At 34.4% G+C, this 57,608-nt stretch carries 39 protein-coding genes (1 of these 39 only partly in view); 33 read left to right on the forward strand and 6 right to left on the reverse strand.

Annotated elements, in window-relative coordinates:
* The 9 genes from GJV76_RS05655 to GJV76_RS05695 form a co-directional block, all read left to right on the forward strand.
* Positions 1-742: the 3' portion of an N-acetylmuramoyl-L-alanine amidase family protein gene (locus GJV76_RS05655; protein ID WP_155091670.1), read on the forward strand. The gene continues 386 nt to the left of window position 1, outside the view; the window shows 742 of its 1,128 coding nt (coding positions 387-1,128); its start codon lies off the left edge, out of view; the stop codon is at positions 740-742.
* Between the two features lie 56 nt (positions 743-798).
* Positions 799-1,770, forward strand: coding sequence for an MlaD family protein (locus GJV76_RS05660; RefSeq protein ID WP_155091671.1), 972 nt, complete (start codon positions 799-801; stop codon positions 1,768-1,770).
* Positions 1,771-1,818: 48 nt separating this feature from the next.
* A complete protein-coding gene (locus GJV76_RS05665; RefSeq protein ID WP_155091672.1) occupies positions 1,819-3,144 on the forward strand; it encodes a (Fe-S)-binding protein in 1,326 nt (441 codons plus the stop codon).
* A 57-nt stretch (positions 3,145-3,201) separates the two neighbouring features.
* The gene (locus tag GJV76_RS05670) at positions 3,202-3,993 is read left to right on the forward strand and encodes a (Fe-S)-binding protein (protein ID WP_155091673.1); all 792 of its coding nucleotides are present in this window, start codon (positions 3,202-3,204) and stop codon (positions 3,991-3,993) included.
* Between the two features lie 4 nt (positions 3,994-3,997).
* Positions 3,998-4,483 (forward strand): ABC transporter ATPase, encoded by a 486-nt coding sequence (locus GJV76_RS05675; protein WP_155091674.1) that lies wholly within the window; start codon positions 3,998-4,000, stop codon positions 4,481-4,483.
* Positions 4,484-4,569: 86 nt separating this feature from the next.
* Positions 4,570-7,449 (forward strand): glycoside hydrolase family 3 N-terminal domain-containing protein, encoded by a 2,880-nt coding sequence (locus tag GJV76_RS05680; RefSeq protein ID WP_155091675.1) that lies wholly within the window; start codon positions 4,570-4,572, stop codon positions 7,447-7,449.
* A 314-nt stretch (positions 7,450-7,763) separates the two neighbouring features.
* Positions 7,764-8,900, forward strand: coding sequence for an N-acetyl-alpha-D-glucosaminyl L-malate synthase BshA (gene bshA, locus GJV76_RS05685; protein WP_155091676.1), 1,137 nt, complete (start codon positions 7,764-7,766; stop codon positions 8,898-8,900).
* 174 nt (positions 8,901-9,074) lie between these two features.
* Positions 9,075-9,833, forward strand: coding sequence for a DUF1963 domain-containing protein (locus GJV76_RS05690; RefSeq protein ID WP_155091677.1), 759 nt, complete (start codon positions 9,075-9,077; stop codon positions 9,831-9,833).
* A gap of 239 nt (positions 9,834-10,072) precedes the next feature.
* Positions 10,073-11,653: a DUF3137 domain-containing protein gene (locus tag GJV76_RS05695; RefSeq protein WP_155091678.1), complete on the forward strand. Its 1,581-nt coding sequence runs from the start codon at positions 10,073-10,075 to the stop codon at positions 11,651-11,653.
* A gap of 231 nt (positions 11,654-11,884) precedes the next feature.
* On the opposite strand, the gene GJV76_RS05700 is transcribed toward GJV76_RS05695, so the two are convergent.
* On the reverse strand, positions 11,885-12,589 hold the full coding sequence (locus tag GJV76_RS05700) for a hypothetical protein (RefSeq protein ID WP_155091679.1): 705 nt from the start codon (positions 12,587-12,589) through the stop codon (positions 11,885-11,887).
* Between the two features lie 913 nt (positions 12,590-13,502).
* On the opposite strand from GJV76_RS05700, the gene thrA reads away from it, so the two are divergent.
* From thrA to ggt, 11 genes are all read left to right on the forward strand, one after another.
* Positions 13,503-15,950, forward strand: coding sequence for a bifunctional aspartate kinase/homoserine dehydrogenase I (gene thrA, locus GJV76_RS05705; protein WP_155091680.1), 2,448 nt, complete (start codon positions 13,503-13,505; stop codon positions 15,948-15,950).
* Position 15,951: 1 nt separating this feature from the next.
* Entirely contained in the window at positions 15,952-16,875 is a 924-nt protein-coding gene (locus GJV76_RS05710; RefSeq protein ID WP_155091681.1) for a homoserine kinase, read from the forward strand.
* Complete coding sequence (gene thrC / locus GJV76_RS05715) at positions 16,872-18,161, forward strand: threonine synthase (RefSeq protein WP_155091682.1); 1,290 nt, start codon at positions 16,872-16,874, stop codon at positions 18,159-18,161. Before GJV76_RS05710 ends, thrC begins: the two co-directional genes overlap by 4 nt.
* Before the next feature lie 199 nt (positions 18,162-18,360).
* The gene (locus GJV76_RS05720) at positions 18,361-19,425 is read left to right on the forward strand and encodes a CNNM domain-containing protein (protein WP_155091683.1); all 1,065 of its coding nucleotides are present in this window, start codon (positions 18,361-18,363) and stop codon (positions 19,423-19,425) included.
* 47 nt (positions 19,426-19,472) lie between these two features.
* Positions 19,473-19,859, forward strand: coding sequence for a (deoxy)nucleoside triphosphate pyrophosphohydrolase (locus GJV76_RS05725; RefSeq protein WP_155091684.1), 387 nt, complete (start codon positions 19,473-19,475; stop codon positions 19,857-19,859).
* 195 nt (positions 19,860-20,054) lie between these two features.
* A complete protein-coding gene (locus tag GJV76_RS05730) occupies positions 20,055-20,264 on the forward strand; it encodes a DUF6140 family protein (RefSeq protein WP_155091685.1) in 210 nt (69 codons plus the stop codon).
* Between the two features lie 120 nt (positions 20,265-20,384).
* A complete protein-coding gene (locus GJV76_RS05735) occupies positions 20,385-21,242 on the forward strand; it encodes a helix-turn-helix transcriptional regulator (protein WP_155091686.1) in 858 nt (285 codons plus the stop codon).
* A 33-nt stretch (positions 21,243-21,275) separates the two neighbouring features.
* The gene (locus GJV76_RS05740; RefSeq protein ID WP_155091687.1) at positions 21,276-22,952 is read left to right on the forward strand and encodes a cation diffusion facilitator family transporter; all 1,677 of its coding nucleotides are present in this window, start codon (positions 21,276-21,278) and stop codon (positions 22,950-22,952) included.
* Positions 22,953-22,956: 4 nt separating this feature from the next.
* Entirely contained in the window at positions 22,957-24,033 is a 1,077-nt protein-coding gene (locus tag GJV76_RS05745) for a hypothetical protein (protein WP_155091688.1), read from the forward strand.
* Between the two features lie 8 nt (positions 24,034-24,041).
* Positions 24,042-25,151: an AAA family ATPase gene (locus GJV76_RS05750; RefSeq protein ID WP_155091689.1), complete on the forward strand. Its 1,110-nt coding sequence runs from the start codon at positions 24,042-24,044 to the stop codon at positions 25,149-25,151.
* Positions 25,152-25,460: 309 nt separating this feature from the next.
* Positions 25,461-27,137 carry a gamma-glutamyltransferase gene (gene ggt / locus GJV76_RS05755; RefSeq protein ID WP_155091690.1) on the forward strand — a complete coding sequence of 559 codons (1,677 nt, stop codon included), beginning with the start codon at positions 25,461-25,463 and terminating at the stop codon, positions 27,135-27,137.
* 97 nt (positions 27,138-27,234) lie between these two features.
* On the opposite strand, the gene GJV76_RS05760 is transcribed toward ggt, so the two are convergent.
* Together GJV76_RS05760 and GJV76_RS05765 are read right to left on the reverse strand one after the other, a co-directional pair.
* Positions 27,235-28,029, reverse strand: a complete 795-nt coding sequence (locus GJV76_RS05760) for a hypothetical protein (protein WP_155091691.1) — start codon at positions 28,027-28,029, stop codon at positions 27,235-27,237.
* A gap of 4 nt (positions 28,030-28,033) precedes the next feature.
* Positions 28,034-29,113 (reverse strand): Ig-like domain-containing protein, encoded by a 1,080-nt coding sequence (locus tag GJV76_RS05765; RefSeq protein WP_155091692.1) that lies wholly within the window; start codon positions 29,111-29,113, stop codon positions 28,034-28,036.
* Positions 29,114-29,554: 441 nt separating this feature from the next.
* On the opposite strand from GJV76_RS05765, the gene GJV76_RS05770 reads away from it, so the two are divergent.
* From GJV76_RS05770 to GJV76_RS05805, 8 genes are all read left to right on the forward strand, one after another.
* Positions 29,555-29,941 carry a hypothetical protein gene (locus GJV76_RS05770; RefSeq protein ID WP_155091693.1) on the forward strand — a complete coding sequence of 129 codons (387 nt, stop codon included), beginning with the start codon at positions 29,555-29,557 and terminating at the stop codon, positions 29,939-29,941.
* Between the two features lie 1,044 nt (positions 29,942-30,985).
* Positions 30,986-31,825, forward strand: a complete 840-nt coding sequence (locus GJV76_RS05775) for a hypothetical protein (RefSeq protein WP_155091694.1) — start codon at positions 30,986-30,988, stop codon at positions 31,823-31,825.
* Between the two features lie 29 nt (positions 31,826-31,854).
* A complete protein-coding gene (locus GJV76_RS05780; protein ID WP_155091695.1) occupies positions 31,855-32,436 on the forward strand; it encodes a Crp/Fnr family transcriptional regulator in 582 nt (193 codons plus the stop codon).
* A gap of 107 nt (positions 32,437-32,543) precedes the next feature.
* Positions 32,544-32,993 (forward strand): carboxymuconolactone decarboxylase family protein, encoded by a 450-nt coding sequence (locus GJV76_RS05785; protein ID WP_155091696.1) that lies wholly within the window; start codon positions 32,544-32,546, stop codon positions 32,991-32,993.
* Positions 32,994-33,334: 341 nt separating this feature from the next.
* Complete coding sequence (locus GJV76_RS05790; RefSeq protein WP_155091697.1) at positions 33,335-34,822, forward strand: hypothetical protein; 1,488 nt, start codon at positions 33,335-33,337, stop codon at positions 34,820-34,822.
* A 23-nt stretch (positions 34,823-34,845) separates the two neighbouring features.
* On the forward strand, positions 34,846-35,184 hold the full coding sequence (locus tag GJV76_RS05795; RefSeq protein WP_155091698.1) for a hypothetical protein: 339 nt from the start codon (positions 34,846-34,848) through the stop codon (positions 35,182-35,184).
* 30 nt (positions 35,185-35,214) lie between these two features.
* On the forward strand, positions 35,215-37,542 hold the full coding sequence (locus GJV76_RS05800) for a hypothetical protein (RefSeq protein ID WP_155091699.1): 2,328 nt from the start codon (positions 35,215-35,217) through the stop codon (positions 37,540-37,542).
* Between the two features lie 106 nt (positions 37,543-37,648).
* Positions 37,649-40,321, forward strand: a complete 2,673-nt coding sequence (locus GJV76_RS05805; RefSeq protein ID WP_155091700.1) for a hypothetical protein — start codon at positions 37,649-37,651, stop codon at positions 40,319-40,321.
* Positions 40,322-40,703: 382 nt separating this feature from the next.
* On the opposite strand, the gene GJV76_RS05810 is transcribed toward GJV76_RS05805, so the two are convergent.
* From GJV76_RS05810 to GJV76_RS15890, 3 genes are all read right to left on the reverse strand, one after another.
* The gene (locus GJV76_RS05810; RefSeq protein ID WP_155091701.1) at positions 40,704-41,897 is read right to left on the reverse strand and encodes a multidrug effflux MFS transporter; all 1,194 of its coding nucleotides are present in this window, start codon (positions 41,895-41,897) and stop codon (positions 40,704-40,706) included.
* A gap of 66 nt (positions 41,898-41,963) precedes the next feature.
* Entirely contained in the window at positions 41,964-42,803 is an 840-nt protein-coding gene (locus GJV76_RS05815; RefSeq protein WP_155091702.1) for a helix-turn-helix domain-containing protein, read from the reverse strand.
* An 811-nt stretch (positions 42,804-43,614) separates the two neighbouring features.
* Complete coding sequence (locus GJV76_RS15890) at positions 43,615-44,817, reverse strand: response regulator transcription factor (RefSeq protein ID WP_230381500.1); 1,203 nt, start codon at positions 44,815-44,817, stop codon at positions 43,615-43,617.
* 1,635 nt (positions 44,818-46,452) lie between these two features.
* Here GJV76_RS15890 and GJV76_RS05825 point away from each other — a divergent pair.
* The 5 genes from GJV76_RS05825 to GJV76_RS05845 all read left to right on the forward strand — a co-directional run.
* A complete protein-coding gene (locus tag GJV76_RS05825) occupies positions 46,453-52,650 on the forward strand; it encodes a DUF11 domain-containing protein (RefSeq protein WP_155091703.1) in 6,198 nt (2,065 codons plus the stop codon).
* Between the two features lie 32 nt (positions 52,651-52,682).
* Positions 52,683-54,770, forward strand: a complete 2,088-nt coding sequence (locus tag GJV76_RS05830; RefSeq protein ID WP_155091704.1) for a hypothetical protein — start codon at positions 52,683-52,685, stop codon at positions 54,768-54,770.
* Positions 54,771-54,873: 103 nt separating this feature from the next.
* Positions 54,874-55,506: a hypothetical protein gene (locus tag GJV76_RS05835; RefSeq protein ID WP_155091705.1), complete on the forward strand. Its 633-nt coding sequence runs from the start codon at positions 54,874-54,876 to the stop codon at positions 55,504-55,506.
* Between the two features lie 17 nt (positions 55,507-55,523).
* Complete coding sequence (locus GJV76_RS05840; RefSeq protein ID WP_155091706.1) at positions 55,524-56,771, forward strand: gliding motility-associated C-terminal domain-containing protein; 1,248 nt, start codon at positions 55,524-55,526, stop codon at positions 56,769-56,771.
* Positions 56,772-56,786: 15 nt separating this feature from the next.
* A partial coding sequence (locus GJV76_RS05845) for a PorP/SprF family type IX secretion system membrane protein (protein ID WP_155091707.1) occupies positions 56,787-57,608 on the forward strand: 822 nt, incomplete at its 3' end.

Genomic DNA, 57,608 nt, shown 5'->3' on the forward strand with positions numbered 1-57,608 from the left:
AAATTTGGATGTTGCCAAGACAGAGAACTCGGTAATTATGTTGGAGGATGATTATAAAACACAATATGCAGGGTTTGATCCTAAGTCGCCAGAATCTATTATTGGGTTGACATTGATACAGGAGGATTATATTCACCAGAGTATTGATTTAGCCAGTCGTGTTCAAGATAGCTTTACCAATGATTTAAAGAGAAAGAATAGAGGGGTTAAGCAAGGGCCGTTTTGGGTATTGCATGGCGCTTTTATGCCGAGTGTATTAATCGAACTTGGCTTTGTCTCTAATAAGGAAGAAGGAGCCTATTTGTCTTCTAAAAAAGGGCAGAAAGAATTAGCTGAATCTATCGCTACAGGGATTATACAGTATAAGAAAGCTTATTACTCTAATGGTGTTTCTTCGTCGGTAACCGTAAAAGAGAATCAGTCTAAAGAAGTGAAAAAGACTACACCAGCGAAAGAGAAAAAAACGGTAACTGTTACCAAAGTTTCTAAGGGAGTAGTTTTTAAAGTACAGATTGCTGCAAGTACACGTGTATTAGCTCTAAAACCACAGAATTTTAAGGGGTTAAAGAATGTGACAATGATTAAGTCAGGGAACTTAAATAAGTATTACTACTCTGAAACATCGAGTTATGACGAAGCTGAAAAGCTGTTAAAAGAAGCTAAAGATAAGGGGCATAGTAGCTCTTTTATAGTGCCTTTTAAAAATGGTAAAATCATCACTCTTGAAGAAGCGCTAAAATAATATTGAACGCTTTGAAAATAAAAGTTTATTTTTGCCACTTATAAAATAAGAAAATTTTGAAAATATCTAGAGAAATTAAAACGGCTATATTAGTATTAGGTGCCATTGCTTTATTTATATGGGGATACTCTTTCTTGAAAGGAAAAAATGTATTCGATAACAGTACTAAGTATTACGTAGAATATGAGAATGTTGAAGGAATTACCACATCATCTAATGTTACCATAAACGGGTTAGTTGTAGGAAAGGTATCTAAGATTTCCATTGATCAAAATTCAGGTAAATTGGTTGTAGAACTTTTAATGACCAATCCTATTCAAATTTCTAAATCCAGCACTGCTGCTATTTATTCTCCAAGTCTTATAGGAGGAAAGGCAATAGCTATAAATCCAAAGTTTGGCGATACAGACTACGCTCAAAAGAATGACTATCTAAAAGGAGAAGTTGTACCAGAGATGACAGATAAGTTATTAGGTGAAATAGAACCTTTGAAAACAAAAGTAGAGTTAGTCTTAGAAAATGCAAATCAGATGCTTGTTGCTGTAAACAGTATTATGGATGAGCAAATGCAAGCAAACTTAAAACAATCTGTTGTTGAATTGCAAGGTACTTTGGCTGGAGCAAACCGCATGTTAGCTACTGCAGGACCTCAGTTAGATGGTACAATGAAGAATATGAATAAGATGAGTTCTAACTTTGCAGATTTATCTACAGAGCTTAATTCTTTGGATATTCAATCTACCTTTAGTAAATTAGACAATGCAACAGGAAATATCGACAAATTATTAGCAGACATTCAATCAGGAAAAGGTTCTGTTGGAATGTTGCTTAAAGACGAGCAATTGTACAAAAACTTAGAAGGAGCTTCGAAAGAATTGGAACAATTAATGCGCGATTTGAAAGAAAATCCTAAACGATACGTACACTTCTCTTTGTTCGGTAAGAAAGCGACACCTTATCAAGCGACTGAAGAAGTGAAAGAAAATCAAGACAATCAAACAAACGAAAGCCAAGCAAACAATAACTAAACTAAACAATTAAAAAACTAACAATTTACTGAAACAATTATTACCATTATGCAGTATTTAGGCCAAGTATTATTTTTATTATTATTGGTTGCTGGATTTGGATTCTTTATTAAAAACATAAAGAAACTAATACGCAACATTAAGTTGGGTCGAGATATAAACCGTTCAGACAATCCGAAAGAGAGATGGCGCAATATGATTCGCGTAGCCTTAGGGCAGTCCAAAATGGTGAAAAGACCAATCCCAGCTATCTTACATATTTTTGTCTACGCAGGTTTCGTTATTATTAATATCGAAATGTTAGAGATCATCGTAGATGGTTTGTTTGGAACCCATAGAGCATTCAAATTCTTAGGAGGTACATATGATGTATTGATTGGAATATTTGAAATACTTGCTTTCCTTGTTATTTTTGGGGTAGTAGTATTTTGGATTCGCAGAAATATTATCAAGTTGAAGCGTTTTAATCAACCAGAAATGGAGGGATGGGCAAAGAGAGATGCTAACAATATTATTTATATTGAAAGTGTTTTAATGTGCTTTTTCTTGATTATGAATGCGGCTGACTATTATTTGCAAACGCAAAATTACGGTCACTATGTACAGGCTGGATCATTTCCAATTTCTGGATTTATCGCTCCTTTATTTGAAGGTATGAATAACGAAACGGTTGCATTTGTAGATCGTTTTGCTTGGTGGGCACATATAATAGGAGTGATGTTCTTTATGAACTACCTATACTACTCGAAACACCTTCATATCTTCCTTGCTTTCCCTAATACGTATTTTGCCAATTTAAAACCACAAGGTGAGTTTAACAACTTAGAGTCGGTGAAAAATGAGGTGAAACTTATGATGGATCCAAACGCTGATCCTTTTGCTGCTCCTGCTGAAGCGCAAGGTGAACCAGAGAAATTTGGTGCACAAGATGTAATGGATTTAAACTGGGTACAGCTGCTAAATGCATATTCTTGTACGGAGTGTGGTAGATGTACTTCATCATGTCCACAAAATACGACAGGTAAAAAACTATCTCCTCGTAAAATTATGATGTCTACACGAGATCGTCTTGAAGACGTGAGTAAGATATTAGACGCTAATGGAGGTAAGTTTGTAGATGACGGAAAAACTTTATTAAACGACTATATTACTGCTGAAGAATTGTGGGCTTGTAACACGTGTAATGCATGTGTTGAGGAATGTCCGATTGATATTAGTCCGTTGTCTATCATTATGGATATGAGACGCTTTTTAGTTATGGAGCAAAGTGCTGCACCAATTGAGTTGAACAATATGATGCAAAATATTGAAAACAATGGTGCTCCTTGGCAATATAACCAGATGGATCGCTTAAACTGGAAAGACGAAAATTAATCAACTAACAATTATAATCAGTCTATCAACTGATTGTTACAATATACAGCAAATATTATGTCACAAAATTTAGTAGTGCCTACAATGGCTGAAATGATGGCTCGTGGAGAAACTCCTGAAGTACTATTCTGGGTAGGATGTTCAGGTAGTTTTGATGATAGAGCTAAGAAGATAACAAAAGCATTTGTCAAAATATTAAATAAAGCGAATGTATCATTCGCTGTTTTGGGAACAGAAGAAGGTTGTACAGGAGATCCTGCAAAAAGAGCAGGTAATGAGTTTGCTTTTCAAATGCAAGCTATGATGAATATCCAAGTACTTGACGGATATGAAGTAAAGAAGATTGTTACTGCTTGTCCTCACTGTTTTAATACGCTTAAAAATGAATATCCTGATTTAGGAGGGAAATACGAAGTTGTTCACCATACAGAGTTTCTTAAATCATTGCTTGATGACGGAAGATTAACTATTGAAGGTGGGCAGTTCAAAGGAAAGAGAATCACGTTTCACGATCCTTGTTATTTGGGACGTGCAAACCAAGTATACGAAGCACCACGTCAGTTAATTGAGAAGTTAGATGCAGAACTTGTAGAGATGAAGCGCTCAAGAGCTAATGGTTTTTGTTGTGGAGCAGGTGGAGCACAGCTCTTCAAAGAGCCTGAGCACGGAGACAAAGAGGTACACGTTGAACGTACAGAAGAAGCTATCGGGACTAATGCTGAAATTATCGCAGCAGGTTGTCCTTTCTGCAATACCATGTTAACTGATGGAGTGAAATTCAAAGAAAAAGAAAGCCAAGTGAAAGTATTAGACGTGGCTGAATTAATTGCGAACGCAGAAGATTTATAACATTATGTACACTCCAATAGATCAAATGCCAGATCATTCTCGAATCTGGATATATCAATCAAATCGCAAATTCTCGGATGAAGAAGTCCAAGAAATTGAAAAAACACTACAAGCTTTTGTAGAGGAATGGGTGGCTCATGCTACTCCTTTGACTGCTTCTTTTGAAGTAAAATACAATCGCTTTATTATCTTGGCTGTTGATCAAGATATGCACGCTGCTTCTGGATGCTCTATTGATGCTTCAGTGCGTGTAATTCAAGAGTTTGAAGCAAAATATAATGTGGATTTACTAGATAAAATGAATGTTACATATAAGACAGGAGATTTTATCGCATTTAAAACATTAATTGAATTTAAACAATTAGTTAAGTCAAAAGCTGTATCTGCTAACACAATCGTTTTTAACAACTTAGTTAACGACCTTGGAGAATACAGAGAATTTTGGGAGGTTCCAGCGAGCGAAAGTTGGCACAGTCGCTTTTTTAAGTAAATAGTATTTTTTAAATTTACAAATATCAAAGAATCATCATCAATCTTTTTGATGATGATTTTTTTTATGAGCAAATAAAACGACTAATGAAAAAATTAACACTGTTAGCACTGCTGTTCTCGACGTTAGGCTGGGGGCAGTCAAAGGATTATTCCTATCAAAAAACACAATGGGTAGATAGCGTTTACAACACTTTGAGTTTGGAAGAGCGCATTGGACAACTCTTTATGGTTGCCGCTTACTCTAATCGTAATGAATCTCATGTACAAAGTCTTGAATCACTGGTAGAGAATCAACATATTGGAGGTTTGATTTTCTTTCAAGGTGGTCCTGTAAGACAAGCCAAGATGAATAATCGTCTACAGAGTTTAAGCAAATTGCCTATGCTCGTTGGTATTGATGGGGAGTGGGGATTAAGTATGCGTTTAGACTCGACTTATAAGTTTCCCTACAATATGACGTTGGGGGCTGTGCAAGATATGGATCTTATTTATAAAGTGGGCAAGGCTATGGCCATACAGGCAAAGCGCTTAGGTATGCAGTTTAATTTTGGTCCTACAGTGGACATTAATACCAATTCAAAGAATCCTATCATTGGCGTTCGCTCTTTTGGTGAAACACGAGATATCGTGACTGATCGCGCTATTGCTTTTACAGAAGGGTATCAAAGTGAGGATGTATTTGCTACAGCTAAGCATTTTCCAGGACATGGTGATACTTCTGTGGATTCACACCACAAGCTTCCTGTCGTTAACTTTGATAAAAACCGCTTACACAAAGTTGAACTTTATCCTTATCGCAAACTGATAGAACACAACCTTAGCAGTGTGATGGTTGCTCATTTGAATCTTCCCGCTTTAGAACCTGACGATAATATTCCAAGTTCTCTGTCTTATAATGTGGTAACTAAGTTGTTAAGAGAGGAAATGGGCTTTGAAGGGTTAATCTTTACAGACGCTCTAAATATGAAGGCAGCGTCGAACTATGCAAAGCCAGGAGAAGTTGATTTAGCCGCTTTCAAAGCAGGTAATGATTTGTTGCTTTTCTCAGAGAATGTTCCTGTTGCACTTGATTTAATCAAACAAGCTTATGAAAAAGGGGAGATCACTGAGGAGCGTTTGGCTTATTCTGTAAAGAAAGTATTGAGTTATAAGTTTAAATCACATCAAACTTCTTATACTCCTATTGAATTGGATAATTTAGTAGAGGATCTAAATGCAAGTCAGTACGACGATTTAAATTACGAGTTGTATAACGAGGCAATGACGGTTATCAAAAATGATCATCGTTTACTCCCATTAAGAGAATTAGAAAAACAAAAGATTGCTTACCTTAAAATTGGAGATGACAAGGGGAGTGATTTTCTTGATTACTTAAATAAATTTGCGGAAGTCAAAGAAATTACCAAAGAAAATTTACATGACCTCAGTTTTTATACTACTGTAATTATCGGTTATCACAAGGTAGATAATCCTTGGAGAAACCACGATTTTTCTGCAGAAGAAAAGCAGTTAATTCAAACTGTTGCTTCTAAGAAAAAGACGGTGTTGGTTTCTTTTGCTAAGGCGTATGCCCTTAGTGGAATTACAAATACGGAGAATATCAATAGTATCGTTGTAGGGTATCAAAATAACATATTTGCAAATAGGGCAGCAGCAGAAGTAATCTTTGGCTCTATTGGAGCAAAAGGAGAGCTTCCAGTAACGATTAGTTCAAAATATGAAGTAGGTACTGGAATAAAAACAAAAGCGCTTAAACGCCTTGGTTTTTCAACTCCTGCTAATCAAGGAATGGATGCCGCTACATTGGCTAAAATAGACAGTATTGCTAATTATGCTATAGATAAAGAATTGACACCAGGACTTCAAGTGGTGGTGACAAGACATGGAAATGTGGTTTATCAAAAGTCTTTTGGCCACCATACTTATCAAAAAGACATTGCTGTCAAGGACACTGATTTGTACGACTTGGCATCTCTGACTAAGATATTGGGTTCTTTGCCTGTACTTATTAAAATGTATGATGATGGGAAATTGCACATGGACTCAAAGTTAGGTGATTTAGTTCCTGCTTTTAAGGGGACAGATAAGGCTAATATAACCTTTAGAGCACTGATGACTCATCAGTCTGGCCTTCCAGCATGGATTCCCTTCTACAAAAGTACATTAGATGAAAATGGCAAACCTGATTTGACTATTTACAACTACTTTGTAACGGCGGGATTCCCTGTGCAAGTCTCAGAAAATTTATTTATTAGAAAGAATTACGATGCTGAGATTTTAAGACAAATTGCCGAGTCTAAGTTAAGTCCTAAAGCCAATTATAAATACAGTGATTTAGGCTTTATTGCTTTAAAAAGTTTTATTGAGCGCAAATATGAGGAACCTTTGGACCAGGTTGTAACTTCTGAGTTCTATGCCAAGATGGGAGCCAATAGATTAACTTACCTTCCTCTGAGAAGATTTGATTTAAGTGAAATTCCACCAACCGAAGAAGATAGTTATTATCGCTATACAACAGTACAAGGTTATGTACATGACATGGGAGCTGCGATGCAAGGAGGAGTAGCTGGGCATGCTGGATTGTTTGGTACAGCATTGGATGTAGCTAAGATGATGCAAATGTATTTGAACCAAGGAGAGTATGGAGCAGAGCGTTTTTTCTCAGAAGAGACTTTTCACGAGTTTAATGATTGTGTATATTGTTCAAAGGGAAATCGCAGAGGAATTGGTTTTGACAAGCCTCAAGAAGCAGGTAAACCTGGCCCTACATGTGGCTGTGTGTCTATGACGAGTTTTGGCCATACTGGATTTACAGGTACGATGACCTGGGCTGATCCAGAAAAAGACCTGGTTTACGTTTTCTTGTCTAATAGAACTTATCCAGATAGCAATGTCAACAAGCTGTCTAAAGAGAACATCAGGGAGAAAATACAAGAGATAATCTATCAATCTATTGTTGAATAGTTTGTATGAATTGAAATATCAAATGAAATAATCTGCAAAGAGGCTAAAAGTGACTGCTTTTAGCCTCTTTCTATTTGGTTTAGTATTTAACTTAAAGACAATGAAGTAAGCTTATATGGGATAAGATGTCTTTTTCTGATTTTGACCAGGTTTGTTTATGTTAAATTAAGCCCTTCATGTATGGTATTTTGAATTGCCTAAATCATTGTTTGACTGTTAAAAAAGGTATACACGTAAAAAGTAGAAAGTTAAAACGAACGAACTTTTAAATATTAGAATTATCTTTAAGGATTCAAAATAAGTACAAACACAATATGAAAATAGCCATCGTATGCTATCCAACCTTTGGAGGGAGTGGTGTTGTAGCCACAGAATTAGGGTTGGAACTAGCAAAGAGAAACCACGAAGTGCATTTTATCACTTATAGTCAACCTGTTAGATTGGCACTTTTAAACCCCAATATATTTTACCACGAAGTAAACGTTCCAGAATATCCTTTGTTTCACTATCAGCCTTATGAATTAGCTTTATCGAGCAAATTAGTCGATATGGTTAAGTTGTTTAAAATTGATGTGTTACATGTGCATTATGCTATTCCTCACGCTTATGCGGGATATATGGCTAAGCAAATGCTAAAGGAGCAGGGAATAGACCTGCCAATGATTACTACATTGCATGGAACTGATATTACCCTGGTAGGGAATCACCCTAATTACAAAACGGCTGTTAGTTTCAGTATCAATAGTTCAGACTACGTTACTTCCGTTTCAGAATCGCTTAAACAATCTACGCGTTGTTTGTTTGAAACAGAAAAAGAAATACACGTTATTCCAAACTTTATCGAAGTTAAGGAGTTTGACTGCGATGATACACCGTGTAAGCGAAGCGCTATGGCTGATAAAAATGAGGTTATCATTACACATATCAGCAACTTTAGAAAGGTAAAACGCATAGAAGATGTAGTTTCTACCTTCTATGGTATTCAAAAGCAAATGCCTGCCAAATTGATGCTTGTTGGAGATGGTCCTGAAAAGGAACGCGCAGAGCGCCAGGCACTTGAATTGGGTATTTATGACAAGATTATTTTCTTTGGAAATAGCAATGAAATTGAGCACATCTTATCTTACTCAGATTTGTTTCTATTGCCTTCGGAAACAGAGAGCTTTGGTTTAGCCGCCTTAGAGGCCATGGCTATGGGGGTACCTGTTATTTCAAGTAATACCGGTGGTTTACCAGAAGTCAACGAGCATGGCGTTTCAGGTTATTTAAGTAATGTTGGTGATGTTGAAGACATGGTAGCTAACGCCCTTAAAATACTTAAAGACCAAGATACTTTATGTCAGTTCAAAGAGAATGCGCGTAATGTTGCCAAGAAATTCAGCATTGACAAGGTATTGCCACTGTATGAAGATATTTATACCGCTGCTCTTAACAAGTCGAGAAAAGGTTAACTTATACCTGGACGCAAGTCTTTTTACATGGGATTAAACTTATTTGTAAATGATATAGTATGGGATTAGGAAACTAATCCCATTTTTTATTATTAAAATGTCTCCAAGAATTTTGGCTGATATTATTAACTTTGGTAAGAATACTAAACCGTATAGTATAAAAAACACATCACTATGAAAACTGTAGAAGAATTACAAAGGGATATTCAAAAACCCATTACAAAATTTATCACTGGTGGCTTTAGACCAGAGAATACGATAGAAGAATCGTGGTTGGGAAAAGTTACTGTTTTTGGATCGGAGCAAGGAATTCCTTTAGACGCAGTTGGTAAACCCATGATGGCTTTAGCTCAGTTTTATTTACCAGCTTTGCCGTATGTTCCAGAAGCAGTGAGATCTACAAAGGTTTTGACCGTCTTTGTATCCATGAATACCTTGGAACCTTTGGAGCCTATGGGCAAGAATTGGCTAATTCGCGAATATGAAGATTTGAGTATGACCGAAATTAAAACTTTGACAAATGAACAATCTTATATCAAACCTTTCCCTTTAAAAGCTGTGTTTGAAGACAACGACTGTGCACTATGGGACGGAGGAGGACTTACATTTGAGCAAGAAGCTCAGGTGTTAGAATTGGAACGAGAAGGTATTATTAATAGTTATTACGATATATCGAATCATCATTATCAGACTAAGTTTGGCGGTTATCCTTCTTATTGTCAACCCGGAATAGGTATAGGAGGAGAGTATGAATATTTTTTTGATGATCAGTGTGAGGATATTCATACACAAGGCTTTGGAGAAGGTTATGAATTTGTTTTTCAGATTTCTTCTGATGAGAAAGCTAATTTTAATGTAGTAGATGGCGGTAGTTTAATGTTTGCTAAAAATAAGGAAACAGGGGATTGGACTATGTATTACGATTTTTATTAGTCTTAATTTAATGAGTGATTAGATTTAACTGTACATGCACTTGCTACAAAGAGTTGATTTCATAGAGAAGCAGCTCTTTTTTTTAATTGAAAGTATACGAGTTAGTATAAGGTTTCTTGTTGGGTTGTTGTATGTGAGTATTTTATTTATTGTATATTTTATTTAAGATTACTTAGGTTATTGTATTAAATTTATAGTTGTTTTTCAATAGGGTTAAGTAAAGACTAAAATAGAAGATAATGAATATTGAGCAAGTTAAACATTTTTTTGTAAGTGAAGCAAGACGCGAAAAACGCATTGTTCTTCGAAATACAATTATAATTGGAAGTATCATATGTATAGGAATTGCAATTTTGTTATTCTTTACCCGTGATTTTATAGTCGATTATTTTGTTAGTTCAGCAGTAAAGAAAGGGGATAAAGAGGGAATAGAACGCTATATACCATGGATTGTCATTGTGTCTTTACTAATTGTTGTTTACTTTAGTGTTAGGGCATCTTTAAGGAGAGAACATACTGTTGACAAGGTTTTTAAACTATTGGAAAAAGGGGAAAAAGCTGTCGTATTAAGTGAAGAAAGAAAAAGTCTGACCAATCTGTTTTTATTTGTTGTAACACTTAAGTTTGATCCTATTATCTATCTCAGTTTAGAACTAAATGGAGGAGTATATACATTGCCTATTCAAATAAATGTGATTACTGATGTCAAGCGTTTTTTTGAATTTGGTCAACAAAAGGACTATGACAAACTGATGGATACAATGTATGGTAATCCTTCGGATACTCAAGCAGCAGCAGAGCAAATGAACGAGGAATTTACAAGCGATGTAGTGTTAAAGCCAATTACTGAGTTTAGAGCTTATTTTTCTCAAAATTTTGGTTTGGAAATCAAGGCGATGGAACAGCAACGAAAGGCCAGTAAACGCAAGATTTTATTGGTTTTAGGAGTACTGATTGTTTCAGCATTGGCTTATGTTGCTGTGTATCAATTGGCAGACCGCAGTTTTAAGGATACCTATAATACGGTGTTTATCTTTGGAGTATTACTTATTTTAATTGTAGTGATTCGCTTTTTGTTTGCGAAAAAGAAGACAGGACAAAATACCACAGCAAAAGCGACTCCCCCTTTAGATTATACGGCTTTCAAAGAGATAATGCTAACTCGATTGGCACACTATATTCATCCAAGTTATTCTTATTTTGAAAAGGGATATATTGGTTTGCCAGAAGTATTACATGCTGGTATATTTCAACCCAAATCGTACAGCATTCACGGTGGAGATCAATTTGTCGGTCATTACAACGGGGTACCTTTTCAGTCCTGCGTCTTATCGCTAAGTTATCGTCCTACGTTGTCAAGAAGCAAGGATCCTGAGGAAGAAGTATTTCAAGGAACATTCTTCGTAGCGAAGTTTCCCAAGAAGTTTAGTGCTAATATGTTGATTGTTCCCAACAAGAGTATCTTGAATCGCTTTGTAGAAAATTGTATTGGCAACTATCTCAATACTGATGGAGAAGTTGCCATCTTGAAAGATGCTGAGTTTCAAAAGGCCTTTACAGTATATTGTGACGATCAGCTTGCTGCGCGTAGTATATTAACGCCTTCTTTCATGCAAAAATTAAGACAATTAAATCTTCACAATAAGGGAAGTTTGTATTGTAGTATCAATGGCAATAATATTGCGATTGCAGCCAATATTGGCAATAAGTATAAATCTACAGGCGATATTTTTAATACAACACAATTAGATCAAAACTTCTTAGATGAGATTTACGAAGACTTAACTAAGCATTTAAGTGTGATAGATGCTTTGAAATAAGGTGATTAAGTACGGGTGTTTACACCGTTTCACTTTAGCAGTAAATGAAGTGATTTTTTAGTTTATTGGCTTGAGTATTTCAGGTAAATCACTTTCAATACTGATTTTGTTATTGTCGTTTAGCAAGTTTAGTGGCAGTGGCTACTCTATTTGTTTAGCCTATAAAATAGAAAGAGCTCTTTTCTGATTTACAAAGAGCTCTTTTGCATATTTTAATATTAGGTTATCGTTTTACTTCGCGTAGATAATCATGCTTGGATTGAAAGCTTTAGTATTGTATAAGGATGTTCGATGCAAGGTGTTATTAATTGGATAAAAGAATTGTATATCTGCGACCATTACTTCAAATTTTTCTTCCTCCACCATAGAAGGACAAGTCCAAGTTGTTTCTTGCACAATGGGTTGTTCTCTATTGAACTCAATAGATACTTGTCTTACTTCATCAGCGTCTTTTGTCAGTCGATCACCAGCTTGTATAGCTATAAGATAAAGGCGTATCAATGCTTGTGTACATCCTTTTGGAAAGTCAACCTGTTCTTTGGGAACAAAGGCCGGAATATATGCTGTGAGTCTGTTTTCGGTAGTAGTTACTGAAATTGGATTCAAAAAGGTGTCTTTGAACATGGTGTTGTTGTTAAATTCAAATCCACTTAAATCGCCAAAGTTGACATTGTGCAATGTTCTTTGCTCTAATGGCTTAGTTGTATCCTTGTGTACAATGCGAATTAGTTGTCCCAATAAACGAGAATGCATATAACTATCATGCAGATTGTTTAAATGTGATTCAATATGACAACGAATATAGCGTATAGCACTTGATAGTTTTCGCAGTACTGGGGCATTTTTATTCTTTGTCTTGTCTAGTTTAGACCGTTCCGGTTTGGTCTGAAAGATGAGTTGACCTCTAAATTCTCGGTAGTATCCTGGACCTACCAAGCCTTTTAATTGATTTTTTGCGGTTAGAATAGCCTTTGTTAATAGTTTTAAATGATTGGTTTTGATTAGTTTATATCAATAATTGTGCCCATGTGATCGAATGATGCTCCTATTTTGTTGGTATAGTGGTCGCATGTTTTTTAGCTGTAATTATGGGATCACTATGCGATCACTATGGCATCACAATGCGGCCACTCCGATAATTATTCCATTTACTCGTTCTGCTACTGCATTATCCCTAGGATTTCCATTCTGAGTAGTGCTTATTGTTATAGATCTCGTCCTACTATAGCTGTACAGTTATTGTTTATAATCCTGCTTTTGTGTGTATATTTTTACATAGACAATTCTGGTAAGTATTTGTCAACTCATAATTAATGACGTTTTAAAGTTATGCTTAGTAATTTGGCTATTGTTTTAATTCTGGTTTGACTATTAGAAATGGTATCTGCATAGGTCTTTTTTGCTTCATACGAGGTCCTCATTACGCACTTTTAATAGGAGGTATTAAGTGTAATAGAGCTGCTTTTTAGCTGTTTAAACTGATTATTGACGTTAAAAATACAGTTATCTTAAACTTTTTTTTGTTGTAGTTAAACGTAGACTGTATCGCTGTTGAGCATCATTTTATCTTCTCTATTCAAACGTTGAAAATTGAAATAAAGTAAAAAAAGACTTGTGTTTATTAATTTTTTGTTAATTTTGAAATATCTATGAGAGACAATAATAGAACATATAATTTCTTTTCAACCACCACATCTTCCTGTGGTACGGGTTCTATTATGACTATGTCCTCCACCTATAGTACCACCACCCTTTAATAGGGAAATTCACTTTTTACATTTTTAGTGTAAACTGTTTGCTTATCCTCTGAGATAAGTAAATCATCGTATTGTTAATCAATTTTTTTATTATGAAAATATTAAAGTTCGGTGGCACATCTGTAGCCAATGCCGAGAACATTAAACGTTGTATAGCCATCGTTGAAGGCAAAAACGACTCAACTATTGTTGTTGTATCAGCATTAGGAGGGATGACGGATTTACTACAAACTACTGCAGTTTTAGCATCCCATAAAGATTCATCCTATATGCAAAATTACAAAACAATAGAAGATAGGCATTTGGATGCGGTTCGAGCTTTAATACCTGTTTCTAATCAAGCAAGTGTGTTGAGCAATGTAATTCGCCAATTAAATGAGCTTGAGACACTACTGCAAGGGTGTTTTTACTTAGGTGAATTATCAAGTAAAACAAAAGATGTAATTTTCTCTTTTGGAGAGCGATTGTCGTCGTTTATTGTTTCTGAAGCCTTCAAGGCAAGGGGAAAAAACTGTGTGCGAATAGATAGTGGTAACCTAATTAAAACAAACAATCGATATGGTAGGGCAGTTGTTGACTTTGAAATGAGTGATCGATTAATACAAGATTACTTTCGAGAGAATCAATTCGATATCTACGTCATGCCTGGTTTTGTTGCTGAATCCAAAGACAAGCAAATAACAACACTTGGACGCGGTGGGTCTGATTATACAGCTGCAATCGTTGCTGCCGCACTTCACTTGTCAGAATTAGAGATTTGGACAGATGTCAGTGGTATTTATACTGCAAATCCCAAAGTCGTAAAACAAGCGCGAGTGATTGAGCAAATTAGCTTTCAAGAGGCAATGGAGCTTTCGCATTTTGGTGCAAAAGTCTTGTATCCTTCTGCTATAGAACCGATTCTACCTAAGAAGATCGACTTGTATATCAAGAATACATTCGAACCTGAGTCGGCTGGCAGCCGTGTAACTCATTGTAGCTTAGATGATGATCGAATTGTCAGGGGAATTAGCAATGTAGACAATATTGCATTAATGACTTTGGAAGGCCCTGGTATGGTCGGTGTAGCTGGGATATCTAAGCGGTTGTTTGAAGTATTGGCAAAACAAGATATCAATGTAGTGTTCATTACACAAGCTTCATCCGAACATTCAATCTGTTTTGCTGTGACAAGTATGGATGCCATGCGCGCAGAGCAAGTGATCAATGAAGAATTTGAATTCGAAATTTCCTATGGAAAGGTGAGAGCGGTTTCTGTGGAATTGGGAATGTCTATTGTCGCAATCGTTGGAAATAACATTAAGAGTCATCAGGGGGTAAGCGGTAAGATGTTTAGTGCGCTCGGTAGAAATAATATCAATATCTGCGCAATTGCCCAAGGTGCTTCTGAGCGAAATATATCTGCTGTAATTTTGGAAAAAGACGCCAAGAAGGCATTGAATGTCTTGCACGAAGCTTTTTTTGAAGAAGTAGTTGTACAGGTGAATCTCTTTGTGATGGGCGTTGGAAATGTAGGTGGTAAGTTCATCGAACAAGTACAACGACAAAAATTGTATTTAAGAGAGCATTTGAAGATTAATTTGCGCCTTATTGCTGTGGCAAACTCAACGCAAATGATGGTGAATCCCGAGGGGCTTAGCGATATTGAAGTGAGCGAGTTAAAGGCCAAAGGTCAAGTGATGCAAGAAGGAGATTTTCTGAGAAAGATAACTGAACTGAATCTGCGAAATAGTGTATTGGTTGACAACACAGCTAATGAAACTGTAGCGATGAGTTATCACGCATACTTGCGAAATAGCATTGGTATCGTAACGTGTAATAAAGTTGCTTGTTCATCGAGTATGGAATACTACAAGTCACTGAAGTCCTTGTCTAAAAAGTACAGCGCTTCGTTCTTGTATGAAACTAATGTTGGAGCAGGCTTGCCAATTATCGATACGATAAAGAACTTGGTAGCCTCAGGAGATCGAATTTTGGAAATTCAAGCAGTGTTGAGTGGAAGTTTGAATTTTATATTCAATGCCTATGACGGAGGTATGCCTTTTGTCGAAGTAGTGAAGAAAGCCAAAGAGCTCGGATATACAGAACCCAATCCCTATATCGATTTAAGTGGTGTAGATGTCAAGCGAAAGCTATTGATCTTACTTAGAGAAAGTGGTTATTTCTTTGAAGATGTAGATATTGATGTCCAGTCATTTTTGCCTCATGGTGGTGCTGCAATAAGTGAAGAAGGGGAGCTTTATACTGCATTAGAATCTCAGGAGGACCATTTTTCTCAGTTGTTAAAAGCAGCCAATGACAAGGGAGCTAAATTACGTGTAGTTGCGAGTTTTAAACAAGGTAAGGCCGAAGTTGGACTTAGAGAAATAGATCAGCTTCATCCATTCTATCACTTGGAAGGAAAAGACAATATAGTTTTGTTTTATACCGATCGCTATAAAGAACAACCTTTATTAATCAAAGGAGCAGGAGCAGGAGCAGAAGTAACCGCTTCAGGGATCTTTGCCGATGTAATACGAATTGCAAATAAATTGAATTAAAATGAAAGAAATAAAAATATATAGCCCAGCTACGATAGCCAATGTATCATGTGGTTTTGATGTTTTGGGAGTTTGCTTAGACAATGTGGGAGATGAAATGATATTTCGTCAAAGTGAGCAAAAGGGACTTAGAATTGTTGAGATTACTGGTGCAGATTTACCATTAGAAATTGAGCAAAACGTAGCAGGTGTTGCTGGAAAAGCGCTTATGGAACAGCTCAATCCAAACTTTGGAATCGAGATGATTATTCACAAAAAGATAAAGGCAGGAAGTGGAATAGGAAGTAGTGCAGCCAGTGCCGCTGGCGCAGTTTATGGTATCAATGCTTTATGTGGCTATCCCTTGACAAACAAAGAATTAATCTACTATGCAATGCAGGGTGAAGCTCTTGTAAGTGGAGCACCTCATGCAGACAATGTCGCTCCAGCACTACTTGGAGGTTTTGCTTTTATACGAAGTTATGCTCCCTTAGATATAATCTCAATACCAGCTCCTAAGGAGTTATACGCTACGGTTATTCATCCTCAGATTGAATTAAAGACTATAGATTCTCGTTCGGTGTTAAAGCAAACAGTCGGGTTAAAGCAAGCAATCACGCAATGTGGAAATTTAGGAGGGCTAATCAGTGCTTTGTATACGGAGGATTATGATTTGCTTGGTCGCTGTTTGCACGATGAATTTGTAGAGCCTAAACGTTCATTGTTAATTCCCAATTTTGCGGCATTAAAGCAAGTAGCAGTAAAATGCGGAGCTTTAGGTGGAGGAATTTCAGGAGCAGGCCCTTCGGTCTTTGTATTGAGTAGAGGTAAGCAAATTGCAGATTGTGTTGCAAGTGAAATGAGAAATATAGTCAAAGAGGCCGACTATCAATGTGATATTCACGTTTCACCAATTAATCCTAAAGGTATAAAAGAGTTGATATGAAATACTACAGTTTAAATAATAGAGATATTGTTGTTTCATTTAAAGAAGCTGCATTACAAGGTTTAGCACCTGATAAGGGATTATACTTCCCTACGGAGATTCCCCAGTTGCCTAAAGCATTTTTTGAGAACATAGGTTCGTTGAGCAAAGAGGAGATAGGTTATCAGGTAATTAAACCCTTTGTAGGAAATGAGATTAACGAAGCAGACTTACGCCAAATTGTCAAGGAGACATTAGACTTTGATTTTCCATTAGTGCAAATAGAAAAGAATAAATACGCCTTAGAATTGTTTCATGGACCAACTTTAGCTTTTAAAGATGTTGGTGCGAGATTTATGGCTCGTTGTTTCCAAAAGTTGGCAAGAGACAATGCTAAGAAGGTAACTGTCTTAGTTGCTACCTCAGGTGATACTGGTGGTGCTGTAGCTCACGGGTTTTACGGGGTAGAAGGTGTGGAGGTTGTTATCTTGTACCCCAAGGGAAAAGTAAGTAGTATCCAAGAGAAGCAGTTAACTACTTTAGGTAAGAATATCAAGGCTATCGAAGTAAATGGCAGTTTTGACGATTGTCAGGCAATGGTGAAACGCGCTTTCTTAGATGATGATTTAAAGGGAGCACACTTAACTTCGGCTAATTCTATTAACGTTGCTCGTTGGTTGCCGCAGATGTTTTATTACTTTTTGATGTATAGGGAATTAGGAAAGATTGACAAGCCCCTGGTAGTTTCGGTTCCAAGTGGAAACTTTGGCAATATATGCGCCGGTATGTTGGCAAGAGCCTTGGGACTTCCCATAGCACATTTTATAGCTGCTACCAATGCCAATGACACAGTGGTTCGATATATGGATACAGCTATTTATCAGCCAACAACTACTAAAGTAACGCTGAGTAATGCAATGGATGTAAGTGACCCCAGTAATTTTGTGCGAATCTTAGCCTTGTTTGGCAACGAGAATAAAGCATTGCACGCAATTTTAGATGCGTATAGTTTTACTGATCAACAGACTTTGGAAGCCATAAAGGACATTTATTATGCGAAAGACTACCTTGTAGATCCACATGGTGCAGTTGGTTATTTAGGCTTGAAGCAGTATGAAGAAAAGAAAACTGAATTTATTGGTGTCTTCTTAGAAACAGCTCATCCGGTCAAGTTTCCAGAGTGTATAGAACAGTTACTAAACATAGATATTGAGATTCCAAAGAGGTTACAAGAAATTCAAAAAGGAGTTAAAAAAGCTATTGAAATATCTGATTATAAAGAGTTGAAAAGGTTTTTATTAGATTGATGACTTAATATTAGTTAGTAGATAAGTTAGAGGTGTTAGCAATATATCTACTTTGTTTTATCTAAAGTGATTTTGTATTTTTAAGATCACTTTAGATAATTATATGACGTTTTAGGAGTTAAATTTGTTGCTTGAGTAATAAAAAACGCTTAAATAATTATATTTAGTTTTATTCTTGTATAAAATTTAAATATCAATAATGACATTATTATTAGTCTATTTAGGATTAGCACTATCTATTTCATTTATCTGTTCTATAGCAGAAGCTGTGCTTTTATCCCTACCAGTTTCATTTTTAAAATCTAAACACCAAAACGGTGACAGTAGAGCAGGAAAAATGCTGGCATTAAAAGAAGATATTGACAAGCCTTTGTCTGCTATTTTATCTCTGAATACAGTTGCCCATACAGTTGGTGCTGCTGGAGTAGGAGCGCAGGCATCTATTGTGTTTGGAGATGCTTATTTTGGTGTGGTTTCAGCTGTATTGACTTTACTTATTTTGGTTTTAACTGAGATTATACCGAAAACCATAGGGGCTAATTATGCAAAGAAGCTCTACGGAATTATAGCAACGACTATTTCGGCTATGGTGGTTTTGTGTTATCCTTTAGTGATATTGTCATCCGTTGTAACAAGAAGCTTGAGTAAGAACAAGGAGGAGTCAACAACTTCTCGAGAGGAAATTTCTATGCTTGCCTCGATAGGAGAACAAGAGGGAATCTTGAAGGGCAAGGAGAGTAAGATCATTCAGAATATTATTAAACTTGATACTGTCCAGGTCTCAGATATTATTACGCCTCGAATAGTGATGGTATCTGCAAATGAACAGATGAGTTTGAGGGAGTTTTTGAAAGAAAAAGAGTTTTTGTATTTCTCTCGTATTCCAATTTATCAAGGGCATAAGGATAATGTAACCGGTTATATCTTACGCGAACAAGTATTTGAATATTTAGCGGAAGATAAGTTTGACCTTAAGCTTAAAGATTTGAAGCGGGAACTAATTCACTTTTCTGAGAAAATGAGTGTGATTTCAGTATGGGGTAAGTTTATTGAAAAAAGAGAACATATTGGAATTGCGTTGAACGAGTATGGAGAAGTAGAAGGTTTAGTTACTTTAGAGGATATAATTGAAACTTTGTTAGGTTTTGAGATTGTAGATGAGAAAGATAAAATTGTCGATTTAAGACAGTACGCTTATGACCGCTGGCAAAGTAAAAAGAAGAAATACGAGTATTTGGATTCACAAGATGAAAACAACGCTTAGTATCTCTCAAACTATTTGTACTTTTAGAGGTATAAATTAAAAAGTAAATGTTGAAAGTCTGCTGTGCTATTATTGAATACAATAGCAAGGTATTAGTTGCTCAAAGACCTCAAGGAAAACTGGTTCCACTAAAATGGGAGTTTCCTGGAGGGAAGGTAGAGCCAGGGGAGAGCACCATAGCGTGTATCGTAAGAGAAATAAAAGAGGAGTTACAAATGGATGTAGAGGTAGTAAAAGAACTTACCCCCGTTGTTCATTATTATGAAGACTTCTCATTAGAGCTCATCCCTTTTGTTTGCCGTGTTTCCAGTGAACATTACCATGCGTATGAGCACAGTAAAGTAGAATGGGCAACAGTAGAACAATTGCCTTTTTATGATTGGGCTGAGGCAGATATCCCAATAATGAAAGAGTATATATTGCAAAAGCTATAAAAGCCGACCTATTTAGGTCGGCTTTTTTTATTAGTAGTATAGCTTGTAAATGGAATTTTTAAAAATAAAAATTGGGTGAAGTATAGGTTTTTTTGAGGGAATAAGTTTTTACTCAAAAAACGCTATGCTCCACCCTTTATTTCTTCTTTGGTACTCTGTTGTATTATAATTTCGTAAGTATAAAATTGTTAGATAATGGCAAGATATAAAGCGACAGTTATTCGAAATTACAATAATGAACAGGTTTATATAGAAAAGGGTATGAGTGTCGAGTTTGTTTCTTTTACTCATCCTTGGATTGATAATGGAAAGGTTGTACAGGAAGCTTTCATGCGCGTCTATGGCGTTGACTTTACTAAAGGAGGGGGATGTTCGCCTGCGTTTATTGAGGTCGTGGAAATATAATTTGGAGACAAGGGTTTATAGTTGACGGTTTACGGTTTTACAAAAAAATAAAAAGTTGGCTGGTGTTTTTTGACAGTCACTGCTGATATGTTTGCACTGTCACTGTAATACAATGAAAGAATGAGAGATTTATTGAGAATATATAATGTACTGGAACTCTTTAAGAGAAAGAAGTATTGTACAAAAGAGGAGATTCTTGAGGCTGTAGGTAAATCCGAAGATAAAACGATAAGTTATGAAACGTGGAATCGCTTGCGCAAGCGAATGGATTTAGATTATGGTTTTGAAGTGATATACGACAAGGCACAAGATATGTCTTATTTGTTGGAGCATCACAAGGTGGATTACGGACAGCTGATGGGGATGATTCACCACTTTAAAACAGCTGATCTACTCCAACGCTATGTCAAAGGAGATAAGCGAATGATTGATCACTTGGATTTTGAAGAGGGTTTAAAAGTGGGGCAGGAAAGTCACTTAAACGACTTACAAGAGGCGATGTTAAAGTGTGAATCTGTTGTGATTACCCATCAAGGATATACCAAGGCTACTGCGTCTGAGATAACGGTTAATCCACTGTACTTTAAGCAGTATCAGAATAGGTGGTATCTCATCGCTGAGTCGGTGAAGGATAAAGAGTTTAGAAGCTTTGGTATGGATAGAATCCACGATGTGTTGTCTATAGGGAAGAAGTTCAAAAGCCGTTTAGAGGAGGCGAAAAAGGCATATAGTCAGATTGTTGGAGTGACTTTAGGAGATAAATCAACGAAGTTACAAGATGTAGTCATCCTCTTTGAACCTGATCAAAAGCCTTACCTCGAGAGTTTAAAACTTCACCATAGCCAAACGGTTTTAGAGGATACAGAACATAGATATAAAATAAAAATAACTGTCAAACCTAACTATGAACTCCAGCAGCAAATCCAAAAGTTTGGAAGCTTAGCTGAGGTGTTAGAAGGGGAGTGGGAGTGTTATTAATAGAGAAATAGATAGAGAAATAGATAGAGAAATATGAGTAACTATAATGAATTAGAAGAGTATTCAGATGATGATAATCAATTTATTGATTTTGATGAATTACAAAATGAGTTAGAAACTAAATTGGAAGAACAACTTATTGGTTTAGATGAATTAAATGAAGATTTTAAAAATATAGGTAACCCTGATGTATTAGGAGAGACTATTGGATCTGTAATTTGGGAGCAATTTATTCTTCAAGTAGGTGTAATAGCAGGAGAAGATTTTATTAAAGAAAATAGAAACTTAAAGTTAGATCTTAGAAATTCTGCTCATATACAAACTACTGAAAATTTTGAGAAGGGAAAAATAGCTAAGCATAATTCAGAAATTGATTATGAAGAAAGATATACACAGTATCAAAATAATTTTCGCAAAGATGATAATGGAAATATACATACTCATTATAATAGAATGGGAAAAGAAGAGAAAACTGTAGATTCTGGGGCTAGAAAGAATTTTGACAAAGGAAGACCTACAGGTTCAATATTGAATAATACGGATATGGATCATGTTGTTTCAGCAGGTGAAATTATAAGAGATGCACAAGCTAATGCTCATTTAACAGTAGAAGAACAAGTTACTTTTGCTAATGGTACTCATAATTTAAATGAAATGGATGCAAGTCAAAATCGTTCAAAAAGCGATTTAGGGATGACTGATTGGCTTGATAATCCTAATAAGAATGGACAAAAACCAAATGAAATTTTTGAAATATCAGATAAACTTGACAAAGATTATAGAGAAAAGGACAAAATAGCAAGAAAAGAATATGAAAAACAAAAGTTACAAGGTGAAGAAAGGTCTAAACTAACAGGAAAGAAATCTCAAAAAGCTGAAGCATTTCGTATCGGAGGTAAAGCTCTTCAGGCAGTTTTAATGACTTTGCTTGCTGAACTCTGTAAAACTATTATACAAAAATTAATTATATGGTTTAAATCAGCAAAGAAAGGCTTGAAAAGCCTTAAAAAATCTTTAGAAAATGCAATTAAAAGTTTTTTTAAAGATTTTAAAAAGCATTTAAAAACGTCTAGTAATTCATTGCTTACAACAGTAGCAACTGCAATCCTTGGGCCTATCGTGGGATTGATAAAAAAAGCATGGATGCTTTTAAAACAAGGTTGGAAATCTTTAAGAGAGGCTATAGATTATATTAAACATCCAGTTAATAGAAAAAAGAGTAGGAGTATTTTAATGTTAGAAGTATCTAAAATCATTATTGCAGGATTAACAGTAGGAGGAGCAATTGTTTTAGGAGAAGGAATTGAAAAAGGACTAATGACGATACCATTTCTTGCTGCTCCAATTCCACTTTTAGGGAGTTTAGCAAGTCTGTTAGGAATATTTTTTGGAGCTGTAGGTTCTGGTATTATTGGTGCAATTGCGCTTAATTTGATTGATAAAATGATAGCTAAGAAGAAGAAATCTTTATTAGTAGAAGCGAAAATTGATAAAGGAAATCAGATATTAGTAGTACAAGATAAGTTGAAAGACGTTGCAAAAGTGAATATGGAACAAAATAAAAATCAAATGGCTATAAATATATATGGCAGACATTCTGAGTTAGATAAACGTTTTGAAGTTCAGTCAAAAGAGGACAAGTCAATAGAAATTGGAAAAACTAAGAATGATGAAGATATTGATGAATTGTTTAATTTATTGAACCAGTAATTATATGAGTGATATAATCCCTATTAAGCCTAATAGACAAAAATTAGAAAATGCAAAGCTAGCAGTACAAAAAATAGCAGATAAAACTCCTCAAACTCCAACTTTAAGTACATTTAGACATGGCAAATCTTGGTATGGTGTAACACACAAAGTTACAGGAGAAGATATGAATGTATTTGTTTCGGATATACAAAGTTTGATATTCCAGTTAAATAAAGAAAATATAGATACATATAAACAGTTTACTGCTGTATATAATTTTTTTGATATTCTAGATAAAGAATATATTAAGTATTTTAATCTATCAATTGACAAGTTAGAAGTAGTAACTGAAGAAGCTAGAAAAGCGGGAAACGATGCTTTAAATGCTCAAAAAGAGATAACTAGAACGATACAGGTTTTAAAATTAACAATAGAAAAACTAACAAAAAATAAAATAGAGACTGATAATAAGTTAGTTTCTTTTGAAAATGATATTAAAGCCAAACTAACTCAACTAAATCGTATTGATGAATTAAAAAGGGATTTAGAGAGCAATAAGCATTTTTCTGATGTTGATACTATCTGGGCAGATGTACAGACACATAAGGCTAATATCTCGAGTATTGAAGAGAGACTTTCAAAAGGGTTAATAGATATCAGTTTACTTAAAGATTATAAAAGTAAATTAGAAGGATTAAAATACCTTAGCGATGTTGATACTATGTGGACAGATGTACAGACACATAAGACTAATATTATAGGTATTGAAGAGAGACTTTCAAAAGGGTTAATAGATATCAGTTTACTTAAAGATTATAAAAGTAAATTAGAAGGATTAAGATATCTTAATGATGTTGATGCGATATGGGCAGATGTGCAAGACCATAAGAAAGAGTTTTCTAAAGTGAATACCAGTATAAACTTACTATCAAATAAAACTTATGAGTTAGAAAATAGCTTTTTTAAAGAGCTTAAGGCACTGGATAATAAATTGGATGCTAATTCACAGGAGTTTACAAAAAAAATAAAGATTTCTTATGTGATGACAGGGATAGCATTATTAATTTCAGTTGTGCATATAATTGTTAGTTTGTTATAAAATAATTTATGGACAATAAATATAAAGAGGCTTTATTGACTTCAGCTAAAAAATTAGATAAAAGTAGTAATAGTGAAAATCAAATTGTTAGGCTTACCCATGAGCTTATAGAAGGTAGTAACAGAACTACTATAAGAGATTTATTTCGTTTTTTATCTATTATTTTAAAATTAGAGGATAAACATATACTTCAGTTATTGAAGGAATTTAATGAATGCTTATTGAAGTATTTTGGATATCAAAAGATTCAAGAATTTTTTAATAGTGATTATTCAGGTAAAAGTAAGGAAGATAATTATTCGTTATCTGAACTTTTGGATCAATTAAATCAGCTCGTAGGACTTGAAAAAGTTAAATCGAAAATACTAGATCTTATTTCTTATCAGAAAGTACAACAGTTAAGAAAAGAAAATAGCTTAGTAAATCCTAAAAATACTTTACATCTAGCTTTTACTGGAAATCCTGGAACAGGAAAGACTACAGTAGCAAGGATTGTAGGACACATATATAAAGAATTAGGATTACTGACAAAAGGACATTTTATTGAGGTTTCTCGAACAGACTTAATAGCTGGTTATCAAGGACAGACTGCGTTGAAAGTAAAGAAGGTAATAGAAGAAGCAAAAGGAGGAGTCTTATTCATCGATGAAGCATATAGTATTACAGAAAATGAACATAGTGATTCATATGGAAAAGAATGCTTAACAGAATTAACTAAAGCTCTAGAGGATTATAGAGATGATTTAGTTGTTATTGTAGCAGGTTATACAGCTCCAATGAATAACTTTTTTAATTCCAACCCTGGTTTACTATCTCGTTTTAATACTTTTATTGAGTTTGATGATTATTCTGAAAATGAACTTTTTGATATTCTAGTTACTTTATTAGATAAAAGTGATTATATATTAGATTCAAACTTAGAAAACACTATTAAACTCTTTTTTAAAGAGAGTATTAATAATAAGACAGAACAGTTTGCTAATGGTAGATTTGTAAGAAATATTTATGAGGATTTAATAATGAAACATGCTAGTAGGGTTGTTAACATTAAACAACCAAGTTTAGAGGATCTTAAAAAAATTATAGAAGTTGATTTTTCTACTTATTTGGATAAGTAAGAGAGTTATGATAATAAAATAATTTTTTGTACAAACATTTTAGTGTTAATAAGATTTATTTTATAGAAAAAAGTACACTTGCATTGAACCTATAGCTAGGTCTATCCAGATTTTGATTGAAATTAAAAAAGGAATTAAATTAATAGAGTTAGATTGACTAAATCAATTTAAAACAGATAATCAAAACCCCACGCTTTGTGGGGTTTTTTTTGATTGAATCTTTTGAGAATTTCTCAATTGTATTATCTTTCACTTTTCAAGTAAGTAGTTATCGTACTTGAGAAGTAGTAAACAATCAAAAACACATATATGAAAAGAATAGCAATTGGGTTATTTATTTTAGCATCTGGTGTGATGCAGGTAATCGCCCAGAACCCTGAAACCTTTAAAAATGGAGTTATCGTTTCGGCTCATCCAGAGGCAAGTCGAGTGGGAGTTGAAATCCTAAAAAAAGGAGGTAATGCTGTAGATGCGGCAGTGGCCGTTGAGTTAGCCTTAGCAGTGGTTTATCCCAATGCGGGAAATATCGGTGGTGGAGGTTTTATGATCTACAGGGGTAAAGATGGTCGAGTTGACGCTTTGGATTATAGAGAAAAAGCACCCTCACAGGCAAGAGAGAACATGTATTGGTCAGGAGATGGACAAGCAATCACAGAGCTTAGTATGAAAGGAGCATTAGCCTCAGGAGTACCAGGTACAGTAGACGGAATGGTTAAAGCACATGCGAAATATGGTAGTCTACCTTGGAGTGATTTAGTTCAACCTGCTATTGAGTTAGCTGAAAAGGGTTTTTCAATTACAGAGAAACAAGCTGATGAGTTTACTAAGAATCATCAAGTATTTTTAAAGTATAATACCAAAGAAACTGCCATAACAAGTAAGACAAAGTGGGTGGCTGGTGATGTATTTATACAAGGGGAATTAGCCAATACACTTAAGCGCATACAAGAAAAAGGTAGAGCAGGATTTTATGAAGGAGAAACAGCTGAGTTAATCGTTGCAGAAATGAAAAGAGGCAATGGAATGATGAGTTTAGAGGATTTGAAAAACTATCAAGCAGTATGGAGGACACCTATTATTGGACAGTACAAAGGACTTAAAGTTATCTCTATGCCTCCACCAAGTAGCGGGGGAATTGCTTTGATTTCACTGTTTCAATCGGTAGAGAAGTATCCATTAAAAAAATGGGGTTTTCAAGCTGAGAAAACTGTGCAGGTAATGGTTGAGGCAGAGCGTCGTGTATATGCAGATCGCGCTGAACACTTAGGAGATCCAGATTTTTATCAAGTGCCAGTGAGTCAATTGGTAAACAAAGACTATAATGTTGGACGCATGGAAACTATGTCTTTCGATAAAGCTACCAAGAGTTCTGATATTAAAGCTGGTGAGATCGCAGCTAAAGAAAGCGAAGAGACCACACACTATTGTGTAGTAGATCAATGGGGAAATGCTGTATCGGCAACAACAACATTGAATGATTCGTATGGATCTAAGGTTGTAGTAGGGGGAGCTGGCTTTTTGTTGAATAATGAAATGGATGATTTCTCAGTAAAACCAGGAACGCCAAATATGTACGGACTTGTAGGGGGAAAGGCTAACTCAATTCAGCCCAATAAGCGTATGTTAAGTTCTATGACTCCAACTATTTTAGAGAACAATGGCAAATTATATATGGTTGTTGGAACTCCTGGAGGCTCGACTATTATAACCTCTGTATTTCAGACTATCTTGAATGTTGTGGAATTTGGAATGAATATGCAACAAGCTGTTGCAGCACCGCGTTTTCACCATCAGTGGTTGCCTGATCGCATTGATTTTGAACCATTGGCAATTGATCAAAAAGTTAAAGAGGAATTAGCTAAAAAAGAGTATTTGTTACAAGAGCGTAAACCTTATGGTAGAGTGGAGGGAGTTTTAGTTTTGCCCAACGGAGAATATCAAGCAGGAGCAGATCCTAGAGGAGATGATATTGCAAAAGGATATTAATAAGTAAATACCAGTTAAAGTAATTTCTATATAAAAAAGCCTATTACAATCATTGTAATAGGCTTTAGTAATTTATAGTGTGTTGTTGGTTTAGTTTTTATTCTCTAACAAAATCAAGAGAAGCTTTACCAAAGTATTCCCCTTTAAGCTCTTTTCCACTCTCAAACTGGAACAGGAAGTCTATTTCAGTTACAGGTGAAAGATATTTGTAATCTCCAAGGTCATCGAAAGCGTCTAGTTTTTTAATATTGATGAAAGTTTTTGACTCCATATTAATAACCTCGTTTAACTTTTGACCGTTAAGAATGAAGGTAGCTTCTGCCCATTTTGCAAATTCAACTTGGTGAGCAAAAGGATTGATAATTACATTATTATCCTCTCTTAAAAATGCTACTTGTATTTCAATTGTGTTTTTATTGTCCTCTGACTTTAGAATCATATTGTATATATCGTATATATACGGTCCGTATGCATAAGGAGTTTTAAAGTTAAAACGCAGTGAATTTAGTGTATATTCTTTTCCATCATAAGTAAAAAGACTTGGATTTTTGATATTGATCTTAATGATATTACTCTCTTCAAATCCTACTTTAGTTGCTTTAAATAAGAACTCACCTTCTTCTAAAGCAACCCAAGTATTTTTCTCAAGTGGATACTTTCCTATTAGTTCTATTCTCACGCCTTCTACTATAGCTCCATTGGCTTTGACAGTGAATTCAAAAGAAGTTCCTACTTTCCCCGTATTTTTATCAACTGTAAGTTCAAGTTTTGTTTTAACCTCGTCTATAGGGTCTGTTTTAGTCTCGTTGTCGTCGCTTGAACAAGCAAGGTTAAAAAGTATAAATACAGAACTAATACCCAGTAATAGTGAATGTTTAATTTTGTTTATCATAGTTTTATTTTTTACGTTTAATTAGTTGAAGTACCTCTTTGTCAGACAGTGATGATAATATATTTGTGCTAGTTGTACCTGTTTGAACTGTTTCAAAATCAAGCTCAGATGGTCCGTCTAACTCTCCTTTAATAGAAGTATTGTTCTCAAGAACAAAGTCAAAGTTTATGGCAACTCTATCAGATATATAGAAATCTTCTCTAAGAGGTTTGAATGGTTCAACCTTTGTAATAAACATAGTAGAATCAAGTGTGCTTATTTCTCTAAGTTGCATACCATTGGCATAGAATTGAGCTGCAGCAAAACCTCCGAATAATACTTCACCTTCTTCAGGGAAAGTCAATTCTTTTGGATCTTTTCTTTCAAAACCAGCTAAGAAAACGATTTTGTTTTCAAAGTCATCAGACATCATTACTAATCCCCATACATCAAATATTCCAAAATCTTCAGTAACTGTTCTATAGAAGTTAAAGTATGATTTATCCAATAGATAGATTTCATCTTTATAAGTGAAGTAGCTGTAGTTTTTAATTTCAATTGTTAAGACATCACTGGATGCGAATCCTTTTTTATGCGCAATGAACTTGAAAGTACCAAACTCTTTAGCAGTCCAAGTATTTCCTGTAAATCTTTCAAGACCGACTACTTCAATTTCTACGTCTTGAACAGGTTGCCCGTTAGATGTGATTTTAAATTCAAATACATCATTAGGCTTTCCAAATGTTCGATTCGCTTCGATGTTTAATTTGCCAATTCCCTCTTCTACAACAATTGTAAGTGTTTTACTATTTTGATAACCTTCTTTCTTTGCTGTGAATTGATAGGTACCACTTTTTGTAGGTGTCCAAGTCAAATCTTTAATTTGTCCTAAAGTTTTTTCGGTAATAGTCACTCCTTCAATAGGTAATTGATCAGCCAATACAGTAAAGGTGATAGTTTCTCCTACAAGTGCTTTGGTTGCACTTGCTTGTAATACTAATTGTGTTAAGTCTTTCGAGTCGTTGTCGTCGCTTGAACAAGCTCCAAAAACAAAAGAGAAGGCCACACAACAAATCATCATAACAGTAGAGATGTGTTTTTTCATAATTTCTAGATTATTTAAGTTGTTTTTATTTATGTTAACATAATATTGGTAAAAGTAAAACAACAATTAGAGTGTTAAATTCATTAAACAAATAGAAATGCTGTGATTAAGTATAGTAAACAAAGAATGTTTTGAATAAACAGTAGTGATGTGTTATAAAATCAAATGAAGTGATATTTTAGTTAAATAAATGTAGTATTGCAAAGAATATTATCGCTAAATACTAAAATTATATAGGAATGATTTGTAGAATTTAGTGGATGTGTTTTTTAGATTTTATATTGAAAAAAAATGGCACAATAGGTCTTTTTGTGTATTCTGTTACTCGATGTGTGTAATCTCTGTTCGTTTTGTAGATAATTTTCCGATTTAGATATTTTTATTGCGAATATTTGTATTTATACTTTACTTTGTTGCGTAAAAAATAAAATATCAAAGGTTATGTTTAAAAAAGCGAAATTGGCTATTGTTTGTGCCATAGCATTCTCAGGATTGATCTCTTGTAGTAGTGATGATAATTCATCAGATCCAGGAACTCCAGAACAAAAGGGTAAATATGTAGTAGTTGCCAAAACAACAGATAATGCTTACTTAGGTAATATTGTTGTTGTGAATAACGGCACCACAGAAACTATTGCAAACTACGGTAAAACTGAATGGACAAAGACTTTTGAAAAAGCCTCGAACGTTGCCGTTTCTGTTACTGGTCATGCTATTGATATGAATGATGAAACTGCAGAGATGACTATTCAACTTTTAAAAAATGGAAAAGTGGAGAAAGAGTCAAAAGCTTCAGGTAGTGTGCTAGTTGGAAATATAACTTTCTAAGCGTTCTACAATTAATTAGTAACCTTGTTAACTTATATATAGGCTGTTTCAACTTGTTGAAGCAGCCTATATTTTTAAATATTGTTTGCTACTGTTTTATATTATTGTTAGTCTATTGACTTTTTAGTTATCAATATTAGTAGTAATAGATCTTATTGTTTTTCTAAGTCTTAATTTTTACTTTATCAATTACATTTATGTTTGAAAATTGAATAATTGTGACTAATTAGGTATAATATTGTCAAAATACTCCCTAAACTGCTTTTTATGGTATTATAAAATAGAGAAGTAGTAAGGACAGTTTTGGTTTAAAATTGATAGGTTGGATTTCACGGGGTAAAGTTCACTATTCAAAGTAATTTTCAACTTAATGTATAAGTTTAATAAGAACAGATTACTGTGATTATAGCATTAAGTAGTTTATCTAATATGTGTTTTGTGTTTTAATATGGTACAAAATGTGTGATTTGTATATGAATCTTTTGAAAGTGTATTTAATACTGCACTATATTTGTATAGAGTAGTAGTTAGTGTTTTTTGTAAATAGGTGTTTGATACTTTTAAGTTAAAAGGATATAAATAAGCTTGGAGGACTTAGTTAAATAGATAGTTTATAAGCTCATTAATCAAAGCTTGTTTACAAGTTTGAATATTGCAACAGTTTGCAAAGCATAACTATGATAGTATTTAAGAATAAAGTTTAGTAAAGTAAATTTATTTGTACTTGAACGTAGGTCTTAAAAAGGGCATTAGGACTCATTAATAGACGTTTAATTGTGCATTTAAGTTTATAAGTATAGTGAATGAAGGCAATGGTGCTTTGTAGCGTTGCTGAAGTTTAATTAACTAATTTAAGTTTGCCGTTTTGTACTGTTTTTAATTTTGTTAATAATTGTAGGTAATTATTATTAATACAATAAAATTAAAAGACAAAAGGTGTATTTTAAAAAGTTAGATTTATTTTCAAAACAATAAAAAAAGATTACCAATAAATTGATACTACAGTATTGAACTATTGGATATTACTGTTAAAATAGATAAGGCATGATAGAAAAGTTATTAGCATTACAAGATAGAATTTATAAATACTACAATAAAGACTATCCGTATAGTCTGATATATTCGCCTCGAATTAGTTTTTCTAAGATTGGTGAGTTATTTGAGTTAAATTATTTTGGAGATGGATATGATGAGGATACTGATGTATCAAGCGAAGTTTTTGAACAAGAGGAAGGATACAACTTTGGCTTTTGTGCAGTTTTAGATTTGATTATCGCTAATCCAGATGCTTTTGTTTCATTGAATTTTAATGGACCAGATGCTGGTGCAAATGGCTTTCGCAATTGGGACTTTAGTCGTTTAGCTAAAGCAGATATTACTTTAAATAATGTTCGGTCTTTTAAAGTAAATTTGACAGATATGGGCGATCACAATCTTTGTTTAATTGGTGAATGTGATCTCGAAGATGGAATGATTGCTAAGTTAGTATCAAAAATGCCTAAATTAAAGATTCTTCAAGTTCCTTCGGCACCCGATGCAACCTTTTTTGAAGTGCCAAATTTGCGGTTAGAGCAATTAATAGTTCATTCGGGATATCACCATCAAAACTTTATATACAACCTTGCCAAGAGTCAAAATATGAAGTATTTAAAGATGTTAGACTTTACAGATATTTTTGACTATTACAGCGATCGTAGCGAAAATGAGTTTACTTCACTATTAGATTATGTAGCCCTATTTAAGTCAGAGCTGTTTCAATCCAATTCAAATTTTCTATTCAAGCTTAGAGATAATAGGATAACAGCTACCAATTGTAAGATGTTGTTGAGTATTGCTCAAGTACAGCTTTATCACGTCATAGAAATTCCAGGACAGTATAAGTAATTAAATAGTGAGTGATAATTTGTTTTCAAATGAGTAAAGAGTTCTTATTTAAACATATTCAAAAGTTTATACCTTTTATAAGTCAAAGTGAAGTTGAGCAAATCTATACTTATTTTACAGAACTTAATCTAAAGAAAAAGGAGATAGTTCAGCATGAAGAAGAACTTTGTAGGTCTATGTTGTTTGTCTGCAAGGGTTGTCTTCACAGCTATTATATAAAAGATAACGGCTCTTTACAAACTCTTGATTTTGCAATTGAATCTTGGTGGATCTGTGACTATATGGCTTTTGAAAACAGTAGCTTGAGTGATTTGACTATACAAGCTGTTGAAACCTCAATTGTTTTGTCTCTAAGTAGAGAATCCCTTGATGCGTTATTACAGCATCATCCTGTGATGGAACAATATTTTAGAAGAATATTTCAGCGAAGTTACGCAGCCGCACAAAAGAGAGTACAGTTCTTATATCAATATTCAAGAGAAGAACTCTATTTTCACTTTGCTTCGCATTACCCCGAATTTGTACAAAGAGTACCTCAATATTTACTTGCCTCTTATTTAGGTTTTACTCCTGAATATCTAAGTGAGATTAAAAAGAACAGTTTGCGTTAATATCGTCTCTTTTACTTTTTTCCACATTGGTTGTTTTATTAAACCTGTTTAAGTTTTTTGCTATTTGCTTTACTGAGCTTTGTAGGGTAATATTAAAAATAAAAATGATGAGTAATAGAAGACAAATCAACCAGGTGGACCCTAAAGCTTATAAGGGGATGATCGTATTAGAGCAGTATTTAGATCAAAGTGATTTAACGCCAATTCACAAAGAGTTAATTAAAGTGCGAACATCTCAGATTAATGGATGTGGTTATTGCCTCGATATACACAGTCAAGATGCTCTAAAAAACGGAGAGCGTATTCAAAGACTTTTAGTTTTAGCAGCCTGGAGAGAAACAGAGCTTTTCTCAGAAGAAGAACGTCTTATTTTAGAAATGACTGAGTCAATAGCATATATCCATAGGGGAGGTATTATTGATAGTGTTTACGATCGAGCGCTATTGCTTTTTGGACAAGATTACCTTGTTCAATTAATTATGTGTATGGTAACTATTAATGCTTGGAATCGAATAGGAGTTAGTACTCAAATGAAGGCTAAAGAGAAAAGAGAATAGTATTTATTTAATACTCTGAAATTAATGTTAACGAAAGCCGTTGTAAAAGTATTTTTGCAACGGCTTTATTTGTCTTTATGTGTGTAATTTTTGTTAAATATTGATATATATGTGTTGAAAGTGGTAAATGGTCTATTTATGTTTTAACTGTTTTAGTATAATTTATTTAACTTAAATATATGCAATTTAAGTTAATTATTGTTTTTAATGTTGTTTATTTACTTAAATAGTTTTAATAATTTAATTTTAATGTTTAAATATTTGAATTTAGGATATTATGTTAACTTTTATAGCGCATATAGTATAGAGTAAATATATTGTTCACAAAAAAATAAAATAGAATGAAGAAAAAACTACTGTTGTTATCTTGTTTGTTTGCTATCGGATTAGTAAACGCACAAGAATCTCAAAAGCGAATTGGAATAGGTGTTTCTCTACCAGATCCAAGCGCTATTTTACATGTGGAATCCACTGATAAAGGGGTGTTAATTCCAAATGTTGTTATTGAAGACCTTAGTAAGAAAGATCCTATTGAAGGGGAAATAAAAGAAAGTTTATTAGTATATAACAATGATGCAACACATGTAGCTAAAGGTTACTACTATTGGACAACGAATGCAAAAGGAGATAGTAAATGGGTTCGAGTAATTACAAGTGATGATGCAAGTGAAATTTTAGGTGGACAAATACAAGAGAAGTTTACAATCGAAGAGAAAGATATTGAAAAATATGTACTTGATACAGATGGTAAGATTAAACTTGATGCTCAAGGTCAGCCTGAAACAGAAACATTAAAGATTAAAGGTCTTGTTGTTTATGCTCCAGATAAGCTAAAACCAACAGAAGATATCGTCAATATTGATGTTCCTGAAATTGTGAAAGAGTCTCAGACTTTGACCTCTTTTGAATTAGGACATTATCTCTTATACCACTATGATAATGGTAAGTCATACAGAGAACCTTTAACTCCAGAGGAGGAATTGGATTTAGGCACAGTTCAAGAAGGAGACCCAACAACCGAGTTGGAGTTGATCTTTAGAGATGAAAACCAAAATGTACACAAATATGCTGTTAGAGATTTATTAGGAGCTGATAATGAAGAGGTAAAGGCGATTACTAAATTAGATGTAAACAGTACTTTAGATGGATTAGACTTTACAGATGATAAAGGAACAGAGAAGAAAATTAGCTTAGTAGAATTAGTTAAAAACTTAGAAGCTAAAACGTCTCTTGATATTACAGCTGATGATGAATTGATCTATATCAACGAACTTGGTGGAGGTTCTACTTTCCGTTTCTCCTTGCGTACGATCGTACGTGAGCCATGGAGAGTTGCCGAGACTAACAAAGAAGCTACTTTAAACTCTGAGAATATTTTTACTCAAGGATGGGTAGGAGTAGGAGTGACTGCAGCTGAAGCTCAAGCGGCAATTACAAGTCCTAAACCAGATGAGAAATTGCGTGTAAACGGAAGTATCTATGCTCGAAATAGTTACTATGCCGATTACGTATTTGAGAATTATTTTACTAAAGAGGCTTCGTCTTTAAAATACGACTATAACTTCAAAGATTTATCTACGGTAGAATCATTTATTAAAGAAAACTATCACTTACCAGGTATTACACCTGTATCAGCTCTTGATAAAAGTAGTGAAGAAGGTTATTTAATTAATGTTTCAGAATTGTCTATCCAATTGTTAGAAAAGGTAGAGGAACTTTATCTGCACACTATTGATCAACACAAAATAATCAATGAACAACGTGAGCAGTTAAAAATGCAAGAAGATCGCCTTCAAGCGATCGAAGAGTATCTTAAACAATTAAAGTAGTACAATAAAAAACAGATATGATTATGAATTACATAAAAAATATAGTGAAACACTTTGCTGTAGTGCTAATGCTGTTTTTGAGTATTGGAGCTTTTGCTCAGGTAAATAAGACTGCAGGTACACGTATTACAGATGTCACTACAGAAAAGGAATTAAACCAGGCAGCTATTTTAGACTTAGATAGCTCTACTCGTGGATTCTATATGCCAAGGATGAATACTGCTCAACGCGATCAGTTAGGCGAGAAGTTATTAGAAGAAATGGCAAATGGAAAAGAGAATACAGGTTTGTCTATTTACAATACGACGACGGACTGTATTGAGTATTGGAATGCTGAGACTTCAAAATGGCGAAGCTTATGAGGTAGTTTACCACCTGCAAAACTGGACTTCTTGGATGGTTGTAGCAATATAGATGTAGATGGGTCTATTCAGATTCCGGGTGTACAAGGACCTGCTTGGCAACAAGGGATATCTTTAAATGGAGATCAAAACTTTATTACTATTCGCGTATATGTTTCTCAGATTGGTACGTATCAAATCAGTGCTGATTCTGGTAACGGGTATTTCTTTACTGCTGATGGACAATTTCAGGCAGAAGGAAATTATACTGTAGTATTAAAGGGCATGGGAGCTCCTAAACAAGGATATGATCAAGGGGGTACAGGTAAGAAAGGAGACCAAGTAAAGTTTACTTTTAATGGAGTTCCTTCAAAGAAATGTCCTGATGGAGTTGAAATTAAAGTGGTTCCTGCTGATTTGCGCTTAGAAATTGTTAGAACTACTTACGAAGCGGCAGGTAAATATTACGTAGGTAAAGAGGCAAGTGAAGATGAAGGAAATACATTGACATTACAAGTAGATGTTAAGATCCCTGGTACTCCAACTATTAGTGCTGTAAATGAAACATTGGGGATTGGATTTGTAAAAGTAGTGGAGTTTAAGCAAGCTGGTATTCAGGAGGTTGTGTTGACGCCGATGAGTGGTAAACTTCTTCCAAATAACAATGATGATGCAAGTTATCCTCTTGAGCTTGATATTTCTGTGAAGGAAGCTGATAAGACAACTACAATTAACGGTGCTAAAGCAATTATCAAAATAGAAGGGACGGAAATTTCTTTTGACCCAACTAAAGTTGACTTTGGTCGAGAGCCTATTTACAAGGATTCTCCTATGAATAAGAATCACGTGATTACGGTTCCTGTTAAAGTAATCGCTTCTGGTAAAGCATCTTTATCGCTTAAAAATGCTGAGGGAGTTGAGTTTGAAGCTAAGGATGTGGTGTTTAATAAATTGGACAATCCAAATGAAACGCAGAATGTGGTGTTCACTCCTGTGTTAAATGATAAGAAAATGCCGGCAGAGGAGACTTCTGATTTTACAATGTCTGGTGTGGCTTCTCGATTTACAATTACAGGTGATAAGATTATTAAATTTAATCTTGCTCAAAAACCAGTATCTTATACTGTAGATTGTGCTAAGATTAAATCAAACCGTTCAACTGTACCTTATAATAAAGAGATTGGTGATACTTATCACATCATCGTTCCTGTGGATGTTGATGTTGCTGGAGAATATGAAATTGTGACAGAGAACGCTGCTGATGGATTATTCTTTAGTAGTACTGTCAATGGAGTAAAACAAGTATTTCCTGGAACAGGACCACAACAAGTGATTTTATATCCTGTAAACAAAAATGTTGTACCAGCTAATAAGGGAACTTACGACGTTCGTATTATCAATACTGACGGTAATGCAAAAACGATGTGTGAGGCTAAGTTCAAAGTAAAAGTCGGAAATCCTGATTTGAATATTTTATATATAGGTTCTGATTACGAAGCTGATTTTTATGTATTTGACCGTTATGTATTGCGTGGAAATAAATTTGGAGAGACTGGTAGAATACTTGAAACAGGTCAGTTAAAAGTAGATAAAGTTATTTTGCACTATGCCGATCGTATAGAGAGAAAAGTATTGCAACCTAATAGTTATGGACATGCTAATGGAAAAGCCATGAGAACAGATCTTGCCAATAAAATTAGCACTGGTGATTATAACTTTATTTTCATAGACGGAATTAGCACCTTTAATTATAGTATGGATAAGCAGGTTGCAGATGCACTTGAGCAATACCTGAAAGACAAGAAGGGAATTGTATTAGCGGCTTCATCTCTGTCCAGATATGATGGAGGGTATAGGGCTAGAATGAAAACAATGAGTGCTTGGGGGAATGATGGAAAAACCTATCCTGAGAAGTATGCTCTTCTCGATTTAGTGGTGAAGTTAAATAATAATATAGATTTTGATACTAAGTATTTAAGAATTGCAAATAATGAGAAAGATGTACTTGGTTTCTTAGCTCCAAATGATCGATTGAAGATGATTACGCATTATAGCTATATGCCAGGCTATGGAATTATGTGGTATTTTGGGATGTCATCTTTAGATCTTACAGGAGGAAACTTTATTGCTTTGACAACAGCTACGCAAAACGCTCCTGAAGGAAGTATTGTTATACACAAGGATTACGATTTTATTTTTGCTCCTGTACTTGAGAGTACGCAAGACCGTTTTATGTTTGATTATCTTAAAGTAAGGAATAGTCCTGATTATGATATTATTACGAGAAATGGTCCGGATCACAATAACTATAAAAAAACGTATGATGCGTATATGGGGAATTTACTTATCTCTATCTTCTCTAAGTTAATGAATGAATAATTAATAGATAAAATAAAAACTCCTAATTGGTTTTAGATTAGGAGTTTTTATTCTTGGTTATTTCTGTACTTATAGGAATGGCTAAGACTTATCAAACTTATATTTTATGAATAAGATAAAAAATAGTATAAAGCAGCTTGCTGTTGTTCTTTTATTGCTTATTTGTTCTACTGTTTGGGCGCAAAATGAAAAGAGTGTAGGGACTCGTATTACAGATAAGACAACGAATAAAGAATTAACAAGTACAGCTATATTGGATTTGGACAGTTCCACACGTGGATTCCATATGCCAAGAATGAATACAACTCAACGAGATCAGTTAGCTGCTCGGCTAATGGCGGATGAGACACTTGGAAAAGAAACTACTGGGATGGTGATATTTAATACGTCTAATGACTGTATTGAGTATTGGCATGCGAGTACGGGAAAATGGAGAAGTTTATGTGGAAGTTTACCTCCTGCTAAGTTTGACTTTATCACGGGGTGTGAGAATATAAAACCAAGTGGTGGATTTACGATTGAGGGGATACCTGCTCCAAGTTGGCAGCAAGGTTTTGCTTTAGATCCTACGAAGCACTTTCTTCAAATAGAGGTTTATGTTTCACAGATTGGTACGTACAGTATTAGTGCAGATTCTGGCAACGGTTATTTCTTCTCCGCTGAGGGGCAGTTCCAAGCTATTGGTAATTACACCATCTATTTAAAAGGACGTGGTATGCCTAAGAAAGGGCATCCACAGTCAAGTGGTGAAAAAGATAAATTGAAGTTCACCTTTAATGGATTGCCTTCTAAGAAGTGTGATACAGGATATGATGTAACCATTATTCCAGCATTTTTAAAATTCCAGATTAATAAAGCGACTTATCCTGCACTTGGCAAGTATTACTTCAATGAGGATATGAGTGAGGATGCTGGTAATAAGATTGATTTATTAGTTAATGTGGATGTTATTGGTACAGCTAAAATTACGGCTAAGAATGATGAGCTTGGGCTGCATTTCTTTGCTGAAAAAGAGTTTACTTTAGACGGGCCAAAACAACCCGTTACTCTATTACCTGTAGCAGGTCATGTCAAACCTTTAAAGAATGACTTAGAGAGTTATGAGTTAACTTTTGAAGTAGATGGTGTTCCCTTAAAAGATATTGATGTTACTATCAACGAAGCAAAAGCCTCTGTTAAGGTGGAGCCAACGACAGTTGCCTATGATGCTACACAAGTAAACTTTGGTAGTGAACCATTATATCGTGGTACTGCTATTAATGCCAGAAATACGATTACAGTTCCTGTTAAGGTGGTTTCGCCTGGTATAACTAAACTAAAACTGACCAATGGTGAAGGAGTGGAGTTTGTCTCTGAGTCACAGACTTTTGTTCGAAATAAAGCAAATCCAGATCAAACGGTTCCTGTATTATTTAACGCTAATGTGAATGGTATACAAATGCCTTCTTCGCCAACATCTGATTTTACGATTAGTGCTGAGGAAGGGCGTTTTGAAGTGGAAGGTGATAATGTAATCACGTTTAACTTAGAGGTTAAGCCTGTTGCGTATACAATTGATTGTGCAACAATTAGTTCAAACCGATCAACGATTCTACTCGATAAGGAGATTCAAGACACTTATACTATTATAGTCAAAGCAAATGTAACGGAGTTAGGTGAGTATGAATTGAAAACGACAGTTCCTGTTCAAGGAATTACATTTAGTAGTACCCGTGACGGTGTAAAACAGGAGTTTAAAACGTTAGGTGCTAATGATATTGTGCTGTATGCAGAACAAAAAACTATCGCCCCTTCTACTCCAGGAGTTACTGATGTATCTTTTATAAATAACGATGGTAATAGCGAAACTTTGTGTAACGCTACCTTCCCTGTACGTGTTGGATACGCTCCATTGAATATTTTATATATTCGAAATGACCGTCCTACTGATAATTTCGTTCAAATGTTAGCAGAGTATTTAAAGAATGATAGGTATTACAGTGAGACTGGAGAACATGTAAAGGTTGGTCCTAAAGTATTGAAAACGATTGCTGTAAATACTAATTATAGTTCAGGTTATAATAGTGAATTAGGTGTTCAGCGTAGAGCTGAAATTGTGACTGAATTGAACAAGGGAATTTACAATTTAGTAATTATTGATGGAGGACCTATTGCAGCAATTGGTCTTGATGCAGCAGTTCACACAGCAATAGAGAATTATATCAACAGTGATAAAGGATGGTTTGTTGTTTCACAAGAAACGGATATTGCAAGATATAAAAAATTATTTGAAGGGTTTAATAGATCAGATCTTTCACCAGAATCGAGAGGGTTTGGTACCATGTTAATGAAGTTTAATGGTGGAGTAGATACCCCTGTGGCTGTAATCCCAAATGTTAATCGAGAGACCACACCAGTAGGTTATGCAGTGCCAACGAACTCTCATTTTACGATGATAGAGAAGTATACTTATTTGAAAAATTATAGTATATGGCAGTCGAGTGTAGAGACATTAACTTATGACCTTACAGGTTCACAGTTTGAGCCTTTGACTACTTTGAAAGCTGATCTTTCACCAGTAGAAGCAATGACAATGATTCACAAGACGAAGAAAATAGTTATTTTGCCGATGACGAATGATGTTCAGTATAGAGGATTACTTGATCGTTACAATTATGTAAATGGTGAAATGGTAACTGGTAAGTATAGGGAGTATAATGCAAGAAATGATACTTATTTCCAACATTCCTATTTCTTAGGAAACCTATTTACTACTATAATCACAGATTTAATGAAGTAATTTGAACAATTGAATTTAGTTCAATAATAGGACTAAAAGGGCTGTCTCCTCATAATAAGGAGCAGCCCTTTTTGTTTGTGTATCATTGCCTTTCTTATTTGTTGTGATTGAAATACTTCCTTTGAGTAAAATGTTAGGCAAGAAATAACCTCAAGGTTGCATCTTTAGACGTGTGAATTTAGGTATTCTCATTTGTGTTGAATGAGCTTGGTCTTATTGTGGTTTTCTGTATGTTGTTTATGTAGTTAATAGCTTATTTGTGCTGTGCTATGAGGAACTGTAGATTAAGGCAGTGAGTTTTCATTTACTAAAAGAAAAGAGGTTATCTCACTATGAGATAACCTCTTTATCTATTATATTAATTATATTCTCACTCTCTATTTTACTCGTATTCCCCCACCTTTTTATCCTTGAATAAATAACAAAAAAGGTAAAGTAGGTGACAAAGAAGTAAAGAGCCTCCCGTTAGTGTGATTAGATCAAGAGGAATTATATTGGTCAAGGCTGAAATAATGAAAGTAAGGGTTAACTGCAATGTTCCTAATAAGGCAGAAGCCGAGCCACTATTGGTGGTAAAGGGAGCTAAGGCTAACTTTGTTGTCGTGGGAAACAATACGCCAAGGGTTAACACAATAAAAAATAGGGGAATTAACATCAATTCGATAGTTGATTTATAACTGCACATAATTAGAAAAAAAACACTTGCCACTATACCAAAGTAAACGGTTAGTTTAACTATTTGCTCTACTGTATACCATCTTGATAAAACCGAATTGGCAAGCCATGCACCGAGTATTAATCCTATGGCATTGAATGCAAAGATGGAACTAAACATATTGGAAGATAACCCTCCATATTCCATAATCAGATAAGGTGCATTAGCTAAGTAAATCATTAAGATACTATAAGTCAAACTTCCAATTAGGGTGTACTTTACAAATGTATTGTTCTGCACAATCTCTTTAAAATCTTGTGCCATATTTGTCTTGCTTGATGTGGTGCTGACTATTCTTGTCTCTGGCAAAAAGAGCACCACGGAGATTAAGCATACTACACCCAAAATAAATAGGGTCACAAAGGCAGATTGCCATACAAAGTGATTGATTAAGAAATTTCCCATGACAGGTCCAATAATTGGCGCTATACCTGCTATAATAGCCAATAGGGAAAATACATGCATACTCTGGTCTGTATCGTAAAACTCGTTGACTACCGCTCTGGCAATGACTACTCCCGCACAACCAGCAAAAGCCTGAAAGAATCGCGCTATCCAAAACTGTTCAATCGTTTGGGCATAAATACATCCAACGGTAGCCAAAATGAAGACAAGTAAAGATATGATAGTGGGAATTTTTCTACCGTATTTATCTGAAATAATTCCCCAAAATAATTGCCCTATAGCAAAACCTCCTAAGAAGAAGGAAATAGAGAGTTGTACAGACTTTAAATCAGTGTTGAAAGTCTGTGAGATTTTTAAGAATCCCGGTAAGTATAGATCAATACTAAAGGGTTCTAATGCTGAGAGTAGCGATAAGATAATTACCACTACAAACTGAGTTTTTGTAAGCTTTTTCATTTCTTTGTTTTGAGTGGGCAAATGTAGCCTATCAAATAAGGAGCTAAACTATCTGTTGTGCTGAAGTTATTGGACTTTTTTGATATTCTTGCGAAATTCACTTGGTGTCACACTGGTGTTTTTCTTAAAAAAGCGGTTGAAGTAATTGACTTCACTATAACCAAGAGAGAAGGCAATTTGTTGAACAGTGAGATCACTGTAAATTAGCATGCGCTTAGCCTCTAATAGCAATCTGTTCTTTAAGTGTATATTGAGTGTATCACCTGTGGTATTCACAAGTATTTCATTCATTCGCTTAATGGATAGTGAAACGCTACTGGCATAGAACTCATTGCTGTACTGTGAACAATAGTGCAATTCTACCAGATTCAATAGTTTGTACACCCTTGGATCATAATTGGAAACGGTATCGGACAACTGTTTTAAATCCAATGTATGACATAAAAACAGGCTGACGTATTTCTCCATTATAGCCGTTCTTCGCTTGGTACTCCATTCGATATTGATCAATTGGAAAATAGATTGAAATATGGGAATTAGATCAGGAGTGATCTCAAAGTGCAAAGGGGGAATTTTGTAGTAATCGCGCTCTGCTACTTCTTGATAAATTATCCTGTTAAAATAATCTTTGTCAATGGCCATATAGTATCCTGTAACATGGGTCGGATTAAAAAACTGTACTTGACCAGGAAAGACAACCCACAATTGGTTTTGAGTAATAGGATAGGACTTAAAATCTATTTCTTGACGCTGTGCACAAGTTGATGTAAACCAGTATATCTGGTAAAAGTTATATTGATAGTGATAATCAAAATCAAAGAGTTCGGGGTGTTCTTCTATGGAGTAAAACTCGATCGGTATGTTCTTATCAAACTGCTGTACTTTGATAATTTTGTGAATTGGCATTGCAATACAAATATGAAATGCACAAAATTAGTAAAATTAAATATAAAGTGTCTCATTGTGTTCGAAAAGCCTTTGGGAGGATAGATAAGTTATTCAAGCTGTTCTACTGTGAAAGTATTGTACAGTTAAAAGCAGGATTATAAACAATAATTGTACAGCTATATTAGGACGAGGCATAGTTATTTCGAAGTGGTCGCATAGTGGTCGCATACTGATCACATAGTGGTCACATGATTATAGAGCAAAAACATGCGACCACTATGCCAACAATATAGGAGCATAAGGGTATCAGTAGGAAGAAAGACCCTTCGTACTTTTCATCTTTATAGGATTTTATCAATTGTTCTTCCAGGTTTTAATCGATGGGACAATGAATAGAATAGCAAACAGATTGGTGTAGGGGATAAATTAGCAGTTGGGAAGGATATTACTTCAGTCTATTTGTTTAGTTTGTATTAGTATCTGTAAGGCAGTAGTAATTGATTGGGATAACACTGTCAGAGCTAAATCCATTGATTGTACGGCAAAATAGTTAGCAAGTTAATAAGACGAGGTAGGGAAATTATTTGGTTCTAAGAGAGAAGGCCAGTGTAGCTTTGTAGGATTTGATGTAAATTGTTTGTATTAATTTGTTGATTGAAAAGGAAGGTTGAAAGAATGTTCCAAATAGAAAATAGCTCGATGTCCTCATTGAACTCGAGCTAATCCTTTATATCGTACACTTTTGTTATTGTTCTCACTCGTCAAGGAGAAAGGCTTGTTCTATAGGGTATAGTAAAGCTAAAGCCTTGCAACTACAAGGCTTTAGTGTCTATTTAGCTTTCAGTGTAAATAACTGTGTTCTTGAATTGACATTGAGTTTTATAAAAATATTACTTATGTGATACTTGGTTGTACTTAATGAAATATTTAATTCAGCAGCTATTTCTTTGTTTGTCAATCCCTCCCAAATTAGTTCCAATACATTTATTTCGCGTTCTGTTAGTTTGTAAATATTTCTGATGTTTGGGTCTTCTTCTCGTTCTTGTAAATTGTCTTGTGTCCCTGATAGGGTTTGTACATGGGATTGTCCTATTGCATCTATTTCCAATGACTTATTGCCCTTCGCTTTGAGTAGAAGATTGTGGTAGTTCTTTACTAATAAAACATACTGCGAATTAAACATTTCTGTTTTCTTTTGACGACGGTGATACTTCTTTATTAAAAAGTAATTGTTGAATATGGAGAGTAGAATGACAATACTACTTAGAATCTTCAAGGTAGTAATCTTGTCGATATACTGAGTCAAGCTAAACTTAACCCCTGTATCTGTAAGACAAATCGTATAAAATATTATTAAAAGTAATAGTAGTAAAATATACTGTCTGTAAACTTTTCGCTTTAGTAGTTTTCGCATCAAGTATTGAGATACAATAGCAATGGTGATTACGAGTAAATCCAGGTAATAGCTATGACACTGAGTGATAATGATATGCCCTATATAGATACCTATAGCTAAAACACTGGAGAAGCTATAAAACTTGAATTCGTTTTGATACAATTTTCTTTTAATAGAGAAAGGTACATAGCTGCTTGCGATTAAGGAAAGTAGAAACAGCAAGCTGATGATAATGCCTTTTTGCATAAAGTTCACCATCAAAGTTATTCTGTATGTGGTGTGTACCAACACATCGCTATAAACTATCGAGCAGAACATTAATAGCTGAATGGCGTGAATGGCAGCCCATTTTCGAATCTTGAATATTTTGTATATGACAATAGTAGAGATGATTCCTAAGAGTGCGATACCGTAAAATACACCCGATAAAAAGAAGTTAATGGATATAGGGAGACTATCTTCGAGTAACTGTATTGCTTCATCTTGAAAGTCATTGTCTGTCAGTAATAAGCTGTTGTGTTGTATATCAAAAAGGTCAAGATCTAAACTTAAGGCAACTTTTGCGTAAAGATATACGGTACTCAATAGAGAAAGCATACCAATGATGATATAATGATATTTTTTTTTCGATTCCATTTTTGAATGTCCTAATGACAAGTAATCCAAATACGCAAGACATATTGAATCAGTATGTAGAAGATATAGGATAGCCCGTCCATATATTCCATCATAATAACTTAAACTAAAAGGGGGGTAAATCTATAGAAGACACAGATTATAAGGTGAGTTGAGTTTGAGTTTCATATTCTGCGAAATGTAAAAGGAATCCGTTTAGTTTAATCTTGCTTATTTCGTTACTTAATTATTACAATTTTGTGATTATATTAAGATTTTAATAGTAAATTAAGTACTGGCCTTAATTTAAGAATTCTTAAATCTTCTTTATTGCCTAATTATGTCATTCTTGAGCTTATTTGCTATGGGAACCTTAAACTTTTGAATCCACGTTGTTTGAGAGTTTTTCATTGTTTTTCTATGTTGTTTTGTTTTGATGTCGCAATATAACGGATGTGGGACAATTTGTGCCTGTTCTTTAGTATAGGTTTGTGTTAAAAAAGTCACAACCTCAATGTGAGAATAAGCTTTTCAATTGAAGCAACAGAGTCATTTTTATCAAGCTGTTTTATTCATTCTAATTAAACCTAAAATTCATATTAATCAAAACCTTTTAAAGTCATGCTATCTCTTAGCGCTTACATCGGTTTTATGAGCAAACTATGGCATGCTTGCATGGGGCCTGCAGACCTGTTTTGTGTTATTACTTTTCGGTTATGTGTCTATTATGTATTTGCAGTAAAGAACGAGATAGGGGATACACTTAAAGATTTACGGTGTGTTTAACAGTATCAGATGTTTGTAATAATTAGTCTACTCATTTGTTTTGAATTAAGCGTTTTTTGAAAATTCACAAGGCTCTTGTCTTTAGATGTTTTGTCTTTAAAAGACATTTTAGTACAGTACTGGTACTTTTTTAACTACTTAATGTATTGAAAATTAAATCGTTGTATTTATTGTTCTCACATTGCCATAAAAGGGTTAGTTCGTTTCTGCTAATTGTTAATTGACTTTTGTAACCTTGTTTTAACAGAAAAACCATTCTTTAGTATAGGTTACACCCTATAGGGAAGGAGTATTTTTGAAGTTGAAAATTACACCTAATACAATTGTTTTCTATAACACCTAAATCAATTGCTTTTGGCTTGTAATTTCTGGAGTACTTCTTGTAGAGGATTTCTTAGGTAATACGGAGAGAGGGACGATTGAGGTAGTATTCCAACACCATAACCAACTAACGAAACGAAATTATTTATAGAGGCAAATTTAAGCTTCTTTGTTGCACTGTATTTTCAATATTGAATGCAGTTGCGACGCAATATAAAGCATAGTATAATAGCATGGCTTACCCTGGGCAAATTAGTGGGGAGCAATGACTGAATATGAATTAATAAAGTTAGTATGGCAAATTTATCTAAACTCAAAACTTAACGTAAACACTGTGTACCCATATTGGCTATAGGTAGGGCATTGTTGTTTCTATACAGTAGTTTAAGTTGACATCGTAGAACGAAACTATTTTTAGAATCACATTACAAACTCAAACACTCCGTAATGTTATTCTCTATCTAAACTCCATATTCTTTGGGTATACGCTCTATTTGATCCAGGATTGAATAGGGGAAATCAATCAAACATAATTTTAACAAACAACAAATGAAACAAAAAACTACTTTTTCTCTATGGAAGAGGTTACTGCTTTTGCTCATCCTGTTCGTTCCTTTAGTACAGTCTTATGGGCAAACTAAGGTGTATGCTACAGAGTTAATTAAGAGTAAAAATGTTGATAATCCAAAATATGCAACTGATGGGAATTTAGCAAGTAAAGGTACATTACATGCACATCCTGGGGCGTTGTTGATAGGTAAGAAAAGCGGATATTTAGAATACAAATTTCCTAATGCAGTACCGAGAGGAACACACACCTATGTAAAGATAGGGATGGAAAACAATGAATTACTAAATGGTTTATTAGGTGGTTCAGTGGGTAAGTTATTATCTGGTCTTTTGAATGAATTACTATTGGGAAGCCACAGATTTGATGTTAATGCTTACAATGGGAATACGAAGGTTCTTGAAGTTAAATCAGTAGAAGGTTTTGGAACTAAGCAAGCTAAATTGATTCAAGATAAAAAGGGTGATTACATGATTGCATTTCAGTTAGATCAATCATTTGATCGAATGACTGTAGGTAATAGTAGTACGGCTTTATTGGGATTAACCGGTGATAAATTATTAGAGGTTTATGATACTTACTACGTAAAAGAAGATGGAGAAAGCTGTGGTAGACCAATAGGAACTTCATTTGATTCTGCAGGTATTGAAATTGATCTCTTAGGAGGTTTGCTACAGAATAAATTCTATGAAGCTATAGATGGAAAAGAAAATACATATTCTTTATTAAAAAGAGAAGGTGCTGTAAATGTAGGAGTTGGAGGGTATATTTCTCAGTTTTTTTATTTTCCAACTACTTCTAATGCATCCACTACCGTTAACTTAACGATAGAGTCTCCAAAGGGGTTGCTTAGTTTGGATTTGTTAAACGCTATTGAAATAAGAGCATATAAGGGCGACAAAGAGGTATATACGAAGTCTTTAGAGGGAGGTTTACTTAATGGTGTAAACCTTTTAGGATTGTTGAAGACACCTGGAAAGAAGACTCTAACATTTGCTCCTGGAAAAGAGTTTGACAGAATTGAATTAAGAGCAAATAACACATTAAATGTTGGAGTGTTAAGTGATGGTTTACGTATTTATGATATTGAGCGTTTTGATACATCGAAGTGCGCTAATCCTAATATTGTAGTTCCTGCTCCGACTGAATCTCCTTTTGATATAGCTGCATGTGCTACTGTTGTCAAGGATTTTAAAAATGTTGATTTTGTTACAAATGCTATAGATGGAAATAACGAAACATATGCTACTCTATATGCGAATAATGGTTCTTTACTATCTACTTTGCCTTCGTCAGGAATGATAGAATTGACTTATAACCAAAAAGTATCAGCGAATACAACTTCTTATATTAGGATTGATTCTGATAAAGATGTATTGGAAGCTTTATTAGGAGGAACTTTAGGTAAGTTAGTTAACGGTGTTGGTGGTCTATTGTTAGGTGATCACTACTTTGAAGTTGAAGCCTTCAGTAATGGTGTATCTGTATCTAAAAGCTCAAGTATAAGTGGTTTTGAAGGAACTACTAATGGAGCAGTATCACTAGTACAAGATAAGATTGGTCGTTATTATTTAGCAGTTACACCGACAGCTGAATATAATAGTATTCGTATAACCAATAGAGTAACAGGATTACCAACAGGAGAACAACGTATGTTAAAGGTATATAACATGTGTCGTGAGATTGGTTCAGATCCTTGTTATCCTGCTCAGTTTACTTCATATAATCAAGCAGGGTTAAATCTAAGTATTGCTAATTTAAATGAAGCTGGTGTTAAGAATCCTTACCATGCTATAAGTGGTAATTCATCTAATTATTCAGAGATTAGTTCGGGTACTCTAGCTGTAGGTACAGGAGTAAAACAAGTTGTTTATTTTCCTAAACCATCTTCTAAAGGTGATAAATTAGAAGTGAGAGTACAGTTTAATCCTAAGAGTGTACTTTCATTAGATCTATTAGGATCTTATAAAGTGATTACTTATTTAGGTAGTACTAAAAAACAAGAGTTTACTTTAAAACAGGGATTATTAAATAATCTTGATTTATTAGGTCTATTGCAGTCTGGTGGAGTTCAGTCTTTGTTTTTTGATACAAGTGTAGAAGCTTTTGACAGAGTTGAGATTTCTACAGTTACATTACTTAATCTTGGAGTCTCACCAGCTATTCGTTTGTATAATGTCAAACGTATTAATGATGTTTGTAGTGATCCAATGACCGAAAGTCCTTTTGTGTCTTCTGTATGTGCTACTGAGTTGTTAGGAAGTAAGTATGTGGACGATATTTCTAATATTTTTAATGGAAACTTTGATTCCTTTGCAACTATTAATTCAGATGCAGGAATTTTATTAGGAGGAAATAAAAGAGCTGGTTTTGTCGAAATTGGTTATGACCACATCGTGAAGGCTGGTACTACATCATATATTCGTTTTGATTATGATAAAGGAATATTAAAAGGCTTATTAGGAGGTAGTCTTGGAAATATAGTAAGTGGACTGTTAAACAATATTGTTTTAGGAGATCATTTTTTCGAAATAGAAGTGAAAGATGAGCATGGTGTTGTGTTAGAAGGTAACAGTAGAGGTATTGCAACAACATTCAAAAATGGTGAAATAAGAGTGGTAAGTGATAAGCTTGGCCGTACTTATTTAGCTATAACTCCAAGTAAAAATTATAAATCAGTGAAGATCACTGATAGAAATGAGAGCGTATTGGGCATATTAGCTCCTGCTACTTCTATGAATGTGTATAATATGTGTTATGAAGGTAGTGCAGATTCTTGTGTTGATGCTTTTGCGACATCATTTGACTTTACTGGATTATCATTAACAGTTAATGATCTGTCTGGAGCTGGTGTTGAGTATCCAGAGCGCGCTATAGACTCTAATACAACTAACTATTCACGTATTAGTTTAGGAACTCTTAATGCTGTTGGAAGTGTAAAACAATGGATATTCTTTAATTCAGTTTCTGAGAAAGATGATGTTACTAATATCAAATTTAAAACAGAGTCAGGAGGAGTTGATTTAAATGTATTAGGAAGTTTAGAGATTAAAGCCTATTTAGGTGATAAAGTAGTTCATACACTTGATCTATCTAATGGTTTAATTAACGGTATTAATGTTTTAGACTTAATCAATAAGGGGGATATGGTTAATTTACCATATACACCAGGTGTTGAGTATGATCGTATATCTATCGGACTTAAGAGTGTGTTAAATGTATCTGTGTTGCCTGCAATTCATTTATATAGCGTAGAAAGAACATGTCAATCTTTAAATCAAGATCTTGTTAGTTGGAAGTCTTATAAAGTCAATGGTGATTCAACAGTTCAAAAAGTTACTGGTGGAGAAGAAGTAGAATATACTATTCACGTTAAAAATGTAGGTGCTACTGATGTACCAACTTTATTAATAGAAGACAGACTACCTGCTGGGTTAACATGGACTTCTGGAGGGACACACAACAATGGTGTAGTGACATTCAAAAAAGAAGATGTTTTAGTAGTAGATGGTGTCGTTACATTTAGTTTTAAAGCTAAAGTAAATGCAGATTTAGAAGGGATTTCTCAAATTAGAAATATCGCTACAGTAAAAGTTGATGAGACAGATAAGGGAGTTAATACTTATCCAGCTATTGACAATAAAGACCCTAAAGATCCAAATACAAGTGAAAAACCAGGTGCTGTATTAGTTGTTGATCCTCTTTATGATATCGAGTTATCTAAAGTAGGATTGAGTAATGGAAAAATTAGTGATCAAGCACAGTTAGGTGATGAGATAACATATACTATCTCAGTTGAGAATAAAGGAAATAAAGCATTAAGAAATATTTTACTTAGCGATGTTCTTGGTAATGTGATTGGTTCAGAAATAGAAATTGTAGAGGTGGGATCAGGTGTGATTCAAAACAATACTATTAGTTATGTTATCGCTCAACTTAATGTAGGTCAAAAAGAAACTTTCGTAATTAAAACCAAAGTAATTGGGTTACCTGCAACAAATAAAATTTCGAATAAAGTTATTTCTAAAGTTACATTACCTGACAATACAACTAAAACAAAAGAAGTTGTATTTGACTTAGCAAGTAATTGTAATGATATTTTTGAAAATAGCATTGTTATAGAACAAATAGCAGATGTATGTGCTTATTCAGAATTTGTATTAAAGGCAACATTAACTAATCTTGCTCCTAAAGATTTAAAGAATCCAATATTTAAATGGTATAAGAATGCTGATTTATCAGATACGCCATTAGTAGGGCAGGAAATTAGAACAACTATAGAAAATACGACTAAGTTTTATGTGACTGTTGAAGGTCTTGGTTATTGCTTTAGTGGCGTACCAGCTGGAGTAGAAGTTAAAACTTTATCTGGGCCAGCTAAACCTATCGTGTCAAGTACTCAAGCTGATATATGTGAAGGAACATTAACGACATTATCAACTGTAGAGGGTGCAACTGAATATCAATGGTTTTTAAATGGAGTATTGATTGAAGCTCAGGATGAAAAAGGGCAACCTGTTCGTTTTGGTCATTCAATAGAAGTTAATACAGCAGGAGATTATAGTGTTATAGTTTCTAATGGAACTTGTTATTCTCAAGAGTCAGATGTTTTTACTGTTAATGTAAAAGAAGTAGCTGAATTATCTATTGAGGGTGATCAAAGAATTATCACTAAAGTAGGAATTAGTACTCAATTACCTAAAGTGACTAGTAAGAATGGAACAGTTACATGGTATAACGAAAAAGGGGAATTATTTAATGAAACCCAAATCACTTTTGCTGTTCCTGGTATTTATACTTATACTGTAGTAGCAGACTTAAACGGATGTTCTACAGTGGAGAATGTTATCATCACTGTATTAGATTCTAATAATTGTCCGCCTCAGATAGAAAGAGTTTATGCAAAAGAGAAGACAACTTGGGGATCTATCATAACTGGGGGAATTGCGAATAAAACTAATGCAATAGATGGTAATCCTACTACTTATTCTGAAATAATAACAGGGTTAGGTTTATTGGGAATAGGTACTACATGGCAAAATATTTACTTCGATGAGATAGTACCTGCAGGAACACCTGTGACTATTAAGTTAGGAAAGCAATATAGCGGCTTAATGTTAGCAGGAGGATTATCTGTACAGGGATTAGATGAAAATGGCAATACTATTGGAACACTAAAGTCGGTACAAGGTGGGCTACTTGATTTATTAGCGGGAGATAATGTGATTGAGTATACGTTTGTTCCTACTTCTTCTGGTAAGCCAAAAGCATTTAAGGGGGTTAGAGTTTCTCAAGGTTCTTTAGTAGGTCTTGCTCAAATCTCAAAAGTATATGGAGTGTATTATTCTAAATCAGGTAGTATAAGTTGTACACCTGTAGCAACTGATATAAACTCAGGTGTAATAGATGTACTACATGGGGTACAAGATCTTGGTTTAGGTGTAGCAAGTGCTACAGCCTCAGTCACTAATCCTTGGAACGCAGTTGATAATAAGCCTGATACTTATGCTTTAATATCTCGTGGAGTAGCTGTATTAAACGAAGCTTCATTGACTGTTGTATTTAAACAACAGGCAATGCCTGGTGATGAATTACATATCATTACAGAGATTCCAGGTAACCCTGTTTTAAGTTTAGAATTGATTAAGGGATATAGTATTCAACGTTATTTAGGCGATAAAAAAGTAGGCCCTGTATTAGAAGGAAAAAAAGAGGTGTTAGGACTTAAGTTATTAGGCTTAGGGTATGGTAATAAGCATAAAGTTATTGTTGCTCCATATGATAAACAGCCATATGATAGAGTAAAAATCTCTTATGGTAGTGTTGTAGGGGTATTAGGAGATTTTACACGTATCTATGATGTGAATATTGTACCTACGATAGGAACGGGAGTAAAAGAGAATGAAGTCATAGATGTATGTAATTATGGAATGTTGAAGCTATCGATGATAGATGCGTGTACTACATACGAAATATATACTTCTGAAACTGGAACTGATCAATTAACGGAAGTAACTCCGTTTGAATTTTACTTAAAAGGATTAGAACAAGGTGAACAAACCATCTGGATTCAAAACGTTCGAAGTGGTTGTCCATTAGGACCACGTATTCCAGTTAAAGTGAATGTGAAAAACTGTTCAGTTAAGACAAACCTGAACATCACAACAAAAATTAAATAATTAGAAACAACAATATTTATATATAACAAAAGATGAAAAGAATCACATTATTAGCAGCATTATTAGGAACAACATATTTTGCAAATGCACAAGTAGGGATCGGTACGCCGGACCCTGCTACTTCTGCAGAATTAGACATTGTAGCAAAATCAGGAAATAAAGGTATCTTAATTCCTCGTGTTACTCTTACAGCAGAGAGTGTATTTGCTCCTATTACAGGTTCTCAACAAGAGAGTTTACTGGTGTATAACAATGTAGAATCTACTTCTATGCCTAAAGGTTTTTACTACTGGGATGGTGCTAAATGGAATAGAATCATTGGTAAAACTGAATTAAATACAGTGGTAGAAAACTTAGGAGATAATATCACTACTATCACAAATGACGTTAAGAACCTTCAAGCTGTTGTTAATTACATTTTGCCATCTAATCCTGATAATTCTGATCCTACTAAACCAGGACATACTACAATTGTATATGATAATACGACAGGAGATATGTATGAGGTAGTATATGATGCTACAACTAAAAAATACATTACTAATAAGATCGACTTACTAAAGATGATCCAAGGAAAAGAAACGAATACTTTCTTTAAAGAGATTAAGGAAAATGGTAAAATAACTGGTTATGTATATTTCAACGAGAAAACGATTGTCGAAGCTATTGGTACAGAAACTGATCCTAATAAGATTAAAGATATACTTGATAAGTTAGATAGAAGTACAAAAGGAGCTATTGAGATTGATGTAAAAGGAACTGTAGTAAACAACTTCAAAGAAATCTTAGAAGCACCAACTAAAATTACTGTTACTACAAAAGAAGGAGACAAGACTTTCACAACTGTAGAAGAGTACTTACAATATATCTCTCAATCTGCTGATGGTAATGTAATCTATAAAAACTTAGGAGATACTACTAACCCTAATTGGGTATTCCAATACTACGACAAAGCTAATGGAAAATATGAGACTATTGTTTTACGTGATTTAGTAGCAGAAACGGAGTCTAAAACTACTATTGTTACTTATAATAAGAAACAATATTACTTATCTGAAGCATACATTGTAGGAGGAGGAGAATTAGATGTGACTAAATGGACTGCTGTTCCAGCAGGAGCTATTCATGTAGACGTAGTAGGTGGAGTGATTAATAATATCGAGGAGATTTTAACTACGAATGGAAATATCACTGTCCAAGTAGGAGGAAAAGATATGACTTTTAATTCTGTAGAAGAGTACTTACAGTACATCACTCAGTTCTCTGAAGGTAATGTTATCTACAAAAACATTAGTACAGACCCTAATAAACCAAACTGGGTATTACAGTATTGGGATGAAACTAAAGGAGAGTATACAACAATTAACTTAACAGATCTGGTTGCTTCAGTAGAAACTAAGACTAATATCTTAAGAACAGAAGCAATAGATAATGGTAAATTAGAAGCTTATGCAGCTGCAGGAGCACCAATAGAAGCTAATGTTAAGAAAGGAGAAATCTTCTATAAGTATAACAATGAAGATAAAGGTGAGCAATTCATCAATATGACGGCTGATATCATCTCTTCTATTAACAACAATGAAGAAGTGAAGAATGCATTGACTAATATCTTAAACCAAGGTGGTAACGTATATTTTGGTAAGATTAAAGATACTGATACTGATTTAGTATTCTATACAATGAAAATTGTAAATGGTAAAGAAGAGAAGACTCCTATTGAATTACCAGCTTCATTCTTATTAAAGATTATCAACGATTATAAAGAGATAATTAAACAAGCTTTAGGAGATAATATCACAAACGAAGGAGATATCGTATTCACTGGGAATATCTATAATGGTCGTCAAGTATTATTAGCTAAAGGAAGTACTACAACCAATGGTGATTCTGCTAAAACTACAGGTGTAGAATTAGCTAATGCTACAGGTGATAACGCTATCAATGGTGTGTTATCTATCAAGGTACTAAAAGGAGGTGTGTTAGTTACTGAATCTACAAAAGACGTGGAAGTAAAGGGTACTAAGATTGACTTTAATATCGGTGTAGGAAATATCTATACAGCTTTACCAAAAGATACTTATGAAGTAGTAGTAGAATACCTTGGTAAAGAGGTAAAATAATAAAGATCAAACAACAAACAACAATCAATTAATCTTTTCTGAAAAGGGGAGGAGTACAAGCCACAAATAAGCTCCTCCCTTTATTTAAAACAAATTCACAATTATGAAAAAAATATATTTAAGTATAACTCTTGCCCTTTTGGCAACAGCTGGTTTTGCACAGACTAAAATAGGTGTTGTAGGTAACTCTAATCCAGATGTAAACACTAATGCAGTATTAGAATTAGATGCAATAAATAAAGGCCTTTTATTACCTCGTGTGGAATTAACCAAAACAACAGAAGCAACTCCTTTAAACGCACATGTTGAAGGGATGACTGTCTATAATACTAAAAAACAGAATGATGTAGTTCCAGGTTTTTACTATAATGATGGTTTAAAATGGCAACAAATGGTAACTACAGATAACAAAGCTGTGAAGTTCTTCTATATGCCTTCTATTGTTTTTGATACGAGTATTATCACTGATCCTGCGACAGTGAAAGAAGTGAATCTATATCAAGAGTATGTAAATCAGTTCGGTATGAAAGATAAATCACGAACATTTAAAAATGATGGTGCTCCTGAAAGCATTCCTTATTTTCATAGTGCTGATCAGTTAGATTACTATGTTACTGATTACGATCCAACTGTTTTTGAGATTGTAAATATCAGTAATGAGGGGATCATGCAGTATAGAATTTTATCAAATGGAACTCCTACCTCGATCATGAATATCGTATTCTCAGTTAAGTAATTTAAAAGTGAAATAGTATGAAAGATTATAGAGCACTTTTAATGGCTTTTGCTTTGTCTTATGCAGGAGTTCATGCACAGACAGTCAACAAAGGAGATCTCTATATTAGCTCAGGTTCTTTAGTATCATCAAAGTATGTATTTGAGAATGTTGACAATGCTAATTTTAGAAACAACGGAACACTTATCCTTGAGGATAATTTGATAAACAATGGGGCATTTTTTGATTACAAGGGCAATACTCCAGAAGGAACCACACTTTTGAAAGGCAAGAAAGTACAGATATTAAGCGGAAATTCTATTACTACGTTTAATAATTTAGAGTTGGTAAATCCCACAGAGCAGAAAGCTTTCGATATCCAAAGTCCAGTTGTGGTAGTTGGCCAAATGACTTTTAACGAGGGGATAGCCCATGTGGATGAAGCGAAAGGATCAGTTACCTTTCTTAAAGGTGCAGCTGCTTCTTTGACTAAAGATAATAGTCATATTCAAGGGCAAGTGGATAAAGAGGGAGACAATGAGTTTATTTTCCCAATTGGAGATCAAGGCTTTTATCGAAAGGCAATTATTTCAGCTCCCGAAAAGGAGAAAGATTTATTTGTAAGTAAGTATTCTTTTGATGATGCACCTTTCTTTAAAGCAAGAGCTAATACTGCTGGTGTAATAGAAGAATTAAATACGAAAGAATACTGGCTGATTGATCGTACTTCAAATACAGAAAGTGATATCATCTTGACTTTGACTTGGGATGAGCGCACCACGCCAGCTGAACTGTTGAAAGATCCTGTAAGGGAATTACACATCGTGAGATGGGATGAAAAGCTTCAGATCTGGGTTGACGAAGGCGGAATAGTAGATGTAGATACTAAGAGTATTTCTACTCCAACTTCTGTGAAAGGATATGGTTTCTTTACACTGGCTACAGTTAATAAAGATTGGCTGTTGGACGGGGATGTCGTGATCTACAATCTTGTATCTGCTAATGGAGATGGCAAAAACGATTTCTTTCGAATTGACAATATAGAGCGTTTTCCAAATAATACAGTTGAGATATTCAACCGTTGGGGAGTGAGGGTGTATGAAACGACAAATTATAACTCTCGAGGAAATGTATTTGTTGGAAAGTCAGATGGACGTGGAACTATTAGTAAAGGTGAGAGTTTACCTACGGGAACTTATTACTATGTAATTACTTATGAATACAAGGATGACAAAGGATCTCGTACTATTAAGAAAGCGGGTTACTTACATTTGGAGACTAACTAATAGAATAAATTCAAAATGAATTATAAAGCATTATTAAAGAATAGTTTATTGGGACTTGTCTTGGTAGGTAGCGCACAGGTAGCTACAGCTCAACAAGATCCTCAATTTACACAGTATATGTATAATCCCTCACAGATAAACCCTGCTTATGCCGGGAGCAGAGGGACACTGAATATCTTCGGACACTACAGAACCCAGTGGGTAGGTATGGAGGGGGCACCAAAGACAGCAAGTGTTTCTGCCAACACACCTATTGGTGAATCAGGTATGGGATTAGGAGTTAATTTTACCAATGACAGATTAGGGGCAATGGATGAGAACAATATTTCGATTGACTTATCTTATGCAATTGATATTAACTATGAGTATAAATTGGCTTTTGGATTAAAGACCACAGCTAATTTAATGAGTGTAGATTTTACAAAGCTTAGAATATTTGACGGTAGTGACAAAGTAAATGACAATGTCAATAATCAGTTTACTCCAAATATTGGAGCAGGGGTTTACCTTTATTCTGATAAATCTTATGTTGGTATTTCTGTTCCTAACTTTTTAACGACTGATCGCTATGATGACAATGAGTTTACTACTCTACGTCAAAAAGCACACTTTTACTTAATGGGGGGATATGTATTTGAACTCAACCCAAGTTTGAAGTTCAAACCAGCAACTCTTATTAAAGTAGTGGAAGGGGCTCCGCTGCAAGTAGATTTGACTGCAAATTTCTTGTTCTTGGATAAGTTCACTGTAGGAGCAGCTTACCGTTGGGATGCTGCAGTAAGTGGACTTGTAGGGTTCCAAGTGAATGAAAATCTGTTTGTAGGTTATTCTTATGAT

This window comes from Myroides albus (assembly GCF_009711045.1).
In the GTDB taxonomy this organism is placed as follows: domain Bacteria; phylum Bacteroidota; class Bacteroidia; order Flavobacteriales; family Flavobacteriaceae; genus Flavobacterium; species Flavobacterium album_A.

What these genes read in the sequence shown, in the direction of transcription:
- GJV76_RS05665 (WP_155091672.1), top strand. Translation starts at nt 1,819, where the DNA reads ATGCAGTATTTAGGCCAAGTATTATTTTTATTATTATTGGTTGCTGGA.
- GJV76_RS05670 (WP_155091673.1), top strand. Translation starts at nt 3,202, where the DNA reads ATGTCACAAAATTTAGTAGTGCCTACAATGGCTGAAATGATGGCTCGT.
- GJV76_RS05675 (WP_155091674.1), top strand. Translation starts at nt 3,998, where the DNA reads ATGTACACTCCAATAGATCAAATGCCAGATCATTCTCGAATCTGGATA.
- GJV76_RS05680 (WP_155091675.1), top strand. Translation starts at nt 4,570, where the DNA reads ATGAAAAAATTAACACTGTTAGCACTGCTGTTCTCGACGTTAGGCTGG.
- bshA (WP_155091676.1), top strand. Translation starts at nt 7,764, where the DNA reads ATGAAAATAGCCATCGTATGCTATCCAACCTTTGGAGGGAGTGGTGTT.
- GJV76_RS05690 (WP_155091677.1), top strand. Translation starts at nt 9,075, where the DNA reads ATGAAAACTGTAGAAGAATTACAAAGGGATATTCAAAAACCCATTACA.
- GJV76_RS05695 (WP_155091678.1), top strand. Translation starts at nt 10,073, where the DNA reads ATGAATATTGAGCAAGTTAAACATTTTTTTGTAAGTGAAGCAAGACGC.
- thrA (WP_155091680.1), top strand. Translation starts at nt 13,503, where the DNA reads ATGAAAATATTAAAGTTCGGTGGCACATCTGTAGCCAATGCCGAGAAC.
- GJV76_RS05710 (WP_155091681.1), top strand. Translation starts at nt 15,952, where the DNA reads ATGAAAGAAATAAAAATATATAGCCCAGCTACGATAGCCAATGTATCA.
- thrC (WP_155091682.1), top strand. Translation starts at nt 16,872, where the DNA reads ATGAAATACTACAGTTTAAATAATAGAGATATTGTTGTTTCATTTAAA.
- GJV76_RS05720 (WP_155091683.1), top strand. Translation starts at nt 18,361, where the DNA reads ATGACATTATTATTAGTCTATTTAGGATTAGCACTATCTATTTCATTT.
- GJV76_RS05725 (WP_155091684.1), top strand. Translation starts at nt 19,473, where the DNA reads ATGTTGAAAGTCTGCTGTGCTATTATTGAATACAATAGCAAGGTATTA.
- GJV76_RS05730 (WP_155091685.1), top strand. Translation starts at nt 20,055, where the DNA reads ATGGCAAGATATAAAGCGACAGTTATTCGAAATTACAATAATGAACAG.
- GJV76_RS05735 (WP_155091686.1), top strand. Translation starts at nt 20,385, where the DNA reads ATGAGAGATTTATTGAGAATATATAATGTACTGGAACTCTTTAAGAGA.
- GJV76_RS05740 (WP_155091687.1), top strand. Translation starts at nt 21,276, where the DNA reads ATGAGTAACTATAATGAATTAGAAGAGTATTCAGATGATGATAATCAA.
- GJV76_RS05745 (WP_155091688.1), top strand. Translation starts at nt 22,957, where the DNA reads ATGAGTGATATAATCCCTATTAAGCCTAATAGACAAAAATTAGAAAAT.
- GJV76_RS05750 (WP_155091689.1), top strand. Translation starts at nt 24,042, where the DNA reads ATGGACAATAAATATAAAGAGGCTTTATTGACTTCAGCTAAAAAATTA.
- ggt (WP_155091690.1), top strand. Translation starts at nt 25,461, where the DNA reads ATGAAAAGAATAGCAATTGGGTTATTTATTTTAGCATCTGGTGTGATG.
- GJV76_RS05760 (WP_155091691.1), bottom strand. Translation starts at nt 28,029, where the DNA reads ATGATAAACAAAATTAAACATTCACTATTACTGGGTATTAGTTCTGTA.
- GJV76_RS05765 (WP_155091692.1), bottom strand. Translation starts at nt 29,113, where the DNA reads ATGAAAAAACACATCTCTACTGTTATGATGATTTGTTGTGTGGCCTTC.
- GJV76_RS05770 (WP_155091693.1), top strand. Translation starts at nt 29,555, where the DNA reads ATGTTTAAAAAAGCGAAATTGGCTATTGTTTGTGCCATAGCATTCTCA.
- GJV76_RS05775 (WP_155091694.1), top strand. Translation starts at nt 30,986, where the DNA reads ATGATAGAAAAGTTATTAGCATTACAAGATAGAATTTATAAATACTAC.
- GJV76_RS05780 (WP_155091695.1), top strand. Translation starts at nt 31,855, where the DNA reads ATGAGTAAAGAGTTCTTATTTAAACATATTCAAAAGTTTATACCTTTT.
- GJV76_RS05785 (WP_155091696.1), top strand. Translation starts at nt 32,544, where the DNA reads ATGAGTAATAGAAGACAAATCAACCAGGTGGACCCTAAAGCTTATAAG.
- GJV76_RS05790 (WP_155091697.1), top strand. Translation starts at nt 33,335, where the DNA reads ATGAAGAAAAAACTACTGTTGTTATCTTGTTTGTTTGCTATCGGATTA.
- GJV76_RS05795 (WP_155091698.1), top strand. Translation starts at nt 34,846, where the DNA reads ATGAATTACATAAAAAATATAGTGAAACACTTTGCTGTAGTGCTAATG.
- GJV76_RS05805 (WP_155091700.1), top strand. Translation starts at nt 37,649, where the DNA reads ATGAATAAGATAAAAAATAGTATAAAGCAGCTTGCTGTTGTTCTTTTA.
- GJV76_RS05810 (WP_155091701.1), bottom strand. Translation starts at nt 41,897, where the DNA reads ATGAAAAAGCTTACAAAAACTCAGTTTGTAGTGGTAATTATCTTATCG.
- GJV76_RS05815 (WP_155091702.1), bottom strand. Translation starts at nt 42,803, where the DNA reads ATGCCAATTCACAAAATTATCAAAGTACAGCAGTTTGATAAGAACATA.
- GJV76_RS15890 (WP_230381500.1), bottom strand. Translation starts at nt 44,817, where the DNA reads ATGGAATCGAAAAAAAAATATCATTATATCATCATTGGTATGCTTTCT.
- GJV76_RS05825 (WP_155091703.1), top strand. Translation starts at nt 46,453, where the DNA reads ATGAAACAAAAAACTACTTTTTCTCTATGGAAGAGGTTACTGCTTTTG.
- GJV76_RS05830 (WP_155091704.1), top strand. Translation starts at nt 52,683, where the DNA reads ATGAAAAGAATCACATTATTAGCAGCATTATTAGGAACAACATATTTT.
- GJV76_RS05835 (WP_155091705.1), top strand. Translation starts at nt 54,874, where the DNA reads ATGAAAAAAATATATTTAAGTATAACTCTTGCCCTTTTGGCAACAGCT.
- GJV76_RS05840 (WP_155091706.1), top strand. Translation starts at nt 55,524, where the DNA reads ATGAAAGATTATAGAGCACTTTTAATGGCTTTTGCTTTGTCTTATGCA.